Origin of the sequence: Motilibacter peucedani, assembly GCF_003634695.1 — a bacterium.
In the GTDB taxonomy this organism is placed as follows: Bacteria; Actinomycetota; Actinomycetes; order Motilibacterales; family Motilibacteraceae; genus Motilibacter; species Motilibacter peucedani.
In genome coordinates this window covers 167,507-224,224 of sequence record NZ_RBWV01000013.1, presented here as the reverse complement: position 1 = coordinate 224,224, position 56,718 = coordinate 167,507, and the positions used below count along the sequence as shown (strand labels likewise).

The following is a 56,718-nucleotide window of genomic DNA, read 5'->3' as shown; positions in this document are numbered from 1 at the left end:
GGATGGAGGCGAAGAACCCCTGCAGGATCCACACCGCGAAGGCCAGGTTGAAGGCCGCGTTGGTGAGGATGATCGCGAGGTAGGTGTTGACCAGGTTGAGGCTGAAGAACTCGCGGTAGAGCCCGACGACCAGCGAGGTCGGCGAGAACATCTGGGTCACGAGCACGAGCAGCAGGAACGCGGTGCGGCCCGGGAAGCGGAAGCGTGCGGTGAAGTAGGCCGCGGGGATCGAGACCACGACGACGATGAGCGTCGACGCGCACGCCACCAGCACCGAGGTCTTGAGCCAGTTGAGGAAGCGGGTGTCGCCCAGCACGTCGCTGTAGGTCGAGAGCTGCCAGTGGCGCGGCAGCAGCGAGGCCGGCGTCTGGACGACGTCGCTGCTGGGCCGCAGGGAGTTGAGCAGCATGACGATGTAGGGCGCCAGGAAGACGAGCGCCACCAGCGCTCCGACGACCGGCAGGACGATGCGCCGGTTGCGCGCCCACCCGCTGACCGGCCGGGAGTGGTACGCGGTGGTGCCGGTCGTCGTCGCTGCGGCGCTCACGCGGTCTCCTCCCGCCAGCTCGTCACCTTCAGGTAGGCCATGACGACCACCAGGATGAGCAGCACGTTGAAGACGCCTGCTGCTGCGGACATGCCCACGTCCTTCTCGGCGCTCTTGAACGCCAGCTTGTACATGAACGTGATGGTGGTGTCGTGGCCGAACCCGGGGTTGCGGTCGTTGAGCGTCCAGATGATGGGGAACGAGTTGAACACGTAGATGATGTTCAGCACGCTCGCGACCAGCAGAGCCGGACGCAGCAGCGGCAGGGTCACCGAGCGGTAGACCTGCCAGGAGCTGGCGCCGTCCATGCGGGCCGCCTCGTAGACGTCGTGCGGGATCGCGTTGAGGCCCGCGACGAAGACGAAGGCGGTGAACGGGATGGAGACGAACACGCCCACCAGCACCATCGAGGGCATGATCCAGGAGTCGCTGCCGAGGAAGTCGATCGGCGTGCTGATGACGTGGAGCTTGGTCAGCACGAGGTTGAGCGTGCCGTAGTAGTAGTCGTAGACCAGCACGAACGTCTTGGCCGTGATGACCAGCGACGCCGCCCACGGCACGATGATCGCGTAGCGCACGAACCGCCTGCCCGCGAAGTCCTTGGTGAGGAACTGCGCGAGCGCCAGGCTGATCAGCACGGTGAGCGCGACCACCGAGACCACCCAGACCAGCGTGTTGAGCAGCACCGTGCCGAGCTCGGGGTGGTGCAGGACCTGGTCGAAGTTGCGGCCGCCGGCCCCGCCGAGCCGCAGCCCGGTGATGGAGTACCTGCTGAAGGCGGCGCGGACCAGCTCGTAGGCCGGGAAGATGACGACGCCCACGATGAGGGCGAGCGCCGGGCCCAGCCACAGCAGCGCCTGCAGCGGCGAGGTGCGCGTGCCGGTGTAGCGCCGACGGCGACGCGGGGCCCCGGCGGGCTCCAGCGTCAGCGCGCCCCCGCCGGCGGTCACCGTCGGTGCGGTGACCGCCGCCGGGGACGAGGGGTCGTGCTGGGGCACGGTCAGCCGCCGTTCTCAGCAGTCTTCTGGAGCTGGTCGAGGACCGACTTCGGGTTGCCCGTGATGCCGGCGCCGATGTTCTGCTGCACCGCGAGCTTCACCTTGTCCCAGGTGGGGTCGTCGGTGGGCGTCAGGTGCACGTTGGGCAGCGTGTCGAGGTAGACCTTGAGCTTCGGGTCCGAGCCGAACACCTGCAGGCCGGAGGTGGTGACGGGCAGGAAGCCCTCGGCCTTGATGAAGGTGTTGATCTGGTCCTTCTGGTAGTAGAGGTCGTAGAACGCCTTGACCGCGTCCTGGTTGCCCGACTTCTTGAACGCCATGAGGTAGTCGGTGACGCCGAAGGTCTGCGGCTCGCCGGACTTCGTGGGCATCGGCGCGACGCCGTAGTTGACCTTGCCGTCCTTGTCGAGGTCGGCGGCCAGCGGCGAGAAGCCCACGATCATGCCGACCTTGCCGGACTTGAACAGGTTGAACGCGTCGGCGCGGTTGGTCTTGGCCGGGTTGTTCTGCGTCACCTTGTCGACGGTGGCGAGCTTCTTCATGAAGGTGAGGGTCTCGACGTTGGCGGGCGAGTTGATCGTCCACTTGCCGTCGGACTTCCAGTCACCGCCGTTGTTGAACGCCCAGATGGAGAACTCGCCCTGAGCCTCCTCGGGACCGAGCGGCATGGCGTAGCCGATGGTGCCGCTGCCGAGCGCCTGGATCTTCTTGGCGTCGGCCTCGAACTCGTCCCACGTCTTGGGAGGCGCCGAGATGCCCGCCTTGGTGAAGAGGTCCTTGTTGTAGAAGAACGCGCGGGCGGACGAGAGGTCGGGGAAGCCGTACATCTTGCCGTCGAAGGTGCCGCTCTTGACGAACGCCGGCAGGATGTCGCTCTTGACGTCGGGGCTGAGCACGTCGTCGGCGCTGTAGAGCAGGCCGTCCTTCGCGTAGCTCGCGTAGACGTTGAGGTTGAGGATGTCGGGCGCGTTGTTGTTCTGGATCATCGTGCTGCTGGTCTGGTCGATCGCGTCCCAGCTCACGACCTGCACGTCGAGCGTGTTGCCGGTCTTCGCCTTGTAGGCGGTGGCGAAGTCGTTCCAGAAGGCGGCCGTGTGGTCCTTGGAGTACTCGGCGGCGACCAGCTTGATGGTGGTCGGCTTCGCCGAGCCGCCCGCGCTCGAGGCGCCGGCCGCGGGAGTGCCGGCGCTGCTGCCGCCGCCGGCGTTGTCGCTGCCGGTGCCGCCGCCGCAGGCGGCCAGCGCGAGGGCCAGGACCCCGGCTCCGACGGAGGCGAGGGGTAGACGTCGTGGCATGGGGCTCCTCAGGAGAGCGGTGGTCCGACGCGGGTGGTGCGGACGACGGCGGGGGTGCGGGTCGGTCGACCCAGGTGGACGCGAGGCGCTTTACTAAAGAACGCTGCCTTTATAACGTGTGGCGCGCAGGTGCACAAGGATCCGCCTGCACCCGACTCGAAGAAGGCGGTGTCGCGTGCCGCGTCGGCTCAACACCGCCCTCGTGCTGAACGCCGTGCGGCTCGCCGCTCCTGCGGGGCAGCGCATCGCCGAGCTCGTCGCGGCCACGGGGCTGGCCCGGCCGACCGTCGCGCTGGCGGTCGAGGACCTGGTGGCCGAGGGGCTCCTGGTCCCCTCGACCCCCTCGCAGGAGGGCGGGCTCGGACGCCCAGCCGTACGCGTGCAGCTCGCCGGCAGCGCGGCGCACGTGCTCGGCGTCGACCTCGGCGTGCACTCCGTGGCCGTCGCCGTCGCCGACCTCACCGGCCGCTGGCTCGCACTCGTCCGGGAGCCCGTCGCCGCCGACGGCTCGGGGCCTGCCGACGACGGCACCGACGCGATGCTGCGCGCGCTGAGCACCGCCGTCGACGGTGCGCTCTCCGAGGCCGGGCTGGGCGTCGACGCCGTCGCAGGGCTCACCGTTGGCACGCCTGGCATCGTCGACGCAGAGGGCCGCATCTCCTTCGCCGGAGCGCGCGGGCAGTGGTCGAGCATGGCCCTGCTCGAGCAGCTGGAAGCGACGTTCCGCGCCCCCCTGCGCCTGGAGAACAACGCCAACCTGGTGGCGAGCGCCGTCTACGCGTCCCAGGTGTCGCCGCCGCACACGCTGCTCGCGGTGCAGTGGGGCGAACGGCTCGGCGCCGGCATCGTCATCGACGGCGTGGTGCACCGGGGCGCCACCGCGGCGGCGGGCGAGATCGGCTACGTCTCGCCGCGCGGCGCGCCCGTGCGCATCGGCATGGCCGAGCAGGGCCCGCTCGAGGCGCGCATCGGCACGGCCGGCATCGTGGCGCGGGCGGCCGCGGCGGCGGCCGATGTGCCGACCTCGGCGCTCCACCCGTTGCTGTCCGGCACCCGTGGCGCCGCCGACGCGGCCCTCGTCTTCGAGGCCGCTGCGGGGGGCGACGAGACCGCCCGCAGCGTGGTCGCGGAGGTCGCCGAGGTCTTCGCGGCAGCCATCGCGCCGGTCGTGCTGGCCCTCAACCCCGACGCGCTCGTCATCGGCGGCGGCATCGCCCGCGCCGGCTCGCTGCTCACCGAGGCCATCCAGGTGCGGCTCGACCGGCTCACCCTGCACAGCCCGCGCGTCGAGCTCTCCACCCTGGCTCAGGACGCGGTGGTCACCGGTGCCGTGCAGGTCGCGCGCGAGGACCTCTGGCGCCGCCTGCTCGCGACCGACGACGAGCGGGTCGACCTGCTGCGCGAGCCGCGGGTCAGCCTCGCGCGCTGAGCCGGGCCCGAGGGGGCGGCGGCCTCAGACCGAGAAGGCGCAGTCGTCGATGTCGCCGTTGGCGTAGCCCGTCGAGAACGCCGCGCGCCGCTGGGCCGAGGTGCCGTGGGTGAAGGAGTCGGGGTCGACCGAGCCGCTGGTCTTGCGCTGGATGGCGTCGTCACCGACGGCCGCAGCGGCGTTGAGCGCCTCGTCGAGCTGGTCCGGGGTGATGGTCTGGTTGCCGTGCTCGTCGGCGAGCTTGCCGTAGGCGCCGGCGTAGCAGTCGGCCTGCAGCTCGAGCTCCACCGACAGCGCGTTGGTCTGCCGCGGCTGCGCCTGCTGCGCCGCGCGCACCTTCTCCTCGGTGCCGAACAGGTTCTGCAGGTGGTGACCGACCTCGTGCGCCACGATGTAGGACTGCGCGTAGCGGCCCTGCGCGCCGAACTGGCTCTGCAGCTGGGCCAGGAAGTCGAGATCCATGAAGACCTCCTGGTCCGGCGGGCAGTAGAACGGCCCGACGGACGCGGTGGCACGCCCGCAGCCGGTGGTCGTCGCCGAGCTGAAGAACGAGAGCCGCGGGTCGGAGTAGCGCGCGCCGCGCCGCTGCAGCTCCGCGGTCCAGACCTCGTTGATCTCGTTGTAGGACTTGATGACGTAGCAGTCGTCGTACTTCTCGATGGCGCCGTCGGAGTTGCAGCGGTCGCTGAGCTGCTGGGCCGTCTCGCCGGTGCCGGTGCCCGTGGCGCCACCGACGCCCTGCAGGCCCGAGACGTCGAAGCCGCCGCTCGAGCCGCCGCCCAGCAGCTGGAACAGCACGTAGACCACCACGCCGACGACACCGAGGCCGCCACCGCCTGCGGCGAGCGCGCCGCCCCCCAGGCCGCCGCCGCGGCGGTCGTCGACACCTGACACATCGACCCGCTGGTCGTCGAAGCCCATGCGCCACGGACTACCCGCCGCGCCCGCGGCTCACGCGCCCGCTTCAGTCGGGGACGAAGGCGCAGAACTCGTTGCCGTCTGGGTCGGCCAGCACGTCCCAGCGGATGTCGTCGCCCTTCGCGCGCACCAGCGTGGCACCGCGCTCGAGCAGCGCGGCGGTCTCGCCGTCGACGTCCCAGTGCATCCGGTTCTTGACCGTCTTGGGCTCCGGCACGCCCACGAACTTGATGAGGTCGAAGGGCAGCCCCTCGACCTCGCCAAGCCAGCGGGGTGCGCCGTCGGACGGCGTCACCAGCCGGGCACCGAGGACGTCGGCCCACCAGGCGGCGATGCGCACGGGGTCGTTGCTGTCGACGACGAGCGCGCTGGGCTCGCCCGGCTTCGGCGCGAAGACGCAGAACTCGTTGCCCTCGGGGTCGACCAGGACCGACCAGCTCCCGCCCGTCTGCTCCGGCGTCATGACGACCCGGGCACCGAGGTCGACCAGCCGGTCGAGGTCGTCGCGCACCAGGTCGAGGTGGACCCGGTTCTTCACGGTCTTGGGCTCGGGGACCGCGTTGACCCAGACGGTGCGACCGGGCTCGCCGCCGCGCATGACGCCGTCAGCGCTGCCGTCGGGCTGCTCCGGGACGAGCTCGAGCACGGACGACCAGAACTCGAGCGCCACCGACGCGTCGGAGGCGTCGAGGATGAGGTCCTTCCAGCGTGCGATCCCTGTCATGGCCGCCACCCTGGCACGCACCGGGCGCCGCGCGCCAGGCACTCTTGCCTCGTGACCGAGCACCCCCTGCGCATCGACGACGCCCGGGCCGACGACGTCGAGCTCGCCCTCGACGGGCTGCTGGCCGCCGACGTCGCGGAGCTGCCCGTGCCGCTGGTGGCCCCCGAGGGCATCTCGCCCGGTGACCGCGTGGTCCTCGTCGACCGCGAGGCCGTGCCCTTCGCTGCCGTCGACCCGGTGGCGACGTCGGCGGAGGGCCGCCTCGCCGGACCGCTCGTACGTCTGCGGCACCGCAGCGCCCGCGAGCTCGACACGCTGCGGCTCCTGGTGCCCGCTGCGGCCGGCACCGTCCTCGTGCCCACCGGCCGCCCGCTGCACCGCCACGACGTGGCCGCCGTGCAGGAGCAGGCGGGCCCTGCGCCCGTCGTGCTGGTGGCGCTGACCGGCGCCGGCCAGCCGTGGGCGCCCACCGACCTGGTGCGCGCGCTCGAGCAGCTGCCGGACGTCGTCGAGGGGCGGTGGCAGGTGCGTACGCTGCCCCTCCCCGCGCATCCCGACCTCCCTGCCGAGCAGGAAGCCGCGCTGCACCGGCGCGTCTGCGCCGCGGCCGGCGCGGCGTCGGTCGTGCTGCCGGTCGCCGGCCCGCTCTCCGACGACGAGCTCGACGAGCTGCTGGCCGCCGGAGGGGCGCTCCCGGCGGGCTTCACCTACGACGGGGTCGAGGGGGCGCTGCGCAGGTCGCGCCCGCCGAGGGCCGAGCGCGGGCTCGTCGTGCTGTTCACCGGGCTCTCCGGCTCGGGCAAGTCGACCGTCGCCCGAGCGGTCGTCGAGCAGCTGCGCGAGCGGTCGACGCGTACGACCACGCTGCTCGACGGCGACGTCGTGCGCACCATGCTGTCGTCGGGGCTGGGCTTCTCGCGCCCGGACCGCGAGCTCAACGTGCGCCGCATCGGCTGGGTGGCGGCGGAGGTCGGCCGGCACGGCGGCACCGCCGTGTGCGCGCCCATCGCCCCCTACGCCGCGGTGCGCGACGAGGTGCGCGCGATGGCCCGGGCCGCGGGAGCCGAGTACGTGCTGGTGCACGTCGCGACGCCGCTGGAGGTGTGCGAGGCGCGCGACCGCAAGGGCCTCTACGCCAAGGCGCGCCGGGGCGAGATCCCGGAGTTCACGGGCATCTCCGACCCCTACGAGGAGCCGGCCGACGCCGACCTGCGCATCGACACGGCCGACACCCCGCTCGACGAGTGCGTCGCGCAGGTGTGGGCGCTGCTGGCGGCGCGCGGCCTGGTGCAGCGGAGCCTCAGCCCCGCCCCCGCCACGCCATGACGGCGCCGCGGGACAGCGCCGAGAGGATGCTGCCCGCGCTGGCGAACGAGCCGATGCAGCCGGCCGACAGCGCCGACCCGATCGACCCGACGGAGAGCACCGAGCCGATCGAGCCCACGGACAGCACCGAGCCCTTCGACCAGGCGGACAGGATCGACGCCTCGGAGCGGTAGGACAGGATCGAACGACGAGGCGTCATCCCCGCATCCTGGCACCGCGGGTGGCGCCTGGGCGAGGTCGTTGCGGAGCTCAGCGGTAGAAACCGCGGGCCGGCGGTAGCCCCTTTGCTACCGCCGGGCTGCCCCCGCTACCGCTCAGCTCGACCCTGCTACCGCTGAGCCTCATCTGCTACCGCTCGACTACCCGACGCGGAGGCCCACCAGGTCGATCGACTCGAAGGCGTCGATCGAGAGGTCGTGCACCCGGGCCGAGCGCAGGGAGGTCGTCTGCCCGAAGAACAGCGGCACCAGCGGCACGTCGGCCGCGACGAGGTCCTCCGCCTGCGCCCAGTCGGCCTGCGCACGCTCGGCGCTCGCTGCCGAGCGGCCGGCGGCGAGCAGCGAGTCGACGCGCGGGTTGCTGTAGCCGACGAGGTTCGACGCCCCGGTCGAGCTGTAGAGCGGCGTCAGGTAGTTCTCGACCGACGGGTAGTCGAGCGTCTGCGCCAGCCGGAAGGCGCCGAAGCTCTTCTTGGCCGCTGCGGCCTTGCCCATCGCGTCGAGCAGGGTCGGGAAGTCGGCGGCCGGGGTGGCCCGGCACGGGATGCCGAGCGCGTCGGTGACCGAGTGGCAGGCGGCGACGACCCAGTCGCGGTGCGGGCCGTCGGCGTTGTAGCGGATCGAGAGCGCGGGAAGGGTCTTCGCTCCCCCGGCGGCCTCGAACAGCGCGCGGGCGGCAGCCGGGTCGTAGGTGCACGTCTCGCCACAGCTGCCCGGGCGGTAGCCCGGGGCGCTGGGGCCGACGAAGGCGTCGGCCGGGGTGCGGGTGCCGGCGAAGACCGTGCGCGCGATCGTCGCCCGGTCGACCGACATGGAGATCGCCTTGCGGACGCGCACGTCCGCGAGCTGCGGGTCGAAGCCGGGCAGCCCGATGAAGGCGAAGTAGCTGGACGGGAAGGTCTGGTAGCGGTCGCCGAACTCCGCGCGCCGGGCGAGCGTCGAGGGTGAGAGGCCCGTGACGACGTCGACGGCGTCGGAGGCGAGGTCGTTGACCGCGGTGTCCATCGACGCGTAGACCGTGAAGTCCACGCCGTCGACGTGCGGCTGCGTGCCGCGGTAGCCGGCGAAGCGCTCCAGCGTCACCCGCTGGTCGGGCACCCAGGCCCCGAGGCGGAACGGCCCGTTGCCGACCGGTGCCTCGGCGAAGCCCTCGGGGTCGGTCAGCGCGACATGCGGCAGCGGGTAGAACGCCGGGTTGCCGAGCTCGGCGAGGAACGTGGTGTCCGGGTGGGCCAGCGTGACCGTGAAGGTGTGTGCGTCGACGACGTGCAACCCTCGCATCGTCTGCGCCCTGGGACGCAGCGGCTCCCCCGAGTCGTCCACGGGCGCGACGTCGTCGTAGCCCTCGATCGGTGCGTAGAACGGGCCGGCGTACTGCCCGTGGGTGCCGAGCGCGCCGTAGTTCCAGGCATCGACGAAGGACGACGACGTCACGGCCTCGCCGTTGTGGAACGTCCACCCGGACGCCAGCCGTACGGTCCAGTGCTGGTGGTCCGACGTGGTCACCGCCTTGGCGAGCGGTGTGAGCACGGGGGCGGTGCGGCTGTCGTACGCGACCAGCCCGGTGAACAGCCCGTGCACGATGCCGATGCCGGCCGTCTCGTCGGCGGCGGTGGGCGTGATCGCGTCGGGCTCCGGGATCGCGATGCGTACGCGGCCGTCGCCCTGCGCACCGCCCGTCGGCGTCGCCGACCCGCCGCACCCAGCCAGGACGGCCGCGGCCGTCACCACCGCGCCCGCCGCAGCGAGCCCTCGTCGCACCCGTACTCGCACAGACGTCTCCTCGCAGGTTCCTCGTTCAGGAACCCACTACGGCCGCGGGGTGCCGGTCGTGAGGAGAGCGGTGTGTCGCGTCGGTCACTCGGAGGGGTGGACCATCCCTGCCCCGACGGTGCGGTTGGTGGCCTCGTCGATGAGGATGAAGCCGCCGGTCGTGCGGTTGCGGGCGTAGGGGTCGGCGAACAGCGGCACGGTGGTGCGCAGGCGTACGCGGCCGATGTCGTTGAGCCCCAGAGCGTCCACCGTGACGTCGCGGTGCAGGCTGTTGACGTCGAGGCGGTACTGCAGCTCCTTGACCATCGCGCGCGCCGAGCGCGTCGTGTGCTTGATCGCCAGCTTCTGGCCGGCGCGCAGCGGCTCGTCGGTCATCCAGCACACCATCGCGTCGACGTCCTGCGTCGCGTGCGGCGCGTTGTGCGGACGGCACAGCATGTCGCCGCGGGAGATGTCGATCTCGTCCTCGAGCCGGATGGTGACCGCCATCGGCGCGAACGCCTCGGCGACCGGGCCGTCGGCCGTGTCGATGGACGCGATGCGCGAGGTGAAGCCGCTGGGCAGCACCTGGACCTCGTCGCCCGGCTTGAAGACGCCGCTCGCGATGGTGCCGGCGTAGCCGCGGTAGTCGGGGAACTCGCGCGACTGCGGCCGGATGACGTACTGCACCGGGAAGCGCGCGTCGACCAGGTTGCGGTCGCTCGCGATGTGCACGTGCTCGAGGTGGTGGAGCAGAGAAGGCCCGTCGTACCACGGCATGTTGGTCGACCGGTGCACGATGTTGTCGCCCTCGAGCGCCGAGATCGGGATGATCGTGAGGTCGGGCACCTCGAGCTTGGTCGCGAAGGCCGTGAACTCCTCGTGGATCTCCTCGAAGACCTCCTGCGACCAGTCGACGAGGTCCATCTTGTTGACGGCGACGACGAGGTGCGGGACGCGCAGGAGCGACACCAGGAACGCGTGCCGGCGGCTCTGCTCGAGGATGCCCTTGCGCGCGTCGACGAGCACGATGGCGAGGTCTGCAGTGGACGCACCGGTCACCATGTTGCGGGTGTACTGGATGTGGCCCGGGGTGTCGGCGATGATGAAGGTACGCCGAGGTGTGGCGAAGTAGCGGTAGGCCACGTCGATCGTGATGCCCTGCTCGCGCTCGGCGCGCAGGCCGTCGGTCAGCAGGGCGAGGTTGACGTAGTCGTTGCCGGCGGAGGCCCGCTCGACCGCTTCGTACTGGTCCTCGAAGATCGACTTGCTGTCGTAGAGCAGCCGGCCGATCAGCGTGCTCTTGCCGTCGTCGACCGAGCCCGCCGTGGCGAAGCGCAGGATGTCGCTCATCTAGAAGTACCCCTCGCGCTTGCGGTCCTCCATGGCTGCCTCGCTGACCCGGTCGTCGCCGCGGGTCGCGCCGCGCTCGGTCAGCCGCGTCGTCGCCACCTCGGCGACCACCTTGTCGAGCGTGTCGGCGTCGGAGCGTACGGCTGCGGTGAGGTTCGCGTCGCCCATCGTGCGGTAGCGCACGCGCTCGGTCGTCACCGTCTCGCCCTCGCGGGGGACGACGAACTCGTTGACGGCGTAGAGCATGCCGTCGCGCTCGACCACCTCGCGCTCGTGGGCGAGGTAGAGCGCCGGGATGTCGATCTGCTCGGCCGCGATGTAGGACCAGATGTCGAGCTCGGTCCAGTTGGACAGCGGGAAGACGCGGATCGACTCGCCGAGGTGGATGCGCCCGTTGTAGAGGTTCCAGAGCTCGGGGCGCTGGTTCTTGGGGTCCCACTGGCCGAAGTCGTCGCGGAAGGAGAACACCCGCTCCTTGGCGCGCGCCTTCTCCTCGTCGCGGCGGGCCCCGCCGAACAGCGCGGTGAAGCGGTGCTTCTCGACGGCCTCGAGGAGCACCGGCGTCTGGATGCGGTTGCGCGAGCCGTTGGGCTCCTCGCGCACGGTGCCGCGCTCGATCGCGTCGGGCACGGAGGCGACCAGCAGCTGGACGCCGAGCTCCTGGGCCCGGCGGTCGCGGAACTCGAGCACCTCGGGGAAGTTGAGCCCGGTGTCGACGTGCATCACCGGGAAGGGGATGCGCGCCGGCCAGAACGCCTTCTCGGCCAGGCGGAGCATGACGATCGAGTCCTTGCCGCCGGAGAAGAGCAGCACCGGGCGCTCGAGCTCCGCGACGACCTCGCGGAAGATGTGGATCGACTCCGCCTCGAGCGACTGGAGCTGGCTGAGGCGGTAGTCGTGCGCGGACCCGGGGACCGTCATCGCGCGATCGTCTCCTTCCCTGCGTCGTCGGACTGCTGCGAGAGCCGCGCGATGGCGGCCAGCACGTCGTCGGCGAGCTCGGCGCGGCACACCACCAGGTCGGGCAGCGACACGTCGGCCTGGTTGTAGAGGAGCGGCGAGCCGTCGACGCGGCTGGTGTGCAGCCCTGCCGCGCGGGCGACGGCGACGGGCGCGGCGCTGTCCCACTCGTACTGCCCGCCGGTGTGCACGTAGGCGTCCACCTCGCCGCGGACGACGGCGGCGGCCTTGTAGCCCGCCGAGCCGAGCGGCACCAGCTCGCCGCCGAGCGCTTCGGCGACGCCCGTGACCAGCGCTGTCGCGCGGGTGCGGCTGACCGCGAAGCGCGGGGCGGCCCTGCCGTCGCGCGGCGGCGGAGGGGGCACGTCGTCGGTGGCCAGCACGGTGCCGAGGCCCGGGAGCGCGACGGCGGCGTCGGTGAGCTCGCCGTCCTGCCAGAGCGCGACGTGCACGGCCCAGTCGGGACGGCCCGCCTCGCCGAACTCGCGGGTGCCGTCGAGCGGGTCGACGATCCACACGCGGCGCGCGGACAGCCGGGCCGGGTCGTCGACGCCCTCCTCGGAGAGCACGGCGTCACCGGGGCGCAGCCGCGCCAGCAGCTCGACGATCGTCTCGTGGGCGGCGCGGTCGCCGCGGTCGCGCAGGTCGGGCGCGTCGGGGTAGGTCGCCCTCAGAGCCAGCAGGACGTCGGCGGCCTCGCCCGCCGCGGCCCGGGCCACCGCGACGTCGCTGGCCGTCGAGGCCGACCGCTCGGCCCCGGTCACTGTGCGCTCCGGCTCACTGTGCGCTCCGCTCCAGCCCTCTGGCGCTCGGGACGTCCCGAGGACCACGCTTGCCGACCGCCCTGCGCGGCCCGCCTGGTCGTCACCCGGAGCACCCCACCGTGGCGGAGGGTTGCCGGCCAGCGAGCCGGGGCTTGTCGCTGGCGCTCATGACCTCCGCCAAGGATGCCACAGGCGTCGCCCGTCCCCGGGCGCCAGGCCGGGCGCGGATCAGGCCAGGCGCACCGAGCGGCCGTCGCACTCGACGGTGTCACCGGCCGCGAGCTGGGCGCCGCGCCGCGTCTCGACCGCGCCGTTGACCCGCACCCGCCCCTGCTCGACCGCCAGCTTGGCCTCGCCGCCCGTGTCGACGAGCCCGGCCAGCTTGAGCAGCTGCCCGAGCCGGATGCCGCGCTCGCCCACCTCGACCGTGCCGAGGCCGGTCCCGTCGCCGTCGCTCACCGCACGTAGCCCCCGTCGTGGAGACCTGCCTCGATCTCGAACCGGTTGTGCAGGGGGTCCCGCCCGGCGCGCAGGTAGAGCAGAGCGAACCACAGCCCGTAGGTACGCCACTGCTCGACGTGCACCCGCTCGTGCCGCAGCCGCTCGGGCGAGCGCGCCCAGGGGGCGCTGCCGCAGACGTAGGTGTCGCCCCAGGTGACGCCGCCGCGCGGGTAGGCGCGGCGCGGGAGCCCGTGCCGGACGTGCATGCCGTCGTGCTCCTCCGCGGCAGCGCCGAGCAGCGCCGCGTAGGCGCGCGCCAGCCGGCCGACGAGCGCGGCCTGCCGGGCGGCGAGCGGGACGACCACCTCCGGCACGCTAGGCCTGCGCGGGCGCGGGCGGAAGCCCCCCGGTGCGCTCGCGTGCGGGCCGCCGGTCACGGGGTACCGTGGGCAGCGCCGCTCGGGGACCCGCCCCGCGCGTCCGCAGTGCGCGTCCGCAGAGGAGTCCGGGTTGAGCGAGAGCGGCCTGTCAGCTGTCCCGCAGCAGACGACCCAGCAGACCGAGCAGGGACCGTGGGGGACGAGCTCCGACGCCGTGCAGGTCACGCTGCCCGCGTCGAGCGCCTACCTCTCGGTGCTGCGCACCGCGACGGCCGGGCTCGCCGCCCGCCTCGACTTCACCCTCGACGAGATCGAGGACCTCCGCATCGCCGTGGACGAGGCCTGCGCGATGCTCCTGCCGCAGGCCGCCCCGGGCGCCGACCTCAGCTGCACCTTCGAGCTCGAGGCCGACGGGCTGCTCATCACCGTGAGCGCCCCCACCACGCGCGGCAGCCTGCCCGAGCGCGAGACCTTCTCCTGGACCGTGCTCACCGCGCTGGCCGGCGAGGTCGACGCCGGCGTGGGCGAGGGCCTGACCGTCTGGATCTCGCTGCACAAGCGCCGCGAGCAGCTCGCGGGCGTGGGCGCGTGACCGGCGGCCCCGTCGCGGGTCCCGAGGTCGTCGTGTCGCCCGAGGGCACCGTCGAGCTCGTCGACGAGACCGCCGGGCCGGCCGAGGCCGCCCCCGAGGCGCCGGCACGCGTCGTCATCCCCGCCTCCTCGGGCGTCGGCGTCGACCGCGAGCGCACGAAGGCGCTGTTCGCCACCCTCGCCGGCATCGAGGCCGACACCCCGGAGCACAAGCGGGTCCGCGACGCGCTCGTCGAGCAGCACCTGCCGCTCGTCGAGCACCTCGCCCGCCGCTTCCGCAACCGCGGCGAGCCCTACGACGACCTCGTGCAGGTCGCCACGATCGGGCTGATCAAGTCGGTCGACCGCTTCGACCCGTTCCGCGGCGTCGAGTTCTCGACCTACGCGACCCCGACCATCGTCGGCGAGATCAAGCGCCACTTCCGCGACAAGGGCTGGGCCGTGCGCGTGCCCCGGCGCCTGCAGGAGCTGCGCCTCACCCTCACCCAGGCCACCGGCGAGCTGTCGCAGAAGAACGGGCGCAGCCCCACGGTGCACGAGCTGGCCGAGCACCTCGGCATCACCGACGAGGAGGTCCTCGAGGGCCTCGAGTCGGCCAACGCCTACTCCACCCTCTCCCTCGACGCCAGCGACCAGGGCGACGAGGACTCCGTGGCGGTCGTCGACACCCTGGGCGTCGACGACGAGGCGCTCGAGGGCGTCGAGTACCGCGAGTCGCTCAAGCCGATGCTCGAGCGGCTGCCCCCGCGCGAGCAGAAGATCCTGCTGCTGCGCTTCTTCCGCGGCATGACCCAGTCGGAGATCGCGGTCGAGGTCGGCATCTCGCAGATGCACGTGTCACGGCTGCTCGCCCGCACGCTGGCCCAGCTGCGCGAGGGCCTGCTCACCGAGGACTGAGGGCCCGCACTCGCTGCGGTGGCGTGCGACAGGGCTACGGGCGGGCGCCGTCGTCGAGGCGGCCGCCCACCTGCGGCAGCAGCACGAGCACCAGCGCCACGGCGGCGACGACCAGCATCGGCACGCCCGCGGCCCACACGCCGGCGCCCAGGACCGTCGGCGCCATGAGCAGGGCGATCAGCTGCGACAGGATCCCGAGCGAGCGCGCCCAGCGCCGGCGGTGCAGCATCGCGCGCGCGGCGAGCAGCAGCACCCCGCCGTAGAGCCCGAACAGCAGCACGAGCGACAGGAAGAGCCCGACGTTGCCGCCGCCGCCGGCGACGACCGACGCCAGCACCAGCAGGCCGAGCACCACCAGCGCGGCGCCCTCCAGCGCGACGCAGGCGGCGAGCACGACGAGCCCGGGCTCGCGGGTGCGCCCCGGGGTCCCAGGTGTGGCGGGCGGCGGGGAGGTAGCGGACACCGCGTCACTGTAGAGCGCGGGCCCGCCCCTAGAGTGGCCGCGTGCGTGCGCTGCTGGTGGCCAACCCCGTGGCGACCACCACCACGCAGGCCACCCGCGACGCGGTCGTCGGCGTCCTCTCCCGCGGCCTCGAGGTCGAGGTGGCCTGGACGCGCGCCCGCGGCCACGCCGTCGAGCTGGCGGCCGGTGCCGGCGCCCGGGGCTTCGAGCTCGTCGTCGGGCTGGGCGGCGACGGCACTGTCAACGAGCTGGTCAACGGGCTGCTGGGCAGCGGCAGCTCCCCCGCCGCCGGCGGTCCGGCCCTGGGCGTGGTGCCCGGCGGCAGCACCAACGTCTTCGCCCGCGCGCTCGGCCTGCCCCGCGACCCGCTCGAGGCGGCAGCCGCTCTCGTGCGCGCGGCCGCTGCCGGGCACCGTCGCGTCGTCGGGCTCGGCCGCGCCGACGGGCGCTGGTTCACCTTCGCGGCAGGCGTCGGTCTCGACGCCGAGGTCGTGCGCCGCGTCGAGGGCCGACGCGCCCAGGGCGCGGCGGCGACCCCGGTCCTCTACCTGCGCGAGGCCGCCGCTGCCCTGGCCGTGGGCGCCGGCCGGGTGCCCGTCATGCAGGTCAGCGTCGAGGGCGCCGACCCGTTCCCCGCGCGGATGGCGGTCGTCGCCAACACCCGGCCGTGGACGTACCTCGGCCCGCGGCCCGTGGACCCGTTCCCGCGGGCGTCGTTCGAGTCGGGCCTCGACGTCTTCGCGGTCCACCGCATCGGTCCCGTCACCGTGACCCGCGCCGCAGCCGGCATGCTGCGGGCCACCTCGCCGCGCGGCCGCCAGATGGTCAACCTGCACGACGTCAGCCGCGTCGAGGTGTCGGCCGAGCGCGCGTTCCCCCTCGAGCTCGACGGCGAGGCGCTCGAGCCCCGCACCCGGCTGCTGCTGGAGGGCTTCCGCGCGGTGCTCCCGGTGGTCGCCGGTCCGCAGCCGGCGCAGCGGCGTCGGAGGCTGCCGCTGCGGCTGCGCGCCTGAGGACGGTTGACCGGCGCCGCACGGGGGCAAGGGCGGTGGTGGCGGCGCGTTGCCGTGGGCGGACGGAGACCCACGGCGAGGCGGACAGAGGGGCACGAAGGCGCTGATCGTGACCGTACTGTGATGCAGGAGACAGCGCACCGCTGAGGGAAACAAGCCTGAAACGCTTGTGGAACGCCACTCATCGATGGAAGGCTCATAGCAGAGCGGGTCGGGACGAGCGCAGCGCGTCTCCACCCGCTGGCGGAGACCAGCGTTCACCGATGCTCCCACACACCGTGGGAGCGCCGTGGAACGCCCCTGCTCGTGACGTCGTTCACGAGCAGGACACCCACCGTCGAGGGGCACGGCGCCCCACGACGTCGACGTGCGAGGAGTAGACACATGGACTGGCGCCACGAGGCTGCCTGTCGTGAGGAAGACCCGGAGCTCTTCTTCCCCATCGGGAACACCGGCCCGGCGCTCTCCCAGATCGACGAGGCGAAGGCCGTCTGCCGGCGCTGCGCGGTCACCGACACGTGCCTGCAGTGGGCGCTCGAGTCCGGCCAGGACTCCGGCGTCTGGGGCGGGCTCAGCGAGGACGAGCGGCGGGCGCTCAAGCGCCGCGCGGCGCGCAACCGCGTACGCACCGCCTAGGGACGACCTCCCCCGCACCTCCCGAACCCCCGGCCCGGGCCACCGCCCGCCGGGGGTTCGGCGCGTCCGGGGCCGGTGGGCGGGGAGCCCGGCGGCCCGCTCAGGCGAGCGCGGGGTCCGCGTCGCCGGCCGGGACCCACAGGGTCACGGTGGCGACCGTGCCGCCCTCGGGCCCGGCGGCCAGCACCAGGTCGCCGCGCAGCTCGGTGCGCACCATGCCGGCGACGATCCGCAGGCCCAGGTTGGCCGAGCCTTCGAGGCTGAAGCCCTCGGGCAGCCCGGGTCCGTCGTCGGAGATGCTCACGGTGAGGCTGCGCTCGTGGCGCTCGGCCCGCACCTCGACCGTGCCGCCGCGGGCGCCGCTGCCGTGCTCGACCGCGTTCTGCACCAGCTCGGTGAGCACCATGGCCAGCGGGGTCGCGGTCTCGGCGGGCAGGGTGCCGAAGGTGCCGGTGCGCCGCAGCCGCACGGTGGCGCCGGTCTGCGCCACCTCCACCACGCCCGAGGTGAGCCGCTCGGCCACCTCGTCGAAGCCCACCAGCCCGTCGGTCGAGCGCGAGAGCGTCTCGTGGACGACGGCGATGGAGCCGACCCGCTGCACCGCCTCGGCGAGCGCCGCCTGCGCCTCGGGTGCCGACACGCGCCGGGCCTGCAGCCGGAGCAGCGCGGCCACCGCCTGCAGGTTGTTCTTCACGCGGTGGTGGATCTCGCGGATCGTGGCTTCCTTGCTCAGCAGCTCCTGCTCGCGCCGGCGCAGCTCGGTGACGTCGCGCACCAGCACGAGCGCACCGACCCGGGCGCCCTCCACCAGCAGCGGGAGCACGCGCAGCAGCACGATGACGCCGTGGCCCTCGACCTCGGTCTGCCGGGGCGCGCTGCCGCCGGCCACCCACTCGACGGCCTCGTCGACCGGCATCTGCGAGGGCGCGAGCACCGCGGTGGTGCGCCCGAGGTGGGCGCCGACCAGGTCGGCCGCCAGCCCGAGGTGGCGGTAGGCGGACAGCGCGTTGGGGCTCGCGTAGGTGACCAGCCCTGCGGCGTCGAGCCGCAGCAGGCCGTCGCCGACGCGCGGTGAGGCGGCACCGCCGTCGCTCGAGCCCGGGTAGGGGAAGACCCCGTCGGCGATCATGAGCGCCAGGTCGTTGGCGCAGCGCAGGTAGGTCACCTCGAGCCGGCTCGGGGTGCGCGCCGTGGCCAGGTTGGTGTGCCGGCTGATGACCGCGAGGACCCTGCCCTCGCGGACGACCGGGATCGTCTCCTCGCGCACGGGCACGTCGTCGCGCCACTCGAGCTCGCGCCCGCGGGCGATCTTGGCCTCGTCGAACGCGTGGTCGACCAGCGGGCGCTTGCCGCGCGCCAGGCACTGGCCCACCACGTCGTCGTGCAGCAGCGAGGGCCCGGTGGTCGGGCGCATCTGGGCCACCGCGACGTACCCGTCCGCGTCGTCCGGGCACGGCACCCACAGCACCAGGTCGGCGAAGGAGAGGTCGGCCAGCAGCTGCCAGTCGGCCGTCAGCGCCTGAAGGTGCGCCACGTCGGCGGGGTCGAGGCCCTGGTCCCGGGCGAGGTCGGACAGCGTCGGCACCCGGCGACTCTAGTGCGCCTCCGCTCCCCCGCCCGCTGCCCGACCCGCGGGGGCGGTCAGCGCAGGAGGGTCCGCAGGGCGCGCAGGGCCACCGAGAGGGTGGCGAGGTCGGCCGGCTCGGCGGCGAGCGCGGCGTCGACGGTGCCGCGGGCGCGGGCGAGCAGCTCGCCGCGGACCTGCTCCCAGGCGGTGATGCGGCCGAGCGGCTCTCCCGCCGGGGTCTCGCGCAGCACGGCGGTCGTGAGCGAGGCGAGCGTCGCGTAGAGGTCGTAGCGCACCGACGCGCGGGCCATCGCCTGCCACCGGTCGCCGCGCGGCAGCCCCGCGATGCGCGAGAGCAGCGACTCGATCGCGTAGCGGTCGTCGAGCGCGAAGTAGAGCGGCGCCACCTCGGCCGGCTCGCAGTGCTGGCCGGGCGCGACCTCGACAGAGCGGGCGACCTCCACCACGTCGAGCAGGGCGAACACGTCGAGCAGCGCAGCCACGCGGTCGGCGAGCTCCGCGGGCACCCCGGGCGCGGCGAGCCGGGCGCCGAGCGTACGCAGCCGGGCCGCTGCCTCGGCGCCGACCAGCCGCGGCACCTCCGCCGAGAGCTCCCGCACGGTCGACGCGTAGCGCGCCACCTCCTGCTCGACGTCGAGCCCGGGCGGCCGGCTCTGCAGGAACCAGCGGGTCGCGCGGTCGACGAGCCGGCGCGTCTCGAGCACGAGGGCGGTCTGCGCGCCGGTGTCGGCCACGCCGTCGAGCCCCTCCACCTCGCGCCACAGCGCGTCGAGACCGAAGACCTCGCGCACCACGACGTAGGCGCGCACCACGTCGGCGACGCTGGCGCCGGTCTCCTCCTGCGCACGGAAGGCGAAGGTCACGCCCGCCCGGTTGACCAGGTCGTTGACGACCTCGGTGGTGACGATCTCGCGCCGCAGCGGGTGCTCGTCGAGCCGGGCGCCCAGCCGTTCCCGCAGCAGCGGCGGGAAGTAGCCGCGCAGCACGGGCGTCGTCCACGCCTCGTCGGGCACCGGCGTGGCGACCAGGTCGCCCGACAGCACGTTCTTGACGTAGGCGACCAGCACGGCGTACTCCGGCGTCGTCAGCCCCCCGCCCTCGCCCAGCCGCACCCGCACCTGCGCCGAGCCGGGCAGGCGCTCGAGCCGGCGGTCGAGGACCTTGCGCTCCTCGAGGGTGCGCATCACCCGCTCGTGCACGGGCAGCATGGAGGGCGCGAGGGTGCGACCGACTCCGAGCAGGTAGTTCTGCAGGTAGTTGTCGCGCAGCACCAGGGCGGCGACGTCGCCGGTCATCGCCTGGAGCAGCGGAACGCGCTCGTCGGAGGCGACGGCGCCCGCGCGCACGGCCGAGTCGACGACGATCTTGATGTTGACCTCGTGGTCGGAGGTGTCGACGCCGGCGGAGTTGTCGATGGCGTCGGTGCCGATGCGTACGCCGGCGAGCGCCGCCTCGACGCGACCGAGCTGGGTGACGCCCAGGTTGCCGCCCTCGCCGACGACCCGCACCCGCAGGCGGGCGCCGTCGACGCGCAGCGCGTCGTTGGCCTTGTCGCCGACCTCGGCGTGCGTCTCGCCGGTCGCCTTGACGTAGGTGCCGATGCCGCCGTTCCAGAACAGGTCGACGGGGGCCAGCAGGATCGCGCGCATCAGCTCGGCCGGCGTCAGCTGCTCGACGTCGGGCTCGATGCCGAGGCGGGCGCGCACCTGAGGGCTCACCGGGATGTGCTTGAGCGACCGGGGGAAGACGCCTCCGCCGGACGACAGCAGCGACTCGTCGTAGTCGGCCCACGAGGAGCGCGGCAGCGCGAAGAGCCGGGCGCGCTCGGCGAAGCTGACGGCCGGGTCGGGGTCGGGGTCGAGGAAGACGTGGCGGTGGTCGAACGCGGCGACCAGGCGGATCTGCTCGCTGAGCAGCATCCCGTTGCCGAAGACGTCGCCGCTCATGTCGCCGACGCCGACGACCGTGAAGGGCGTCGTCTGCGTGTCGTGGCCGAGCTCGCGGAACCTGCGGCGCACGGCCTCCCAGGCGCCGCGCGCGGTGATGCCCATCGCCTTGTGGTCGTAGCCGACGGACCCGCCCGAGGCGAAGGCGTCGCCGAGCCAGAAGGAGTAGTCGGCCGCGATGCCGTTGGCGATGTCGCTGAAGGTGGCCGTGCCCTTGTCGGCCGCGACGACGAGGTAGGGGTCATCGCCGTCGTGGCGCACCACCCGGGGCGGCGGCACGACCTCGCTGTGCCCGCGGCTCTCGACGCGGTTGTCGGTGATGTCGAGCAGGCCGCGGATGAACAGCCGGTAGCACTCGACGCCCTCGGCGACGAACGCCTCGCGGTCACGGGGATCGGCCTGCGGGCGGCGTACCACGAAGCCGCCCTTGGCGCCGACGGGGACGATGACCGCGTTCTTGACCGCCTGCGCCTTGACCAGGCCCAGGATCTCGGTGCGGAAGTCCTCACGCCTGTCGGACCACCGCAGGCCACCGCGTGCCACTGCACCGAAGCGCAGGTGCACGCCTTCCACCGTCGGCGAGTGGACGAACACTTCGTACGCCGGCCTCGGCTCCGCGACGTCCGGCACCCGGTGCGGGTCGAGCTTGAGCGAGAGGTACGGCTTGGGCCGCCCGTCCGTGCCCAGCTGGAAGTAGTTGGTGCGAAGGGCGGCGGTCACCACAGCCAGGACGCCGCGCAGGATGCGGTCCTCGTCGAGGCTCTCGACCGCGTCGATCGCCTCCAGCGTGCGGGCGTGCAGGTGCTCCACCGCCTCGGAGCGCCCGGTCTCGCGGGCCGGGTCGAAGCGCGCCTCGAACAGCTGCACCAGCAGTCGCGCCACCTGGGCGTTGCGCACCAGTGCACGCTCCAGGTAGGCGGGGCTGAAGGCGGCGAAGCCGGCCGACGCCTGGCGCAGCCACCTCGCGCACGCGCGCACGACGAGCACCTGGCGCCACGACAGACCAGCGGAGACCACCAGTTCGTCGAAGCCGTCGGAGTCGGCCTCGCCGTGCCAGGCCGCGGCGAAGGCGTCCTGGAACAGGCGCAGCGCCTCGCCCTCGGGCACGTCGGGGGCCGGGTCGGAGGGGTAGCGCACGCCGAGCGCGTAGATCCACGCGCTGCCACCGTCCGCCGGCGAGAGCTGGTAGGGCCGCTCGTCGACGACCTCCACCCCCATGCGGGCCAGCAGTGGGAGCACCCTCGAGATGGAGACGGGTGAGCGGCGGTAGACCGTGAACCGGCGCAGGCCGCCGGAGCCGGGGCTCACCGCGGTCACGAGCCCGCGGGTGGACTCGTCGGAGAGCGACTCCAGCCGGCGCAGGTCCTGCACCGCGGTGATCGCGTCGAAGTCCTCCTTGTAGGCCTCCGGGAACGCGTCGGCGTAGCGGGCCAGCAGCTCGTCGCCGCACGGGCCGGGCAGCGCGTCGGCCAGCGCCTCGGCGAGCTCGTCGCCCCAGGTGCGCACGGCCGCGGCGAGCCGGCCCTCGAGCTCCACGACGTCGACCTCGGGCACCTCGCGGCCGGCGGGCACACGCACGACGAAGTGCAGCCGGGCGAGGACGGACTCGGTGACGCGGGTGGAGTACTCGACGCTCTCGGCGCCGAACGCCTTGCGCAGCACCGACTCCATGCGCATGCGCGCCTGGGTGTCGTAGCGGTCGCGCGGCAGGTAGACCAGGCACGACGCGAAGCGGCCGTAGTCGTCGCGGCGGACGAACAGGCGTACGCGGCGGCGCTCCTGCAGACGCAGCACCGCGCCGACCGTCTCGGCGAGGGTGTCGACGCCGACGCCGAACAGCTCGTCGCGGGGGTAGGCCTCGAGCACCTGCAGCAGCCCGCGGCCCGAGTGGCTGTGGGCCGTCGTGCCGGCGCGGCGCAGGATCTCGGCGACCTTCTGCCGCACGACGGGGATGCGGCGCACGCTGTCGGAGTAGGCGGTGGTCGAGAGCAGGCCGACGAACCGGCGCTCGCCGACCACCCGCCCGTCGGCGTCGAACACCTTGATGCCGACGTAGTCGAGGTAGGCCGGCCGGTGGACGGTGCTGCGCGAGTTGGCCTTGGTGATGAGCAGCAGCCGCGGCTCGCGGGCCTTGGCGCGGATCGCCGGCGACCGCAGCTCGGTGCCGGAGGCGCCGCCCGGGCGGGTGGCCGGCTCGTGGGGGCGCAGCAGGCCCAGCGCGCTGCCCGGCACCGGCACCAACGAGTCGGACTCCTCGCCCTCGACCAGCGAGTACTCGGCGTAGCCGAGGAAGGTGAACGCCCCGCCGGCGAGCCAGCCCAGCAGCTCGACGGCCTCGTCCACCTCCGACTGCGCGTGGGCGACCGGCGGGTCCTGCGCGAGCTCGGTGGCCAGACGCTCGGCCACGGAGCGCATCGCCTCCCAGTCCTCGACCGCGACGCGCACGTCGCCCAGCACCGCGCGCACGGCCTCGGCCAGCTCCTCGGGCGCCACCGGCCGCGAGGGGACCGCCTCGACGTGGATCCAGGACTCGGGCAGGCAGCCGGACGGGCACGCCTCGCCGGCCGGGCCGACCACCTCGGCGAGCCGGCCGTCGTCGTCGCGCTGCACGGCGAGCTGCGGGTGGGCGAGCCACGAGATCGCGCAGCCGCGGCGGGTGACCTCCGCGGTGAGCGAGTCGACCAGGAAGGGCATGTCGTCGGTGACCACGTCGAGCGCCAGCGTGCGGGGCCCCGGCGCGTAGGAGCGCACCAGCGTCTCGCCCGGCCGGCGCGTCGCGGCCAGCTCGCCGTGCGCGGCCAGGGCGGCCTCGGCCCGGTCCCCCAGCTCACGCCGCTCGTCGGGCGCGAGCCCGGAGAGGTAGGCCGTGCGCAGCGGGTCGTCCGTCATGCTCGTGCTCCTCGGCGTCGGTGGCGGGAACGGCTCATCCTCGCACCGGGGGCTCGGCGCCGCCCGCGTCGGTGCGGCTCCGCACAGCCTCGACCAGCGGGCCGAGGCACAGCGCCGCCACCAGGGTGCCCGCGCCGAGAGTGCCGCCGAGCGCGGCGCCCGTGACGACGCAGACGACGAGCAGCGGGGTGTAGACCCGGGCGAAGCTCCAGCCGCGCAGCTCCGAGACGGTCACGGCGGCTCCCTCGAGCGGTCCGGGCCCGAGCGCAGCGCCGAGGTAGAGCCCGGCGCCGGTGCCCATGGTGACGATGCCGAGCGCGAGCAGCCCGATCCGCACTGCGAGCGGTGCGTCCTGCGCGTCGGGCAGCAGGTCGAGCGCGAGGTTCGCGGTCGCACCGGTCACCAGCGGCTGCACGACGCTGCCCAGCCCCGGCAGGCGGCGACCGAGGCCGCACCACGCGACGACGAGCAGCAGCCCGACGACCGCGTTGGCGAGCCCGTAGCTCAGGCCGGAGGACTCGCTGACGCCCGAGACCAGCAGGCCGTACGGGTCGGTGCCCAGGTGCGTCGTCAGCACGACCGCGACACCCGCGCCGATGAGCGCCGAGCCGCCGACCAGCTGCCCGCCGCGCCGGACCGGCCGCGCCGGTGCGACGGCGCTCAGCCCGGGAGCCCGAGCTCGGACAGCAGGTCGCCGACCTCCTGGGTGGCCCACCACAGCAGGTCGTCGTCCTCGACGGCGTCGACGACGCGCTCGGCGGCCTCGTCGCCCGCCGCGGCGGCCGGCAGCGCCGCGAGGGCTGCGCGGACGCGCTCCTCGGCGGGCGCCTCGTCGGCATGGACGCTGGCGACGGCCGCGAGCCGGACCTCAGCGGTGACGACGACGGCGCTGAGCCCCCGCTCCGGGTCCAGCTCCACGGTGCTGTCGTCGACGTCGGCGGCGAGCACCACCCGCCGCGGCACGCCCGGGTCGGCGGCCAGCAGCTCGAGCGAGTCGTAGGCGGCGTCGGCGCCGGCGGAGAACTCCAGCTCCTCCTCGTCGCCCTCGGGCCAGGCCTCGCGCAGGGCGCGCGTGACGGCGCGCGCGGCGAGCGGCGCCGGCCCGAGGCGGCGCTCGGCCAGCAGCACGGCCAGCGTGGCGGCGGTGCCCGGCAGGTAGACGCGGGTCGTCACGGCGCCACGCGCCGGCGCAGGGCGGCTTCGGTGGTGTGCAGGGCGGTCTCCATCACAGCGGTGCGTCGGCGGGGGTCCATCAGGTTCGCACCCATGGCGGCAAGGTCCTCCGGCCCGGGGGTCACGAGCACCACGCGAGTGCCCGAGGCGGCCAGCAGCCGCACCTCGGCGAGCACCCGCCGGGTGGTGCGGCGGCGCCAGCGCCGCTCCAGCCGCGCAGCCCTCTCGACCGGGCGGTCCGGACGGGTCGCGGCGAGGGGGGCCAGCACGTACGCCTCGTCGAGACCACGCCCGGCCAGCAGGTCCGCGCTGGTCACCGACGACACGCCGCCGTCGACGAACGTCTCGCCGCCGACGCGCTGCGGCGAGTACCAGATCGGCGCGGCGCACGAGGCCGCCACGGCCTCGGAGAGCGAGCAGGCCGGGTCGGTGCCGTCGAGCGCGACGCGGCGCCCGGTGCGGAAGTCGGTGGCGACGACCTGCACGCCGGGGCGCGGCGCCCAGCGGCCGACACCCACGGCGTCGTCGACGGCGCGGCGCAGCTCGCCGAGGTCGCCGCGGCCGCGGGGCATCGCGGCCCACAGCGTCGTCAGCCACGGCACGCTGCCCGGCTGGCGCAGGGCAGCGGCGAGCAGCACCGGCGAGGCGGGCGGCGGCGCGGGACGGGTGGGGAGCCAGCCACCCGTCCCGGTCTCGTGGTCCCACGTGATGCCCGCGCCCTCGGCGCCCAGCCCGGGCGGGAGCGGGAGGCCGCGCTGGTGGTCGCGCAGGTGCTCCGGAGTGAGCCCGGCGGCCAACATGGCGGTCAGCACCGAGCCCGCCGACGTGCCGAGCAGCACCTCCGCCTCGGCGGGGCGAACGCCGCACACCTGCTCCAGCGCGCAGAGCGCGCCGGTCATCCACGCCGCACCCAGCACGCCGCCGGCACCGAGCACGAGGGCACGCCGCGGCTCGGTCATCGCGGGGTCCTCTCGCTCGGTCGGGAGCGCACATGCTGTCACGCCGGGTGACGGGCGGTCGGCGTCCGTGGCCTAGCCTGGGCGGTGTGAGAGAGGTACGCGTCGGCCGCCCCCTGCGCGCCGCCTGCCTCGGCGCGGTGCTGGCCCTCGGGGCCGCGGCCTGCTCCGGCAGCGGCGACAAGCCGCTCGCCGACGAGCCGACGGTCGGCACCAGCGCGACCGCTGCTGCGGCGCCGACCGAGGCGCCGGTCCCCTCGCCCGAGGACTCCGCGCCGGCGTCCGCGGTGCCCGCCCCCTCGCCGTCGACCTCGCCCACCGCGTCGGCAGTCGCCTCGCCGACCGCCACGCCGACGCCGTCGCCCACCCGCGGCCCCAGCGCCAGCCCGACCCCGTCGCCCAGCACGTCCCCCCGCGGGGCCGGCGGCGACACCAGCCCCGGCGGCAGCGCTGAGCGCGAGGTCGACGTGCGCATCACCGGCGGCCGAGTCTCGCCCCCGCCGAGCCACGTCGACGTCGCGAAGGGCACCTACGTGACCCTGCGCGTCACCAGCGACGTCGCCGACGAGCTGCACGTGCACGGCTACGACCGCGAGGTGCCGCTCCAGGCGAAGGTGCCGGCGGTGCTCTCGTTCGTCGCAGACACGTCGGGCTCGTTCGACGTCGAGACCCACGAGTCGGGGCTGACGCTGTTCCAGCTGCGGGTGCGATGAGCCGCACGGCATGACGGCGGCTGCGCCCGCGGTCGTGGCGCACGGCCTCTCCGGCCGCCAGGACCTGCCGCTGCCCCTGCACGACGTCGTCATCGGCGCCGCCGTGGCGCTGGTCGTGTCGTTCGTCGCGCTCGGCGCCCTGTGGTCGACGCCCCGGCTGCGCGCCGCGTCCGGCGTCGAGCTGCCGCGGTCCCTCGACCGCGCCCTGGCCGCCCCGGCGACGGCCTGGACCGTGCGGGTGCTCGGCCTGGTCGTCTGCGGGTGGTTCCTCGCCTCCGCCGTCGGCGGCAGCGACGTCGACACCAACCCCTACCCGGGCGCGGTGTTCGTGCTGCTGTGGGTCGGCGTCGTCCCGCTCTCGGTGCTGCTCGGACCGGTCTGGCGGGCGGTCAGCCCGCTGCGTACGCTGCACGCCCTCCTCTCGCGGCTGCTCGCCACGCCCGTCGACGAGGGGCTCGCGGCCCTGCCGCGCTGGGTCGGCCGGTGGCCGGCCGCGGCGGCGCTGTTCGGGTTCGTCTGGCTCGAGCTCGTGAAGCCGGACGCCTCGAGCCTGCCGACCCTGCGGGTGGCGACGGCGCTCTACGCCGGCGTGCTGCTCGTCGGAGCGGCGGTGTTCGGCAACGCGTGGTTCGCGGCGGCCGACCCGTTCGAGGCGTGGTCAGGGGCGTTCGGCCGGCTGGCCCCGGTGGCCCGGCGCCCCGACGGTCGGCTGGTGCTGCGCAACCCGCTCGCAGGCATGACGACCCTGCCGGTCGGGCCGGGGACGGTCGGCGTCGTGGCGGTGATGCTGGGGTCGACGGCGTGGGACGCGTGGGCCGGCTCGACCCGGTGGATCGCCTACGCCCAGACCTCCGACCACCGCACCCTGGTCGGCACGGCCGGCCTGCTCGGGACGGTGGTCGCCGTCGGCGGCGCGTTCTGGCTCGCGACGTGGGCGTCCGGGGGTGCGCTGGCGACCGGTGGACCGGCCCGGCGGGAGCTGCCCGGGCGGTTCGCGCACACGCTGGTGCCGATCGCGCTCGGCTACGTCGTCGCGCACTACTTCTCGTTCCTCGTCTACCAGGGCCAGCGCACGCTGATCCTGGCCACCGACCCGCTGCAGCGCGGCTCCGACCTGCTCGGCCTGCGCGACCGAGCGGTCGACACGAGCCTGCTCCGGCCGGGCTCCGTCGCAGGGCTCCAGGTGGTGGCGGTGGTGGCCGGGCACGTCGTGGGCGTCGTGCTGGCGCACGACCGGGCCGTCGCGGTGCTCGACCGCCGGCGCGCGGTCGTCGGCCAGCTGCCCCTCCTCCTGGTGATGGTCGCCTACACCGTCGGCGGGCTCCTGCTGCTCTTCCACGGCTGAGCCGGGCGACGACCCGCCGTCAGAACGGTGCGAAACCCTCGCGCAGGGCGCACCGAGGCCCTAGCGTCTGCTCCGTGCGCGCAGGCGAGGCTGCTCCCCCGGCGGTCGGCGTGCGCCTGCAGGTCTTCGGCGGGCTGTCCGGGTGGTCCGACCGCGGCGAGCTCGACCTGGGCGGCCGGCGCCAGCGCGGCGTCCTCGCCCTGCTCCTGCTGGCGCGCGGGTCGGCCCTGTCGCCGGAGCGCCTCGCCGACCTGCTGTGGGGCGAGGCTCCGCCGCCCGGCGCGCAGGGCGCGCTGCAGTCGTACGTCTCGCACCTGCGCCGCGCCTTCGAGCCCGACCGCGACGCACGGGCCCGCGCGGCGGTCCTCGTGCGCGAGCGGGCGGGCTACGCCTGCCGCCTGCCCGACGAGGCCGTCGACGCCTGGCGCTTCGAGCAGCTCGTCCGCGCCGGCACCCTCGCCGCCTCGCCCGCCGAAGCGGTGCCGCTGCTGGAGGGCGCGCTGGCGCTCTACCGCGGCGACGCGTACTCGGAGTGGTCGGGCTCCCGGTGGGCCGACGCCGAGTGCGCCCGGCTGCGCGAGCTGCGCGACGTCGGGCGCGAGCGGCTCCTGGGCGCGCGGCTCGACACCGCCGACCCCGCGGTGCTCGTCCCCGAGCTCGAGGCGCTGACCGCGGAGGAGCCGCTGCGCGAGGAGCGCTGGCGGCTGCTCGCCCTCGCGCTCTACCGGGCGCAGCGCCAGTCCGACGCGCTGGGGGCGCTGCGCCGGGCCCGCCGGCTGCTCGCCGACGAGCTCGGCGTCGACCCGGGCCCGGCGCTGCGCGAGCTGGAGGCCCGGATCCTCGCGCAGGACGCCGGGCTCGACGCTCCGGTCGACCCGGCGCCCCGCCCCGACGTGCCGGCCGCCCGGCAGGCGGCTGCGTCGGCGGGCCGCGCGCGTCCCGCCCAGCTCGCCGCTCCGGAGCCCGGCGACCTGGCCGACCGCGACGCCGAGCTGGCGGCGCTGCGGGCGGTGGTGGCCGATGCGCTGGCGGGTGCGGGAGGCGCCGTGGTCGTCGAGGGGCCCGCCGGCATCGGCAAGAGCCGGCTGCTGGTCGAGGCGCGCCGGATGGCCCTCGCGCACGACGCCCTCGTGCTGAGTGCGCGGGGCAGCGCCCTCGAGCGGGAGTACGGCTTCGGCGTGGTCCGCCAGCTCGTCGAGCCGCTGCTCCTCGACCCGCCGGCGAGGGCCCGGCTGCTCGCGGGCGCCGCAGCGCCCGCGGCTGCGGTCTTCGACGACACCGGGGCCGGCGAGCCGCGGGCCGACGGGTCGTTCGCGGCGCTGCACGGGCTCTACTGGCTGGTGGTCACGATGGCTGCGGAGCGGCCGCTCGTGCTCGCGGTCGACGACCTGCACTGGTGCGACGCCGCGTCGCTGCGGTTCCTCGCCTACCTGGCGCGCCGCCTCGAGGGCCTGCCCGTGCTGCTCGTCACCACCCTGCGCACCGGCGAGACCGGCGGCGACCCGACGCTGGTCGACGAGCTCACCCACGACCCGGTCACGCTGACGCTGTCCCCCGGACCGCTCGGCCCGGAGGCCGTCGGGCGCCTGGTCGCCGACCGGCTCGGCGGCGCGCCCTCGCCCGCCTTCGTCGCCGCGTGCCACCGCACCACGGGCGGCAACCCGCTGCTGCTGCGCCAGCTCGTGCGCGCGCTCGAGCAGGACGGCGTCACGCCCGACACCGCCCACGCCGACACCGTGGTCGCGATCGGCTCGCGCGCGGTCTCGAGCATCGTCGTGATGCGGCTCGGGCGGCTGCCCGCGCACGTCGGCGACACCGCACGGGCCGTGGCCGTCCTCGGCGAGGGCGCGTCGCTGCCCGCGGTGGCGTCCCTCGCGCGCCTCGACGAGCAGACGGCGGCCGACGCCGTGGCCGACCTCTCGCGCACGGAGATACTGCGGCCCGAGCCGCCGCTCGGCTTCGTCCACCCGCTCGTGCGCGACGCGGTCTACCGCAGCATCGCGCCCGGCCACCGGGTGCTCGCCCACGAGCGGGCCGCCCGCGTGCTCGACGAGCGCGGCGAGCCGGCCGAGCGGGTGGCGGCGCACCTGCTCCAGGTGCCGGCGCGCGCCGACGCGTGGGTCGTGCGCACCCTGCGGCGCGCCGCCGCGATCGCGACCGACAGGGGCGCGGCGGAGGGGGCCGCCGCGTACCTCGCCCGTGCCCTCGCCGAGCCGCCGGAGTCCGAGGACCTGCGCGCCACCCTGCTGCTCGAGCTCGGCCAGCTCGAGACGCTGGCCGACGCGGGGGCGGCGGTCGGCCACCTCGAGCAGGCCTACGCGCTGGCCGCCGACCCCGGCACCCGGGCCCGCGCGGCGCAGGTGCTGGCCCACACCCTGGTCTTCGGCGGCGAGCGCGGCTCCGCCAGTGCCTTCGCCCGCCGGGCCGCCGCCGACCTGCCGCCCGACCTCGGGCCGGCGTCCGTCGACGCGCAGCAGGCGCTGGTCGCGCTCGACCGGGTCGGCGCCCACATGCACGGGCTCCCGGTCGGCCCCTGGCCCGCGAGCCCCGCGATCGAGGGCGACGGGGCCGGCGCCCGGATGCTCTCGGTCGCCCGCGCCTGGGAGCTGATGATCGCCGGCGCCGACCGCGACGAGGTCGTGGCCCTGTGCCGCGCGGCCCTCCGCGACGGCGTCCTGCAGCGCACCGACCCGGGGCTGTTCTGGGTCGTCGCCGCCTTCCTGCTCGAGATGGCCGACGAGGACCTCGGCGAGTTCTGGGACGACATGCTCCGCAGCGCCCACCAGCGCGGCTCGCTCTTCTCCGCCATGGCCACCCACATGTGGCGCGGGCACTCGCTGTGGCACCGGGGCGACCTGCCCGAGGCCGAGCAGTCGCTGCGCACGGCCATCGAGCAGATCGAGCGCTGGGGCGGACCGCCGATCGGCACGTCCTACGGCGAGGGGTTCGTCGTCGCGGTGCTGCTCGACCGCGGACGCACCGCCGAGGCCCGCGCGTTCTTCGACTCGCGCGACGACCACCCGCGCATGGGCGACGGTGAGCGGCTGCACGTGGAGGCCGAGGTGGCCCTGCTGCTCGCCGAGGACCGGCCGGCGGAGGCGCTGGCCCGGCTCGAGCGCGCCGGCATCGTGCTGACCGAGGTCCGCAACCCGGTCTGGTCGCCGTGGCGCTCGCTGCGGGCGCGGGCGCTGACGTCCCTGGGGCGGGGACCCGAGGCGGAGCAGCTGCTGGCGGAGGAGCTGGCCGCCGGGCGCGAGTGGGGCTCGACCCGCGCGGTCGGGCGCAGCCTGCGCCTGCTCGGCGGGCTGCGCGGGGCCGCGGGCGTCGAGCAGCTGCGTGAGGCGGTCACCATGCTCGAGCCCAGCCCGTGGCGGCTGGAGCTGGCCCGGGCCCGCTACGCCCTGGCACTGGTGAGCTCGGGCGCCGAGTCGGTCGAGCTGCTCACCGGCGCGCTGCAGCTGGCCACCGCCTGCGGCGCCGACGGGCTCGCGGCACAGGCTGCGTCGGCGCTCGCCGCGGCGGGAGCCGGCGCTCCGGTGCAGGTGGCGGGCAGCGTACGGCTCACCACCACCCAGCGCCGGGTCGCGACGATGGCGGCGGCAGGTGCCGACCCGCTGCAGATCGCGGCCTCGCTCTTCCTCACCCCGCACTCGGTCGAGACGGCGCTCGGGGACGTGCGCGCGGCACTCGGCGTCGCGAGCGACGCCGAGCTGCGCCTCGCGCTGGCGACCTAGCGGCTCAGCCCAGCCGGACCTCGGCGCCGCCGGTGCTCCGCGACCGGGCAGCGGATGTGAGCACCGCGCCGACCGCGAGCCCGAAGCCGAGGTCGAGCTCGGAGGGCACGCCGCCGACGGCAGCGAGCAGCGCGTCGACCGCGTGCGCGTGGCACTCGGCCGCGTCGAAGCGCACGGCCGGCGCGGTCTCGCGCCCCGCACTGCCGTAGAACCGCAGCTCCTGGCCGACCGCCTCCGGCGGCGCGGTCAGCGTCACGGTCGCGGTGGAGCTCGCGCCGCCGGCGTGCCGCAGCGCCAGGTGGGTGGTGTCGCCGGGGCCGGCGTACGCGGCCACGCTGCTGACAGGACCCAGCACCGGCAGGAGCAGGGAGAGCACGTGCGGGCCGATGTCCCACAGCGCGCCCTGCTCGCGGCGCCACGGCGACTGCGCCGCCAGCTCGGGCGGCAGGCTCGCGACCCACTCGGCGTGCGCGCCCGTCCAGCCTCCTGTCGCTGACAGTCGGGCGATCCACCGCTCGGTCTCGGGGACGAAGCGGCGTGTGAAGAAGACCACCGTGGAGACGCCTGCTCGGGCGACCGCTGCTGCGAGAGCGGTGCCCAGCTCGGCGCGGATCGCCACCGGCTTGTCGAGCAGCAGGTGGCAGCCGCGCTCGGCCGCGCGGACCGCCAGTTCCGCCTGCACGTCCGGCGGCACGGCGAACGAGACAGCGTCGACCGCGTCGAACAGCGCATCGGCATCGGCGTATGCCGGGGCTCCCAGCTCCTCGGCCAGCGCTGCGGCACGGCCGGGGTCGCGGCCCCACACCCCGGCGAGCTCCGCACCGAGGTGCGCGGCCAGCGAGGCGCCGTGGGTGCGACGGGCCCACTGGCCGGTGCCCACGAGGCCGAAGCGCAGCGTCATGCCGGCGAACCTACCGAGGGCGGCCTCACGCTGCTCCGGCGCGTCGACGGGGTCGGCCGGCCCGGCCGCGGCGACCGGTGGGAGCGGCCACTCCGGCCAGCTCGGCGGCGAGCGCGCGCAGCGGAGGCCGCACCGGTGAGCCCGCCGCAGCCTCGGCGAGCGTGCGCCCCTGGAGCAGGGCGGCGTCGACGCCGTCGCGGTCGTCGGCGACGAACACCGCGTCGGTGACGCCCGCGTAGCGCTCGAGGGCGTCGGCGAGCTGGCGCTCAGGACGCGCGCCGACCGGACCACGGCGTACGCGGTTGACGACCACCCGCAGGTCGGTGCCCGGGACGACCTCGCGGAGCTCGCCGAGCGCGCGGACGAAGCGCTGCACGCCGACCGCGTCGGCCGCGCAGACGGCGACGACCGTGTCGGCCTGCTCGATCGCCGTCAGCGTCGCGCCGTTGCGCCGGGGCGCCGCCACGTCGAAGGAGATCTCCTCGTCGGTCTCGAGGCAGAAGCCGGTGTCCACGACCGTGAGCGCGGCGAGCGACCGGGACAGGGCGAACACCTCCTCGAGCGCGCTCGGCCGCAGCTCGGGCCAGCGCTGCGCCCGCGGGATGCCGGTGAGCACCCGCAGCCGGGTCTCGACCTCGGGCGCCACCCGCGCCAGTGACGGCAGGTCGAGCCCGCCGGACCCGGCGAGCCGAGCCGCGGCCGCGAGCCCGGGCGCCTCGTCGAGCAGCCCGAGCAGCTGCGACACCACGCCGCCGTAGGGGTCGGCGTCGACGAGCAGGCTCTCCGCGCCCAGGCGCGCCGCCTCGCTCGCGAGCGTCACCGCGACCGTCGACCGGCCGGGCGCGCCCACGGGTCCCCACACCGCGACGACCCGTCCGGGCTCCTGCGCCGGCCCGTCACCCCGGCCGCCGGCTGGTGCGGTGTCGTCCGGGTCGTGCGGTCCGCCGAGGTGGTAGTCGCCCAGCTGGCCGTCTCGGCGCGGCTCGGCAGGACCGCGCGGATCCTCCTGCTGTGCGAGCACGGCCGACTGGACCAGCGCCGCGACCTGCTCACTGGGTGCCTCGGCAGGCAGCACGTGGCGGACGCCGAGGGCGAGCAGCGTGCGCTCGGCCTCCGGGTCGTCGGCAGGCCACAGGCCGACGACGGCGACGCCCGACGCGGCCAGCTGGCCCAGCGCCTCGCGGTCGAGCCGACGCAGCCCCGCGGACACGATCACGGCGTCGCCGATGCCCGCGGCGGCCACCGCCAGCAGGTCGGGCAGGTCGACGCAGCGGCGGACGACGCGTACGCCGCCAGCTCCCCGCTCCAGGCGGGCGACCAGCTCGCCCTCCCAGCTCTGCCCCGGCAGCGCGGTCAGGACCTCGATCACGAAGCACCGCCCGCCGGGACCTCCACCAGCTGCACGGACCCGGTGGGCACGGCAGCCAGGAAGCCGCCCACCTCGCCCTCGGGCACGTCGAGCGTGACGCTGACCGTGCCCGAGGAGGAGAACCGCCCACCGTCGTCGCCCACCCGCCGCACCGGCACCGAGCGCAGCACCGGCGCCAGGCCGTCGCTGCCCGCGGTCGAGGCCTGGTCCGAGCTCCGCTGCGCGTCGTCGGGCACGACGTAGACGTCCACCACGGAGCCCTCGCGCAGACCGCTCGCCGACGAGGGCTCGGCGTCGACGCTCACTGCCCGGACCGTACGCGGCTGCGCCTTCCCAACGCCCGCGGCCGCGAGCAGCTCCCCGGCGGCCAGCGGCCGGGTGGCGACCAGGCCGGCGGGGTCGACCGAAGCGGCGAGGTAGCCGGGCTCGCGGCCGTCGAGCTGCACGTGCGCGACGACGAGCGCAGAGCGGTCGAGCGGTGCACCGACGGCGAGGCCGCGCCCCGCGGCCCACACCGCCACGGTGTCGTCCGCGGCGGCCACGACCCGGCTGCCGGCGACCACGGAGACCAGCACCAGCAGCAGACCTGCGGCGAAGCGCGGGTCGAGCCAGCGGGGCCGGGCGAGCCTGGCGGCGGTGGGGACGGGCAGGTCGGGCATGGGTGTCTCCTCGAGCGGACGCGCGGCCTCCTACCGACGGTGAGGCGCTCGCAGCATGGTGGAGCGCCATCCCCGCGGCCCGCCGCCGCTGTCCACCATCGGGTGACCGCCGGACGGGCGGGTGACACACCCTGTGGAGAACCGACGTGACACGGTGCGACGCCTGAGACACTGGTGAGGACATGGCAGCCCAACGACGCTTCCTCCAGCTCTCCGACGTGGCAGAGATCCTCAACATCTCCGCGTCGCAGACCTACGCGCTCGTGCGCAACGGCGACCTGCCCGCGATCAAGGTCGGCGGCCGCGGCCAGTGGCGCGTCGAGGCGACCGTCCTCGAGGACTACATCGCCCGGCTCTACTCCGAGACGCGCGCCTTCGTCAACGCGCACCCGTTCGGCGCCGACGAGGAGCAGCCGGACTAGCGAGCGCAGTGCTCGTCGCGCGCACGTCGCCGCACGTGCTGCTGCGCAACGACTTCTGCGCACGCGCGAGGGTCTCACCCTCGCGACACCGGCAGCACCTGCTCGAGAAAGCGCTGCACCACAGCGGTTCTCGTCCTTGCTGGTCCTGATCGGCATGCCTGTCACCGTAGCCGTGAGTCGCGCTTCGTCGACCGCACGCACGGACTGCTTGTGGAGAAGTCGTTGCCCCACAGGCCCTCCTGTGGACAAGCCGACCTCGTCAGTGCCGCCTCGTAGGTTCGTCGCATGATCGCAACGGCGGAGCAGGACGCGTGGGAATCGACGGCGGACGCCCTCGACTCCGTGCTGTCCGGCGACCCGGCGACCGTCGGCGTTCCGACCCCCGAAGGCCTGCTCGCGAGGCTCACCCGCGCCGCGCCGCGCGCGTGCGGGCCGAGCTGGACGCGGTCGAGGCCGCAGCTCTGGCTGAGGTCGACTCCCGCGAGGCCTACCGCCTCGACGCAGCACCGACGACGAAGGCGTGGCTGCGCCACCACCTCCGCCTCGACCAGGGCGAGGCCGGCACGCGCCTCGCACGCGCCGAGACGCTGGGCGCACTGCCCCGGACGGCCGACGCCCTGCGCACGGGGCAGATCAGCGCCCGGCACGTCGACGCGCTCACGCGGGGGCGACGGAAGCTCGGCGTCCCCACCATGGCCGCGGCTGAGGAGACGCTCCTCGGCCTGGCATGCACGAGCAGCCCTGAGCAGGTGCGCCTGGCGGTCGACCGGCTCGTGCAGGTGGTCGACCCGGACGAGACGGCCACCGAGCGCGCGGAGCGGCAGCGAGCGTCGCGCCACCTGCACGTCGCGCCCGGCTTCGACGGCACCTGGACGGTGACCGGGCTGCTCGACCCGGCCGACGGCGCTCTGGTCAAGGCCGCCGTGGACGCGCACTCGCGACGCCGCCCCCTGCCGGACGGCAGCCCGGACGAGCGCACGCGCGGTCAGCGGATGGCCGATGCGCTGGTCGAGTTCGCCGCCGCGGCTCTCGCCGCCGGTGACGCGCCGACAGTCGGAGGCACCACTGCGCACGTGACGCTGGTGCTCGACCTCGAGACGCTGCGGGCCGAGGCTGCCGGCGCATCTTCAGCAGGAGCAGGAGCAGGAGCAGGCGCTGCCGGCGCGGCGGCCCGGGGGCTGGTGGCCGGTGGGCTGGCGTCGGTGCTGGGACGCTCGTTCGGCCAGGCGGCCCTCGAGCGGCTGACCTGCAGCTGCGACGTGACACCTGTGCTCATCGACGACCTCGGCGTGCCACTGGCGGTCGGTCGGGACTCCCGCCTCGCCGGCCCGGCCCACGTCAAGGGTCTCTGGGTCCGCGACGGCGGATGCATCACGCCCGGGTGCGAGGGACGCACCGTGCAGGCGCACCACGTCGTCCATTGGGGGCACGGCGGACCCACCGAGCTGCCCAACCTGTGCCTGCTGTGCGAACGCTGCCACCACCTCGTGCACGACGACGGCTGGGTGATCGAGCCCGACCCCAGGCGCCCCGGCCTCTTCCAGATCCGGTCGCCGCGGGGTGGACCACCCGTGCCCGCCAAGCATGCGGTGGACCGCAACCCCGGCGCGACCACGCCGTTGCTCTTCGACGACCCGACCTGACCCGGCCGGGACGCGGCCGAGCCCGCCCACGCCCACTCGGCGTGCCGGTGCTGCGCGGAGCCTGACGCACGCGTCTGGCTCGGTCGCGCAGCCAGCGGTCAGCGCTCGGGGCGCACCCGCGCCAGCGCCGCGAAGGGCAGCACGACGACGGCCCGTACCTCGCCGGCCCGACGCGGTGAACCGGCGTCGTGCACTGCCAGCTCCACCCAGTCGGCGCCGACGCGGTCGAACGTGCCTGTCTGCGTGCTGCCGTCGGTGAGCTCGACGCGCACGGGAGCCCGGTCGCGCACGAGCCCGCGGAGGCACGAGCCCAGCCCGATGCGACCGGCCAGGGCACCCGGCGGGAGCGGGCTCGCCGCACGAGAGGGCAGACCCGTCACCGAGACGACCGCCGCGGTGGCGACCAGCACCTCGCGACCCTCGTCGAGGAGCAGCAGCCAGCCCGGGCCGGCATCCTCGAGGACGCCACCCGCCGGGCCCACGCCCTGCAGGCGCAGCACCACCCGGCTCCCTACCGCAGCACGCAGACGGTCGGCCAGGGGCACGGACGCGAGCTCGCGGCGCGTCCGGTCGGCCACCTCCGCCGCCTGCTCCAGCCGTTCGGACTCCTCGAGCTGCGCCTCCAAGTCGTCGAACAAGCCCGCCCATCGGCCGCGCGGAGCGTCCGGCGCCGATGACATGCGCGCGAGGGTACGCGGTCGGACCGGTCCTCCGGGGCCGTCGTCCCCACCCTTCCGTGCACTAGGCAACGGCAAGACTGCGTGGTCGAATGCAAACGCAAGCAAACGCACGTAACGGAGGCCAAGATGAAGCGAGAGAGCACGTGCCGGTGGCTCACCGCGCCGGTCGCTGCTGCAGCCTGCGGGGCACCGGTTGCGCTCGGCCTGGTGCTCGGAGCTGTTCTCCGCGCCGCGGTCGCGGACGCCGCCACGACGACTGCAGACCTCGACGACCTCGTCTCCGCGGGCGCGGCGGCCGCAGGGCTCGCCTGCCTCACGTGGCTCGCGGCTGCAACCGCCTGCTCGCTGCTCGCCACCCTCCCTGGCCGTCTGGGCCGCGCAGCGGACTCCGTCGCCGCCCGCATCGCGCCGCAGCTGCTGCGCCGGGCGGCGAGCGCGCTCACCGGCGCGGCGGTCCTCGTCGGCCCAGCGGCGCCCGCGTTCGCCGCCCCAGACTCGGCACCGAGCCGGGGCGCCACGGTGAGCGCCACCGTCGCAGCGCCGCTGGACGGACGGGCGGCAGACGGAGCGACGGCGTACGCAGCCGCCCTGTCCCTGCCCGACCGCCCAGCCGCCGCCCCGCCGCACGCCGATGTCCGGGCCGAGCCCGTCCGTCAGCCGCGTACCGGGCTCGCTACAGCCCCACGCCGGCCGGTGCACGCAGCGGGTGCCGACGCGGCCACCGGAGTGGTGGTGCTGCGCGGCGACACCCTGTGGTCGATCAGCGCCCGCCACCTCGGCGCCCACGCCACGGCCGCCCAGATCGCCGCCGAGTGGCCGCGCTGGTGGCACGCGAACCGCGACGTCGTGGGCGCCGACCCCTCCGTGCTCCTGCCCGGCCAGGTCCTCAGGGCGCCCTGAGGCACCGCGCACTCCCCACGACGTCCCCACCACGCTCGACGACTCCAGGAGCTCCCATGCCGACCGCCACGCTCCCCGCTCCCCGCCGCGCCGCGGCACCGCTCGTGCTCGTCCCCGCACCACGCGCCGAGGCGCCGTTCGACCCGGTTCTCCCGGTCGTCCCGGAGCCGCGGCGCGGATCGCACGACGCGGTCCAGGACCCCCTGCCGCTGACCTTCACGCTGCCGAGCGGACTGCCCGCGGCACCGGTGGTGGAGCGGCTGCGCGTCGTCGACGACGAGGACGGCTGGGGGCCGCGCACCACTCCTCGCGCCGACCTTCCCGACCCCGGCCCCTGGGCCCAGCGGCTGGCGCAGGCCGTGCTCGAGGCGCAGGCCGGCCACCGGCCGGCCGGTCAGCTGGTGCGCTGGCTGCGCGAGGACCTCGCCGCCGAGCTGCGTCGCCGCAGCGCGCTCGCTGCGCGCAGCACGGGCACGCCGACCACCCCGGGCGTGCCTGGGGTGGCAGCGGGCTCCGGCCGGGCACCCGTGCGCGTGCGCTCCGTCCACGTCAGCGAGCCGGCCGACGGCGTGGCGGAGGTCAGCGCGGTCGCGACCCGGGCCGGCCGGGCGCTGGCGGTCGCCATGCGGCTCGAAGGGCTCAACGGCCGCTGGCTGTGCACGTCCTTCGACGTGCTCGAGCCCGGCAGCGCCTACGCCGCCGGGCTCGAGGACCAGCTGCCCGCCGCCTCGGCGGGCTGAGGGACGGGTGCTAGACCTCGCTGTCCTCGCGGGTCGCGGCGGACCCGCCGTGGCACCGCTTGAACTTCTTGCCCGACCCGCACGGGCAGGGCGCGTTGCGGGGCACGTCGCCGTGCTCGAGGGAGTCGAGGTCGACCGGTTCGGCGGAGTCGGTGTGCACGACGCCGCCGCGGCCGCTCTCGCCGTCGACGCTGGGAGCGGTGTACTCGAGGCGCGCGGGCCGGTTGGGCTGGTCGAGGCCCTTGGCGTGCACCTCGACGTGCTCGTGGCCGGCGTGGTCGTGGCCCGCGTGCTCCTCGCCCTCGGCCTCGGCCGTCTCCGGCGTCTCCTCGATCTGCACCTCGAGGTTGAACAGGAAGCCGACCGACTCCTCCTTGATGCCCTCCATCATCGCGGTGAAGAGCTGGAAGCCCTCGCGCTGGTACTCGACCAGCGGGTCGCGCTGGGCCATCGCGCGCAGGCCGATGCCCTCCTGCAGGTAGTCCATCTCGTAGAGGTGCTCGCGCCACTTGCGGTCGAGGACCGAGAGGACGACGCGACGCTCGAGCTCGCGCATGACCTCCTCGCCGAGAGCCTGCTCGCGCGCGTCGTAGGCGTCCTGCGCGTCCTGGCGCAGCCGCTCGACCAGGAACTCCTGGGTGAGGCCCGCGCGGTCGCCGCCCGACTCCTCCTCGAGCTCCTCGACGGTGACGCCGACGGGGTAGAGCGTCTTGAGCGCGGTCCAGAGCTGGTCGAAGTCCCACTCCTCGGCGAAGCCCTCGGTGGTCGCGCCGGTGACGTAGGCGCTGATCGTGTCGTCGACCATGTGGCGGATCTGCTCGTGGAGGTCCTCGCCCTCGAGCACCCGGCGCCGCTCGGCGTAGATGACCTCGCGCTGGCGGTTGAGCACGTCGTCGTACTTGAGGACGTTCTTGCGGATCTCGAAGTTCTGCGCCTCGCGCTGGCTCTGCGCCGAGCGGATCGCGTTGGTGACCATCTTGGACTCGATGGGCACATCGTCCGGGATGTTGAAGCGGGTCAGGAACGACTCGACGATCGCGGCGTTGAACAGCCGCATCAGGTCGTCCTCGAGCGAGAGGTAGAACCGTGACTCGCCGGGGTCGCCCTGGCGCCCGGAGCGACCGCGCAGCTGGTTGTCGATGCGGCGCGACTCGTGGCGCTCGGTGCCGAGCACGTAGAGACCGCCGAGATCGGTGACCTCGTCGTGCTCGTCGGCGACGGCCTGCTTGGCCTTCGCCACGGCGTCGGCCCAGGCCGCCTCGTAGTCCTCGGGCGTGTCGACCGGGTCGAGCCCTCGCCGGCGCAGCTCGACGTCGGCGAGGAACTCGGAGTTGCCGCCGAGCATGATGTCGGTGCCTCGGCCGGCCATGTTGGTGGCGACGGTGACGGCGCCCTTGCGCCCGGCGAGCGCGACGATCGAGGCCTCGCGCTCGTGGTGCTTGGCGTTGAGGACCTCGTGCGGGATGCCGCGACGGCGCAGCTTGCCCGAGAGGTACTCCGACTTCTCGACGCTCACGGTGCCGACGAGGACCGGCTGGCCCTTCTCATGCCGCTCGGCGATGTCCTCGACGACCGCGTCGAACTTGGCGTCCTCGGACTTGTAGATGAGGTCGGCCTGGTCGCGGCGCTGGGCGGGCCGGTTCGTGGGGATCGGCACGACGCCCAGCTTGTAGATCTGCTGGAACTCCGAGGCCTCGGTCATGGCCGTGCCGGTCATGCCGGAGAGCTTGGTGTAGAGGCGGAAGAAGTTCTGCAGCGTGACGGTGGCGAGCGTCTGGTTCTCGTCCTTGATCGGCACGCCCTCCTTGGCCTCGATGGCCTGGTGCATGCCCTCGTTGTAGCGGCGGCCGGCGAGGATGCGCCCGGTGTGCTCGTCGACGATGAGGACCTCGCCGTCCATGACGACGTAGTCCTTGTCGCGCTTGTAGAGCTCCTGCGCCTTGATGGCGTTGTTGAGGTAGCCGACGAGCGGGGTGTTGGCCGACTCGTAGAGGTTGTCGATGCCGAGCCAGTCCTCGACCTTGGCGACGCCGGACTCGAGCACGCCGACGGTGCGCTTCTTCTCGTCGACCTCGTAGTCGCCGTCGAGCCCTGTCTCGGAGTCGCCGCGGGTCATCCGGCGCACCAGCGTCGCGAACTCGGAGTACCACTTGGTCGCCTGATCGGCCGGACCGCTGATGATCAGCGGCGTGCGGGCCTCGTCGATGAGGATCGAGTCGACCTCGTCGACGATGGCGAAGTTGTGGCCGCGCTGCACGAGCTCGTCGCGCGACCAGGCCATGTTGTCGCGCAGGTAGTCGAAGCCGAACTCGTTGTTGGTGCCGTAGGTGATGTCGCAGTCGTAGGCCACCCGGCGCTCGGCCGGGGTCATCGACGACAGGATCGTCCCGACGCTCAGGCCGAGGAAGCGGTGCACGCGGCCCATCCACTCAGCGTCGCGCTCGGCGAGGTAGTCGTTGACCGTGACGACGTGCACGCCCTTGCCGGAGAGGGCGTTGAGGTAGGCAGGCAGCGTCGAGACGAGGGTCTTGCCCTCACCGGTGCGCATCTCGGCGATGTTGCCGAGGTGCAGCGCCGCGCCGCCCATGAGCTGGACGTCGTAGTGGCGCTGGCCGAGCGTGCGCTTGGCCGCCTCGCGCACGGCGGCGAACGCCTCGGGGAGGATGTCGTCGAGCGTCTCGCCCTCGGCCAGCCGGGAGCGGAACTCCTCGGTCTGCTCGCGCAGCTCCGCGTCGGTCATCGCGACGAAGTCGTCCTCGATCGCGTTGACCTGGGCCGCGATGCTGTGGAGCTTGCGCAACACCTTGCCCTCGCCGGCGCGAAGGATCTTGTCGATGATCGCGGGCACCCGATCGACTCCTACCAGTTCTCGTCAGGACGAGCGGCGCCGCCATGACGCCGTGGACGTTCATGCTATGCCGCTGCGACGCGCCCCGGGTGCCTGCCGTGGGGCCGGCCCCCCTGGAGCACTACGCTGGCAGCGCAGTCACGTGGAGCGACGAGAGGTTCTGGACATGGCGCAGGCGAGCACCCGCGGTCGGCCGATCTCCTGGCTCTGGGTCCTGCTGATGGTCGTCCTGTTCATCGTGGGCGGCGTCGGGCTCGCGGCCGGCTCCTGGGTCGTCTTCTGGATCGGGTTTGCCGGCTTCGTGCTCGCCGGGCTCGCCTCGCTGTTCACCGGCATCCTGAGCGACGTCCACTAGCCGGGCCGCCGCAGCGACGGCCGCTGGCAGCCGACGGGGGCCGCTGACGACCGCTGACAGGAGCACTGCCAGCGACGCGTACGCCTCCTGACAGCGCCGCCGGGCACCGTCGTCGGCATGACGACGGACTACGCCACCCCACCACCTCCTGCCCCCTCCCCCGCGGCTCCCGGCGCCCGCAGCGCCGACGCGGCCGTGCGTGCCGAGGACCTGGTCAAGACCTACGGCTCGACCCGGGCGCTCGACGGCCTCGACCTCTCGGTGCCCCGCGGCACGGTGCTCGGGGTCCTCGGCCCCAACGGCGCCGGCAAGACCACCGCCGTGCGCATCCTCGCGACGCTGCTGCGCCCCGACGCGGGCACCGCGGTGGTCGCCGGCCACGACGTCGCCCGGGACCCCGACGCGGTCCGGCGCTCCATCGGGCTGACCGGCCAGTACGCCTCGGTCGACGAGGACCTCACCGGGCGCGAGAACCTCGTGCTGATCGGGCGGCTGCTCGAGCTCAGCCGCCGCGACGCCCGCAGCCGCGCTGCGGGGCTGCTCGAGGAGTTCGGGCTGGCCGAGGCGGGCGACCGGCCGGCCAAGACCTACTCCGGCGGGATGCGCCGCCGGCTGGACCTGGCAGCGAGCCTCGTCGGCCGCCCCGAGGTGATCTTCCTCGACGAGCCGACGACCGGGCTCGACCCCGCCAAGCGCGACGACGTCTGGGCGGTCGTGCGCACGCTGGTCGCGGAGGGCACCACCGTGCTGCTCACGACCCAGTACCTCGAGGAGGCCGAGGCCCTCGCCGACTCCATCACCGTGATCGACAAGGGCGCGGTCGTCGCCGAGGGCACGCCGGCCCAGCTCAAGGGCGTCGTGGGCGTCTCGTCGGTGCACGTGCGCCCGCGCGACCCGAGCGCCCTGCCTGCGGTGATGCGCCTGCTCGAGGCGGTCACCGGCCGGCGGCCGGAATCTCCCGGTCGCGGCGTCGCCAGCGCCCCCGCCGACGAGCAGGTGCTCAGGCGCGTGCTCGCCGAGCTCGACCGGGAGGGGATCGCGGTGACCGAGGTCGCGCTCGCGCTGCCCAGCCTCGACGAGGTGTTCTTCGCGCTCACGAGCGGGTCGCACGCCACCTCGACGAGCGAGGCGGCGCAGTCGTGAGCACCGCCCTCGCCCTCCCGGCGACCGCCCGGCACAGCGTCACGCTCGCCGGCCGCGCCGTGCGCAAGATCGCCCGCACCCCGGAGCAGCTGATCGACGTGACGCTGCAACCGGTGATCTTCGTGCTGCTCTTCGTCTACGTCTTCGGCGGAGCGATCACCGGCTCCCGCCACGACTACCTCGAGTACGTGCTGCCCGCGATCCTCGTCCAGACCGTCGTCTTCTCCTCGGTGGCGATCGGCGTGAACCTCAACGCCGACGTCGAGAAGGGCGTCTTCGACCGGTTCCGCAGCCTGCCGATCCCGCGCTCGGCGCCGCTCATCGGCGCGGTGCTCGGCGACGTCGTGAGGTACGTCGTGTCGTGCACGGTGCTCACCGCCGTCGGCTTCGCGCTCGGCTTCCGGCTCGGCACCAACCCCGTGGAGGGCCTGCTCGCTCTGGTGGTCGCGGTGCTCTTCGCGCTCTCGCTGTGCTGGGTCTCGGTCTTCCTCGGGCTGGTGCTGCGCACGGCGGGCTCGGTGCAGGGCGTGATGTTCCTGGTGATGTTCCCGCTGACCTTCGGCAGCAACGCGTTCGTGCAGGCCGACACGCTGCCCGGCTGGCTGCAGAGCTGGACCCGGGTCAACCCGGTGACGCACCTGGTCGACGCGGTCCGCGGGCTCACGACTGGCGGTGCGGTCGCCGAGCCGCTGCTCGTCTCGGCGGCGTGGGCGGTCGGCCTGGTGGTGGTCTTCCTGCCGCTCGCCACGCGGGCCTACCGCCGCAAGGCCTGAGCGCCGCCGCTTCGTACGAGCTCGAGGGCGCTGGCGCGGTCGAGCGCCGCGCCCTCGGCGTAGGCCGCCTCCACCGCGTCGGCGCCGAGGAGCCCGGTCGCCGCCTCGCGCACGCGGATGGCGCGCAGGGACCCGAGGTCGCCCGTCCCTCGGACGGCCGCTCCTGCGCCGAGCACGCGCATCGCGTCGCGGGGGGCGCCGCGGTCGAGCACGATCGAGGCGCGCAGGACGGCGAGGTCGGCCAGGACCGGCATGTCCCGGGCCGCCTCCCCCGTCTCCAGCGCCTCGGCCATCAGCCTGTCCGCCGCCTCCCCGTCGCCGCGCGCAGCGGCGACGAGCGCCTCCGCCCCGCTCATCAGCGCCCGCAGCTGGGCGGGGCCGCCGGGCGCTCCGTGGACGTAGCGCCCCCGCGTCCCGCGGAGCCGGCGCTCGGCGCCGGCCACGTCGCCGTCCAGGAGGTCGAGCTCGACCAGCATGTGCGTCGCGACCAGAGCGGACGGCCCGTCCAGGTCGCTGGCTCCCCTCTCGAGCACCCCCTCGAGCCACCGGCGCGCCTGCTCGGCGTCGCCCTGCGCCGCCAGCAGCGTCGCCACCCGCACCCGCAGGAACGCCGCGTCGTCGTCGGCGTGCAGCTCGTCGAGCAGGTGCAGGCCGGCCTTGGACTGCTCGAGCGCCTCGCCGAGGCGCCCCTCGCGCGCCGCCTGCGACGCCAGCAGCGACATGGTCATCGCGCGGCCCCACGTGTCGCCCAGCCGCTCGAACTCCTCGTGCGCCAGCGCCAGCGCCCGGCGCTGGGTGGCCACGTCGCCGGAGTTCTCGGCCGAGAAGGACTGCATCAGGTGCAGCGCCGCCCGCTCCCAGTCGCCGAGGTCGCGCTCCAGCGCCTCGGTGGTCGCCCGCAGCACGCCGGCGTTGTCGTCCTCGACCATGGCCAGCATCGCTTCGGTCAGCGTCAGCAGCGGACTGCGCTCCGGCTCCGGGACGCGGGCCGCGAGCTGGCGGACCTCCTCCACCCAGCCCTCGCGCGGCGTGTCGCCCTGCGTCGCTGCGCTCGAGGAGACGGCCCAGAGGCCCAGTGCCACCGCCCGCGCGCCGGGCGGGGACTCGCCCGGGACGCCGAGCGCCCGTGCCAGCTCACGGGTGGCCTCGGTGTGGGCTCCGAGCAGGGTCCACATCCACGCCATCGCCGCGGCGAGGCGCACCGCCGAGCCGGCGTCGCCGGCCTCCTCGGCGTGCCGGAGCGCCAGCAGCAGCTCGTCGCGCTCGCCGCGCAGCCGGGCGAGCGCGTCGCGCTGTGCCGACGTGCGCAGCCGGGGCTCCTCGGCCTCCGCGAACGCCAGGTGGTGCGCCAGGTGCGCGGCTCGCGCGTCGGCGAGCTCGCCGGACTCGGCGAGGCGGCCCGCGGCGTACTCGCGCACCGTCTCGAGGACGCCGTAGCGGCCGTCGGCGCCCGGCACCAGCAGCGACTGCTCGGCCAGCTCGGCGAGCAGGTCCGGCACGTCGGCCGCGTCGACGTCCTCACCGGCGCAGACGTGCGCGGCCGCCTCCAGCGACACCGGCGCGGCGAAGACCGACAGGCGGGCGAGCACCCGGCGCGCCGGCGGCTCGAGCAGGTCCCAGCTCCAGTCGATGACGCCGCGCAGCGTGCGGTGGCGCTCGGCGACGGTCGGGTCGCCGGCGCGCAGCAGCCGGAACCGGTCGTCCAGGCGCTGGGCGAGCTGCTCCAGCGACATGCCGCGCAGGCGAGCGGCGGCGAGCTCGATCGCCAGCGGCATCGCGTCGAGCCGCTGGCACACGCGCGACGCGAGCTCGGGGTCCAGCTCGATCCCCGGGCGCACGGCGCGGGCGCGCTCGACCAGCAGCTCGACGGCGGCAGCCGGCTCGAGCGGCGCGAGCGGCACGACGACCTCGCCGGTCAGCCCGAGCGGCTCGCGGCTGGTCGCCAGCACCCGCAGCCCCGGGCAGTGCGCGAGCAGCTCGGCGACCAGCTGCGCGGCGCCCGCCGTCAGGTGCTCGCAGTTGTCGACGATGAGCACGGACTCGGCGCCGTCGAGGTGCTCGACCAGCCGCGCCACCGGGTCGCCGGCCTCGGTCGACGGCCCCGCCCGTTCGATCAGCGCGGTCTCGCGGAGGCCCAGCGCGGCGATCACCGCGCCGAGCACGTCGCCACCGGGGGCGACCGACGCGAGCTCGACCATGCGTACGCGGCTGCCGGGGTGCCGCGCGGCTGCCTCGACGCTGAGCCGGGTCTTGCCCATCCCGCCCGGACCGAGCACGGTGACGAGCCGGGAGCCGGCGACGGCGGCGGCGACGTCGCGCAGCGCGTCCTCGCGTCCGACGAAGCTGGTGAGGTAGGTACGCAGGTGCCGGCGCGGGCTCGCCGGCACCGCGGGCGGCGCGACCGCGGCGACCTCGCCGCGCAGGACCGCGAGGTGCGCGGCCGCGAGCCGGGGCGAGGGGTCGACGCCGAGCTCGTCCGCGAGCCGGCGGCGTATCTCCTCGTAGGTCGCGAGCGCCTCCGACTGGCGCCCACCGGCAGCGAGCGCCTCGACCAGCAACGCCTGCGCGCTCTCGCGCAGCGGCCGCTCCGCGCACAGCGCCTGGAGGGCGGGGAGGACCTCGCCGGCCTGGCCGAGCCGGAGCGCGTGCGCGGCGTCCGCCTCGACCGCCCGCGCCCGCAGGTCCTCGAGACGTCGCACCGCCTCGTCGACGAACGGCGCGTCGAGCCCGGCGAGCGGCGGGCCGGACCACAGCGCGAGCGCCTCGGCGTAGGTGCGCCGGGCGTCGGCGTCGTCGCTCGTCGCGCCCGCGCGCTGCACGAGCCGCTCGAAGCGCACCGCGTCCACCTCGTCGGGGGCGGCGGCCAGCGCGTAGCCGGCGGGGTGCGAGGTGACGGCGCCGGCCCCGAGCGTGCGGCGCAGCCGCGACACCAGGGTCTGCAGCGCGTTGGCCGAGTCGCCGGGCGGCTCCTCGCCCCACAGCGCGTCGACCAGCGCCTCGCGGGCGACCACCCGACCGGGGTCGAGGGCGAGCCGGGCGAGCAGCGCGCGCACGCGCGGGCCGGGGACCTCGGGACGGACCGGGCCGAGGACGGCGTAGGCGGTCACGCCGCGCGCACCAGCCCGCGCAGCGCGCCGGCGAGGTCGCCCCGCGGCTCGACCTCCACGCGGTCGAGACCCAGCCAGCCCGCCATGGTCGCGAGCTCGGCCGCCAGCTCCTCGGCCGTCTCCGGCGGCGCTGACGGCTCGGAGTGGGCGGACTGCACGCGCAGCACGCCGACGGCGCGGTCGGCCTTCAGGTCGACGCGTGCCACCAGCCGGTCGCCCAGCAGGAACGGCAGCACGTAGTAGCCGTGCACCCGCTGCGCCGCAGGCACGTAGATCTCGATGCGGTAGCGGAAGCCGAACAGCTCCTCGGTGCGCGTGCGCTCCCACACCAGCGGGTCGAACGGCGCGAGCAGGGCGCGGGCCTCGACCCGGCGCGGCACCCGGGCGTCGCGGTGGAGGTACGCGGTGCGGCGTACGCCCTCGACCTCGGTCGGCAGCAGGGTGCCGGCCTCGACGAGGTTGGCCACGGCGGTGCGCGCGTCGGCCGGGGTGAGCCGGAAGTAGTCGCGCAGGTCGCGCTCGGTCGCCACGCCGCACGCCCGGGCGGCGATCTCGACGAGCTCGGTGACGGCCTCCTCGTCGCTGGGCGGCGGCGCCAGCGCCTCGACCGGCAGCACCTCCTCGGGCACCGCGTAGCGCCGCTCGAACTGCGCGGTGCGCCCCGCGGAGGTGATCTGGCCGGCGAAGAACAGGTGCTCGAGCGCCTGCTTGGTCGACGACCAGTTCCAGCCCCAGTGGTCCTTCGTGCGCGGGACGTCGGCGGCGAGCGCCCGCTCGAGCGCGGCGGCGGTCAGCGGGCCGCGGTCGCGCACCTCCTGCAGCACCGCGGCGACCAGCTCGGGCTGCTCCTCGGCGACCCGGCGCATGCCGCCCCACGCGTCGGTGCCCCAGCGCGCCATGCGCCAGGCGAGCAGCGGCCGCGTGGCGGCGGGGACCAGGCTCGCCTCGTGGGCCCAGTACTCGACGAGCCGGCGCGGGGCGTGGGAGGCCAGCCGGTCGAGCGCGGCCCGGTCGTAGGGGCCGAGCCGGGAGAACAGCGGCAGGTAGTGGGCGCGCGAGACGACGTTGACGCTGTCGATCTGGACGACGCCGAGCCGGCGCACGGTCGCGAGCAGCTGGCGGGCGCCGGGCGCCTCGGGGCGGGGCGCCGCGAAGCCCTGGGCGGCCAGCGCCACCCGGCGAGCCTGGGCGAGCGAGAGTCCCACCCGGGCGCTCAGGTGATCTCGAGCAGCTTCTCGCGCACCGCGTAGACGACCGCCTCCATGCGCGAGTGCAGCTGCAGCTTCTCGAGGATGTTGCGGACGTGGTTCTTGACGGTGTTCTCGCTGATGAACAGCTCCTGGCCGATGTCGCGGTTGTTCATGCCGCGGGCCACGAGCCGCAGGACCTGCAGCTCGCGCTCGGTGAGCCGTGGGGCCGGCACCTGGTCGCGCTCGCCGTTGCGCTTGTACATCGCCGAGAACTCGGTGATCAGCTTGGACGCCATGGCCGGGCTGATGAGGGTGTTGCCGTCGCGCACCGCGCGGACCGCGTCGGCCACCTCGTCGATCGGCACGTCCTTGAGCAGGTAGCCCTTGGCGCCGGCCTTGAGCGCCTCGAACAGGTCGGCCTCCTCGTCCGAGATCGTCAGCATGATGATCTCGGTGGTGGGCACCGCGTCGCGGATCGCGAGGCACGCCTCGATGCCGCTGCGGCGGGGCATGCGCACGTCCATGAGCACGACGTCGGGCGCGAGCTCGGCGGCCAGCTGGACCGCTTGCGCGCCGTCGCCGGCCTCGCCGACGACCTCGATGCCCTCCTCCTGGCCGAGGACCATCTCGAGGCCACGGCGGAACAGGGCGTGGTCGTCGACCACCAGCACCCGGATGGGGTCCCCGGCCGGCGCCGGAGACCCCTCGCCGTGCTCGCGCGAAGCATTCGTCACGCCTGCCGCCCTTCGGGTCCGCTCGGCGCCATGATGCCACGCGCGGCGCTCAGCCCCCCTGGTGCAGCCCGGCCGCGAGCGCCGCGTCCTCGCCCTGGCCGCCCGCCGAGACGGTGGCCGAGTCGAGGTCGAGCCCGATGACCCCGTAGTCCCAGCCCTTGCGCCGGTAGACGACGCTCGGGCGCTTGGTCGCCGCGTCGACGAACAGGTAGAAGTCGTGGCCGACGAGCTCCATCTCGTACATCGCCTGGTCGAGCGTCATCGGCGAGGCCTGGTGCACCTTCTCGCGGATGACCACGGGGCTCTCGCCCTGGTCCGGGCCGGTGTCGGGCTCCTCGTCGTCGAGCGGCTGCGCCGACAGGGCCGAGGCGGCCTCCGCAGCGGCCGAGGCCGCCGCGAGCGAGACAGGCGTCTTGCCGCCGTGGTGGACCCGGCGCCGGTCGGCTGCCTTGCGCAGCCGCGCCTCCAGCTTGCCGATCGCGATGTCGAGCGCTGCCGTCCGGTCGTCGGCGCAGGCCTCGGCGCGGATCACCGGACCCTTGCTCTGCACCGTGATCTCCACCCGCTCGCACTCACCCGCGAGTCGTGGGTTGTGCTCCTCGGAGACCTCCACGTCGATCCGGATGACCCGGGTGTTGAAGCGCTCGACGCGGGCGAGCTTCTCGACGGCGGTGGTGCGGAACCGCTCGGTGACCTCGGTGTGACGGCCCTTGACGACGACATCCACGGATGCGGCCTCCTCGTGCTCGACGTGCCGGCCCTCGTCCCGGACGGACAGGGCCGGGGAACTACGGCCTACCCAATGTGAACGGTCATGCACTCACGGAAGTGGCCGTTCTCGCCGGGCAGCCTCGACCGTGCCGGCGGGCGGTGCCCCGACGGGGTCGTGGCCGGGCGGGGCGGCACTCGCCCGACCGACCTGGTCTTCGACCCCACATCCGCCTGCTGAGGCGTTCGCAGCCCATCGGCCACTACTGGCCTTCTCCCGGGTCGGGGGACGTCTGGACCCCCGGCGGGGCAGGACTTACTCCTAAGCCGCACCGTGATCGAGCGACGAGGAGTCGCCTTACGTGGACCGTTTCGCCTGCGGCTGGCATCGGCTTGCCCGGACCTGTCCCGCGTCGGAGCCGGAGCCCCGGCACGGGGATCGGCCCGGACGCAACCACGGGCTCGGGCGAGTGCCATGACGGAACGTTAGTCGTCCGGCCCACCGCCTGGATAGGCGCAGCGGCGCGGCGTCGCGGCGACCACCGCGCAGGCCACCGGGGTGCCGCCCGCGGCCCGGACCGCGCGCGCCGCCTCGGCCAGGCTCGCACCGGTCGTCGCGACGTCGTCGACGACCACCACCGAGCGGCCCGCCAGCAGCGGCGCCAGGGTGCGCGGCACGGCGTACGCGCCGGCGAGGTTCGCCGCGCGCTCCCGCGCGTCGAGGCCGGCCGAGTCGCGGACCCTGCGGCGCAGCCGGAGCACGTGCGCGAGCTCGCCGACGGGGCAGGGGTCGCGCTCCGGGGCGAGGAGGTCCCCGCTCCGGCTGCTGCGCAGCGCCGCCCGCGCGAGCACGGCGCCGGTGTCGCGGCCCCGCCGACGCACGGAGGCCGGCGCCGACGGGACCACGACCACGACGGCGGGCCGCCCCGGCGGGGACGCGGCTGCCGCCGCCAGCAGGGAGCGGGCGAGCGCGTGACCCAGCGGCGCGGCCAGCGAGCGGCGGCCGTCCTCCTTGTAGGCCGCGAGGAGCGGGCGCAGCGGCCCGGCGTAGGGAGCGACGGCCCACACCGGCGGCAGGCCGGGCGGTGCCGGCGTCGGGTCGGCCCGGACCGCGGAGCCGGCGAGGGCGCCGGCGCAGGAGGGGCACAGCGCCGGGCAGTCGCGCGCGCCGCACCCGGCGCAGCCGTCGGGCAGCACCAGGCCGAGCAGCTCGCGCAGGCCGCGGCGCACCGGCGCGAGCGAGCCCCGGGCGGGTCCGGGCAGCGTGGCGGTGGCAGTGGCGGGACTGGCGGGACTGGCGGGACTGGCGGGACTGGCGGGATCGGCGGTACTGGCGGTCGTGGGCATCCGGCGAGCGTGCCGCGGGAGGCGCCACTGCGCACCCCACCGCTGCGGGGGCTGTGGACGCGGCGGAGCCGCGGCTGTGGACGGGCGGCGAGCTGTCCACAGACCGCTGTGCCGGCGCGCCGCCGTCCACAGCGGCGAGGTGCACGTCAGGGCGCCGGCCCGCCGTGCCGGAGAATGGCACCCATGTGTGCAGCGTGCGGCGTCTCCTCCCACCTCTCCGCGGGCGAGCTCGACCCCCCGTCGGCTCCCTCGCCGCAGCGCGCTCCCGAGCCCTCGTCCGACCCGGCCGCCGCCACGGCGGCGCAGGCCGTCGCAGCCGGTGGGGCCGTCGCGGCCGGTGGGGCCGCGGACGCCGACGGCGCGGGAGTGCCGGCGAAGTTCGCGGCGCTGCGCAACAAGGAGTGCCGCACCTACCTCGTGGGCGGGATGCTCTCGATGATGGCCGACAACATCGAGCACGTCCTGACCTACTGGGTCCTCTGGCAGGAGTTCCACTCCCCGGCGCTGGCCGGCTTCGCGGTCATCAGCCACTGGGTGCCGTTCCTGGTGTTCTCCGTCTACTTCGGCGGGCTCGCCGACCGCTACGACTGCCGCCGCGTCATCCAGGTGGCGCAGGGCATGTTCATGGCGGTGTCGGCCGCCTGGGGCGTGCTGTTCGTGACCGGCACCCTGACGGTGCCCGCCGCCTGCCTGCTGCTCGTCGTCCACGGCATGGCGGGCTCGCTGTGGAGCCCCGCCGAGCAGCTGATGCTGCACGACTTCGTGGGCAACGCGGCCCTGCCCAGCGCGGTGCGCCTGAACGCGACCGCGCGCAGCCTCGGCATCCTGTGCGGTCCGGTCGTCGGCGCGGGCCTGCTGCTCGGGCTGGGCTCGACCGCCGGCATCTTCGTCAACGTCGCGATCTACCTGCCGCTGACGCTGTTCCTCTTCCGCACCAAGGTCACCGGCCACTCGCGCGACGAGGCCGTCGCGCGCACCCGCGTGACGTTCGTGCAGGCCCTGCGCGTCCTGCCCGAGGTCAGCCGCAACCCCACGATCCTGGCGATGATCCTGCTGGGCGGGCTCGGCTCGTTCTTCATCGGCGCGTCGCTGCAGTCGGCCATGCCGATCTTCGCCCACGACGACGGCGCCGGGTCGGCGGGCACCGCCTACAGCGTGCTGCTGTTCGCCAACGGCGCCGGCGGCGTGGTGGGCGGGCTGCTGCTCGAGGTGACCGGCCGGCTGCGGCCGACCGTGCGGACCGCGGTCGTCTCGACCTTCGTCTACGGCGGGTCGATGCTCGCCTTCGCCGTCACCCGCAACTACCCGTTCGCGGTGCTGATGCTCCTCGTGGGCGGCGTCGCCAACCTGGCGAGCATGTCGATCGGCCAGACCCTGGTCCAGCTGCTCGCCCCGGCGGGCAAGCGCGGGCAGGTCGTCGGCGTCTACGGCATGTCGGCCAGCGGTCTTCGCGCCGGCAGCGGCTTCACCGTCGGGCTGCTCGGCAGCGCGATCGGCGTCCACTGGTCGCTCGGGCTCTCGTCGGCGGCCCTCGTGGTCTGCACCGCGCTGGTGATGGCCTGGACCGTGCGGGCGGCGGCCCGCACCCGCGAGCCAGCGGAGGCCGCCGCTCAGCCCGCGTAGGACGGGTCGTGCAGCTTCGAGCCGAGCCGGCGACCGGCGGAGCCCTGCAGCAGCGTTCCTTTCGCGTCCTGGTAGACGACCGGCAGCTTGGTCTGGCTCGTCGAGGGCACGGCAACCTGTACCGCGGTGGCCAGCACCAGAGGGCCCGGCTGCTTCACCAGCTGGCCGACCGGCACCTGCAGCAGCGTCGAGCCGGTCGTCGCGCTCACCAGCACGCTGAGCACCGCCGGGTCGGCCCAGTCGAGGTCGAGCACGCTGCCGCTCAGCGCCGAGGTCGCGAACGGCGACGTGTCGCCGAGCCGCAGTGCGGCGCCACCCTCCACGGGCTGCTGCGGCTCGACCGCCGCGACCACCAGCTGGCTCGAGCTCGCCTTCCCGCGCTGCTGCTGCAGGACCAGCGCCACCCGGGCGCCGTCGGGCGAGGGCTCTGCGTTCACCACGGACCATCCCGCGGGAAGCGAGGGCAGCGGGACCGGGCGGGCGGCGGCCTCGCCGCGCGCGTAGGCGTAGAGCGTCCCCGTCGTGCGGTCGAGCGTCCAGGTCGTGCCGGAGGCGTCGATCGACGGGGCGCTCAGCACGGCGCGCCGCCCGGTCAGCACGACCTGCGGCGTGCCGGTGTCGTCGGTGACGAGCAGCCGCCGCCCGTCGGACGACAGCGCCGCGTAGCGGTCGCCGCCACCGGTGCGCGAGCGCGTGGGGTGCCTGACCGCCTCTCCGGCCAGCGCGGCCACCGGCGTGGGCGCGGAGTCGGGCTGCTGCGGCACGTCGACCTCGACGGCCCGGTCGGCCTCGTCGACGGCGAGCAGCGTGCGCAGCGGCGCGCTGGTGCCGCCGTCGAACGACGCGGGCGAGTCGGTGATGTCGGTGACGCCGGGGCCGAGCAGCACCTTGTCGATGCCGAGCGAGTCCTGCGTCAGCGTCCGGACGTAGGCGGCCTGCATGGCGCGGCGGCGCACCTCGGACAGGACCCCGTCGCCGCTCGGGACGACCGAGACGGCGCCGGTGCCGGCCGGCCGGATCTCGACGCGCACGCCCGGCGGGACGGCCGGCAGCACTGCACGGCGCAGCGCCGGACCCGGCTCGCCGGCCAGCCGGTCGGTGAGCACGGTCGCGAGGTCGCCGACCCCCCGGGGCAGCAGCACGGGCTCGGGCACCAGAGCGGTGAGCGAGCGGTTGGGCCACCACAGGTCGAGCGGCGCCATCGAGTGCGACACCCCCAGCCGGTCGAGCAGCACCCCCGAACCCAGCCCCACCGGGACGCCGCCGCCCTCGCTGACGAGCCCGTCGATCGACCAGGTGGGCGAGGCACCGGTCCCGCTGCTGACCAGGTGGAAGGTGAGGGTGGCGGGCTGCGGGTCCTCGACGGTGCGGTAGTGGCCGTCGGGAGAGACGACCGCGACGACCTTGCCGGTGAAGACCTGGTCCTCGGCGGCGGGGTCGCCCTCGACCGCGGTCAGCGTGTCGAACACGAGCTCGCCCGCGCCGGGCGTCCACCGGCCGTCCGCAGCCGGGGTCAGGAACTCGCGCGCCGTGGCGAAGCCCTCGTCGAAGCCGCCGGAGGCGGCCAGGAACCGGGTGACGACCGCGCGGGGGCTCAGCCCCGGCTCGCGCCCGGGCGCGCGCATGTGGACGAACGCGTCCGCGGCGCTCTGCGGGTCGGTGGCGACGGTGCGTACACCGCTGTGCGGGACGCCGGCGCACGCCGTCAGCAGCACCAGGACCGCGGCGCCGAGCGCGACGCGCCTCACGTCGCCCGTCCGTGGCGCTGGTAGGCCATGCCGATGCTGACGATCGGGTCGGTGCGCGACGGCCCGAGCTCGAGCGGCGAGCCCTGCAGCTGGGCTCCGGCCGTGCGGGGCAGCGTGAGCCGGAAGTGGGCGCCGCGGCCCAGCTCGCCGTAGGCCTGCAGCCAGCCGCCGTGCAGGTGGGCGTCCTCGAGCGCGATCGAGAGCCCGAGCCCGCTGCCGCCGGTGTGCCGGGCGCGCGAGGGGTCGGCGCGCCAGAAGCGGTCGAACACGCGGGCCGCGTCCTCGGGCGAGAGTCCGACCCCGTGGTCGCGCACGCCCACCGCGACGGCTCGGTCGTTGGCCGCCAGCGTGACGGTGATCGGGCGGCCCTCCCCGTGCTCGATGGCGTTGACGACCAGGTTGCGGACGATGCGCTCGATGCGCCGGGTGTCGCACTCGCAGAGCACCACGGCGTACGGCGTCTGGAGCGTCAGCTCGCTGCCGCGGCGCTCGGCGAGCGGCTCGGCGGCCTCGAGCACCCGGCGCACGAGCGGCTCCAGGTCGATCTGCTCGAGGTCGAGCTGCGCGGCGCCCGCGTCGAACCGGCTGATCTCCAGCAGGTCGGCCAGCAGCGACTCGAAGCGGTCGAGCTGGGTCTGCAGCAGCTCGCTGGCGCGCGCCACGTCGGCGGGGAAGTCGTCGGTGTAGCCGTGGAGCACGTCGGCGGCCATGCGCACGGTGGTGAGCGGCGTGCGCAGCTCGTGGGAGACGTCGGAGACGAAGCGCCGCTGCACGCGGGAGAGGTCCTCGAGCGCACGGATCTGGCGCTGCAGGTTGGTGGCCATCCGGTTGAAGGAGGCGGCCAGCCGGGCCAGGTCGTCCTCGCCGCGGATGTGCATGCGCTCCTCGAGCTTGCCCGCCGCCAGCCGCTCGGCGATGCGGGCGGCCAGGCGCACGGGGGTGACGACCGTGCGCGCCACGACGTAGGCGATCAGGCCGATCATGAGGATCAGCGCGCCGCCGGCGAGGGCGAAGGTGTTGCGCACCAGGTCGAGGGTCGCGCGCTCCGGGGCCAGCGAGAAGACGTAGTAGAGCTCGTAGTCCTGCTGCAGGATCGGCACCTGGGCGCCGACGACCAGCGCAGGCACGCGGGCGTCGGTGTCCACGGCCCGAGCGGTGACGTAGGCGTAGCCCGCCACCCCCGCACGCACGCTGGCGCGCAGGCTCTCGGGCACGATGCTCGGCGGGTTGCGCCCGGACGAGCCGCTGAAGAGGACGGCGTCGTCACTGGTGCTCGACGGCGCCAGCAGCATCACCTCACGCCGTCCGGTCTCGCCGCCGGCGGCAGCGAGGTTGCCGAGCTGGGTGTTGACGGCGTTGTAGACGTCGGCCGAGGTGGGCGGGTCGGCGGCGTTCCAGGTCACCGTGGCCAGCTGCGCCCCCGACAGCGCCTCGGCGACCGCGCTCTGCACCCGCGCCGAGAGGATGCCGTCGCGCACGCGGACGTAGATGAACGACCCGATCAGCCCGACGACGAGCAGCGAGAGCAGCACGGTCGTGGTGACGACGCGCAGGCGGAGCGAGCGGCGCCAGGCGGCGGTGACGCGGCGTACGGGGTGGCGGGGCAGCGGCGCGCGCGGCAGGACCGGCGTGCGCGAGCGGGGCTGCGGCGGCTCCGGCGGCTGGACGGGTCGCGGCCGGCGCCCGGAGCGCAGGGCCGAGGGCAGGTGCACGGGACTAGGCCGGACCGGCCTTGTAGCCGACCCCGCGCACGGTGACGACCACCTCGGGGTGCTCCGGGTCGCGCTCGATCTTGGCGCGCAGGCGCTGCACGTGGACGTTGACCAGCCGGGTGTCGGCGGCGTGGCGGTAGCCCCACACCTGCTCGAGCAGCACCTCGCGGCTGAACACCTGCCACGGCTTGCGCGCCAGCGCCGCCAGCAGGTCGAACTCGAGGGGGGTCAGGTTGATGATCTCGCCGTTGCGGCGCACGCTGTGGCCGGCGAGGTCGATCGACAGGTCGCCGATCTGCAGCGCCTCGGCCGCCGGCTCGTCGGTGCGGCGCAGGCGGGCGCGGACCCGGGCCACGAGCTCCTTGGGCTTGAACGGCTTGACCACGTAGTCGTCGGCGCCGGCCTCGAGCCCGACGACGACGTCGACGGTGTCTCCGCGGGCGGTGAGCATCACGACCGGCACGACCGACTCGCCGCGGATCTGCCGGCAGACGTCGATGCCGTCGCGCCCCGGGAGCATGAGGTCGAGCAGCACCAGGTCGGGCCGGCTCTCGCGGAAGATCTCCAGAGCGGAGTCGCCGTCGGCGCAGAACACGGGTTCGAGACCCTCTGCACGCAGCACGATGCCGAGCATCTCTGCCAGTGCGGGGTCGTCGTCGACGACGAGCACGCGTCCCTTCACCCCTCCATCGTGCACCCCCGCTGCGCGGAAGGGGTGGCAGGATCGCTCGCAGCGCAGCGGGCGTCGACCCGCCGGCGCACGACGGTGACCAGGACGACGCACGGGGTGACCCGCTGCGACCACGAGCGGACGGAGTGCAGATGAGCGACGACGAGACCCGGTGGGCCTCGCCCGGTGCCGCTCCGCCGCCTCCGCCCGGCCAGTACGGCCAGCAGGGCCCGCCCCCCGGCCAGTACGGCCAGCAGGGCCCGCCCCCCGGCCAGCCCGGCCAGCAGGGCCCGCCGCCCGGCCAGTACGGCCCGCCGCCGGGTCAGTACGCGGGACCGCCGCCCGGCTGGGGCCCCTCGCCCTACGGCCCGGCGCCCTACGGCTCGGCCCCGGTGCC

Annotated in this window: 50 protein-coding genes and 1 riboswitch (2 of these 51 only partly in view); of the genes, 19 read left to right on the top strand and 31 right to left on the bottom strand. The window is 74.9% G+C overall.

The features are described 5' to 3' along the window. The 3 genes in view from CLV35_RS14135 to CLV35_RS14125 are tightly spaced (at most 2 nt apart) and all read right to left on the bottom strand, a layout consistent with a single transcriptional unit that may run on beyond the window. On the bottom strand, positions 1-547 hold the 5' portion of the coding sequence (locus tag CLV35_RS14135; RefSeq protein ID WP_231121819.1) for a carbohydrate ABC transporter permease. The gene continues 335 nt to the left of window position 1, outside the view; only the first 547 of its 882 coding nucleotides appear in the window; its start codon is at positions 545-547; the stop codon falls past the left edge of the window. Beyond that, positions 544-1,545 (bottom strand): carbohydrate ABC transporter permease, encoded by a 1,002-nt coding sequence (locus CLV35_RS14130; protein WP_231121818.1) that lies wholly within the window; start codon positions 1,543-1,545, stop codon positions 544-546. The genes CLV35_RS14135 and CLV35_RS14130 overlap by 4 nt, the downstream gene beginning before the upstream one ends. Before the next feature lie 2 nt (positions 1,546-1,547). Beyond that, the gene (locus CLV35_RS14125; protein WP_121194130.1) at positions 1,548-2,840 is read right to left on the bottom strand and encodes an extracellular solute-binding protein; all 1,293 of its coding nucleotides are present in this window, start codon (positions 2,838-2,840) and stop codon (positions 1,548-1,550) included. 175 nt (positions 2,841-3,015) lie between these two features. Here CLV35_RS14125 and CLV35_RS14120 point away from each other — a divergent pair, with 175 nt between their 5' ends. Continuing rightward, on the top strand, positions 3,016-4,269 hold the full coding sequence (locus CLV35_RS14120) for an ROK family protein (protein WP_183061981.1): 1,254 nt from the start codon (positions 3,016-3,018) through the stop codon (positions 4,267-4,269). Positions 4,270-4,293: 24 nt separating this feature from the next. Here the strand turns inward: CLV35_RS14120 and ypfJ are convergent, their stop codons facing one another. Next, positions 4,294-5,190, bottom strand: coding sequence for a KPN_02809 family neutral zinc metallopeptidase (ypfJ, locus tag CLV35_RS14115; protein ID WP_121194128.1), 897 nt, complete (start codon positions 5,188-5,190; stop codon positions 4,294-4,296). Between the two features lie 43 nt (positions 5,191-5,233). Further along, positions 5,234-5,911, bottom strand: coding sequence for a VOC family protein (locus tag CLV35_RS20135; RefSeq protein WP_183061980.1), 678 nt, complete (start codon positions 5,909-5,911; stop codon positions 5,234-5,236). A 51-nt stretch (positions 5,912-5,962) separates the two neighbouring features. Here CLV35_RS20135 and cysC point away from each other — a divergent pair, with 51 nt between their 5' ends. After that, complete coding sequence (gene cysC, locus CLV35_RS14110) at positions 5,963-7,237, top strand: adenylyl-sulfate kinase (protein ID WP_231121817.1); 1,275 nt, start codon at positions 5,963-5,965, stop codon at positions 7,235-7,237. Here the strand turns inward: cysC and CLV35_RS14105 are convergent. The 7 genes from CLV35_RS14105 to CLV35_RS14075 all read right to left on the bottom strand — a co-directional run bounded on the left by CLV35_RS14105 (position 7,212) and on the right by CLV35_RS14075 (position 13,090). Next, complete coding sequence (locus tag CLV35_RS14105) at positions 7,212-7,436, bottom strand: hypothetical protein (protein WP_121194126.1); 225 nt, start codon at positions 7,434-7,436, stop codon at positions 7,212-7,214. The genes cysC and CLV35_RS14105 overlap by 26 nt on opposite strands. Positions 7,437-7,596: 160 nt before the next feature. After that, positions 7,597-9,228 (bottom strand): peptide ABC transporter substrate-binding protein, encoded by a 1,632-nt coding sequence (locus CLV35_RS14100; RefSeq protein WP_121194125.1) that lies wholly within the window; start codon positions 9,226-9,228, stop codon positions 7,597-7,599. A gap of 84 nt (positions 9,229-9,312) precedes the next feature. Next, a complete protein-coding gene (gene cysN / locus CLV35_RS14095; protein WP_121194124.1) occupies positions 9,313-10,560 on the bottom strand; it encodes a sulfate adenylyltransferase subunit CysN in 1,248 nt (415 codons plus the stop codon). Then, positions 10,561-11,481, bottom strand: a complete 921-nt coding sequence (gene cysD, locus CLV35_RS14090; protein ID WP_121194123.1) for a sulfate adenylyltransferase subunit CysD — start codon at positions 11,479-11,481, stop codon at positions 10,561-10,563. Then, positions 11,478-12,284, bottom strand: coding sequence for a 3'(2'),5'-bisphosphate nucleotidase CysQ (locus CLV35_RS14085; protein ID WP_231121816.1), 807 nt, complete (start codon positions 12,282-12,284; stop codon positions 11,478-11,480). Before CLV35_RS14085 ends, cysD begins: the two co-directional genes overlap by 4 nt. Positions 12,285-12,343: 59 nt before the next feature. Then, positions 12,344-12,457: riboswitch (SAM riboswitch) on the bottom strand. A gap of 55 nt (positions 12,458-12,512) precedes the next feature. After that, positions 12,513-12,743, bottom strand: a complete 231-nt coding sequence (locus CLV35_RS14080; protein ID WP_121194122.1) for an RNA-binding S4 domain-containing protein — start codon at positions 12,741-12,743, stop codon at positions 12,513-12,515. Then, on the bottom strand, positions 12,740-13,090 hold the full coding sequence (locus CLV35_RS14075) for a hypothetical protein (RefSeq protein ID WP_231121815.1): 351 nt from the start codon (positions 13,088-13,090) through the stop codon (positions 12,740-12,742). Before CLV35_RS14075 ends, CLV35_RS14080 begins: the two co-directional genes overlap by 4 nt. Positions 13,091-13,319: 229 nt before the next feature. On the opposite strand from CLV35_RS14075, the gene CLV35_RS14070 reads away from it, so the two are divergent. After that, positions 13,320-13,697, top strand: a complete 378-nt coding sequence (locus CLV35_RS14070; protein ID WP_121194339.1) for an ATP-binding protein — start codon at positions 13,320-13,322, stop codon at positions 13,695-13,697. After that, complete coding sequence (locus tag CLV35_RS14065; protein WP_407938215.1) at positions 13,646-14,593, top strand: RNA polymerase sigma factor SigF; 948 nt, start codon at positions 13,646-13,648, stop codon at positions 14,591-14,593. The genes CLV35_RS14070 and CLV35_RS14065 overlap by 52 nt, the downstream gene beginning before the upstream one ends. A 34-nt stretch (positions 14,594-14,627) precedes the next feature. Here CLV35_RS14065 and CLV35_RS14060 read toward each other — a convergent pair whose 3' ends face one another. After that, a complete protein-coding gene (locus CLV35_RS14060; protein ID WP_147431973.1) occupies positions 14,628-15,056 on the bottom strand; it encodes a hypothetical protein in 429 nt (142 codons plus the stop codon). A gap of 41 nt (positions 15,057-15,097) precedes the next feature. Between CLV35_RS14060 and CLV35_RS14055 the strand changes: the two genes are divergently transcribed. Together CLV35_RS14055 and CLV35_RS14050 are read left to right on the top strand one after the other, a co-directional pair. Beyond that, entirely contained in the window at positions 15,098-16,069 is a 972-nt protein-coding gene (locus CLV35_RS14055) for a diacylglycerol/lipid kinase family protein (RefSeq protein ID WP_121194118.1), read from the top strand. A gap of 384 nt (positions 16,070-16,453) precedes the next feature. Then, complete coding sequence (locus CLV35_RS14050; RefSeq protein ID WP_121194117.1) at positions 16,454-16,705, top strand: WhiB family transcriptional regulator; 252 nt, start codon at positions 16,454-16,456, stop codon at positions 16,703-16,705. 100 nt (positions 16,706-16,805) lie between these two features. On the opposite strand, the gene CLV35_RS14045 is transcribed toward CLV35_RS14050, so the two are convergent. The 5 genes from CLV35_RS14045 to CLV35_RS14025 all read right to left on the bottom strand — a co-directional run bounded on the left by CLV35_RS14045 (position 16,806) and on the right by CLV35_RS14025 (position 25,260). Continuing rightward, positions 16,806-18,290: a sensor histidine kinase gene (locus tag CLV35_RS14045; protein WP_121194116.1), complete on the bottom strand. Its 1,485-nt coding sequence runs from the start codon at positions 18,288-18,290 to the stop codon at positions 16,806-16,808. 56 nt (positions 18,291-18,346) lie between these two features. Further along, on the bottom strand, positions 18,347-23,128 hold the full coding sequence (locus CLV35_RS14040) for an NAD-glutamate dehydrogenase (RefSeq protein ID WP_121194115.1): 4,782 nt from the start codon (positions 23,126-23,128) through the stop codon (positions 18,347-18,349). A 34-nt stretch (positions 23,129-23,162) separates the two neighbouring features. Then, positions 23,163-23,705, bottom strand: a complete 543-nt coding sequence (locus CLV35_RS14035) for a YczE/YyaS/YitT family protein (RefSeq protein WP_147431972.1) — start codon at positions 23,703-23,705, stop codon at positions 23,163-23,165. 83 nt (positions 23,706-23,788) lie between these two features. Further along, a complete protein-coding gene (locus CLV35_RS14030; protein ID WP_231121813.1) occupies positions 23,789-24,301 on the bottom strand; it encodes a DUF6912 family protein in 513 nt (170 codons plus the stop codon). After that, positions 24,298-25,260, bottom strand: coding sequence for a patatin-like phospholipase family protein (locus CLV35_RS14025; RefSeq protein ID WP_121194113.1), 963 nt, complete (start codon positions 25,258-25,260; stop codon positions 24,298-24,300). The genes CLV35_RS14030 and CLV35_RS14025 overlap by 4 nt, the downstream gene beginning before the upstream one ends. Positions 25,261-25,346: 86 nt before the next feature. Between CLV35_RS14025 and CLV35_RS19750 the strand changes: the two genes are divergently transcribed. The 3 genes from CLV35_RS19750 (at position 25,347) to CLV35_RS14005 (ending at position 31,049) form a co-directional block, all read left to right on the top strand. Then, positions 25,347-25,970 carry a hypothetical protein gene (locus tag CLV35_RS19750; RefSeq protein WP_147431971.1) on the top strand — a complete coding sequence of 208 codons (624 nt, stop codon included), beginning with the start codon at positions 25,347-25,349 and terminating at the stop codon, positions 25,968-25,970. A 10-nt stretch (positions 25,971-25,980) separates the two neighbouring features. Continuing rightward, complete coding sequence (locus CLV35_RS14010; RefSeq protein WP_121194110.1) at positions 25,981-27,315, top strand: hypothetical protein; 1,335 nt, start codon at positions 25,981-25,983, stop codon at positions 27,313-27,315. Positions 27,316-27,389: 74 nt separating this feature from the next. Further along, the gene (locus CLV35_RS14005; protein WP_183061979.1) at positions 27,390-31,049 is read left to right on the top strand and encodes a BTAD domain-containing putative transcriptional regulator; all 3,660 of its coding nucleotides are present in this window, start codon (positions 27,390-27,392) and stop codon (positions 31,047-31,049) included. Positions 31,050-31,053: 4 nt separating this feature from the next. On the opposite strand, the gene CLV35_RS14000 is transcribed toward CLV35_RS14005, so the two are convergent. The 3 genes from CLV35_RS14000 to CLV35_RS13990 are packed head-to-tail and all read right to left on the bottom strand — an operon-like array spanning position 31,054 to position 33,978. Then, positions 31,054-31,950, bottom strand: a complete 897-nt coding sequence (locus CLV35_RS14000) for a Gfo/Idh/MocA family protein (protein WP_121194108.1) — start codon at positions 31,948-31,950, stop codon at positions 31,054-31,056. Between the two features lie 25 nt (positions 31,951-31,975). Continuing rightward, positions 31,976-33,319, bottom strand: a complete 1,344-nt coding sequence (locus CLV35_RS13995; RefSeq protein ID WP_121194107.1) for a chromosome partitioning protein — start codon at positions 33,317-33,319, stop codon at positions 31,976-31,978. Next, entirely contained in the window at positions 33,316-33,978 is a 663-nt protein-coding gene (locus tag CLV35_RS13990) for a hypothetical protein (protein WP_121194106.1), read from the bottom strand. The genes CLV35_RS13995 and CLV35_RS13990 overlap by 4 nt, the downstream gene beginning before the upstream one ends. A 182-nt stretch (positions 33,979-34,160) precedes the next feature. On the opposite strand from CLV35_RS13990, the gene CLV35_RS13985 reads away from it, so the two are divergent. Next, complete coding sequence (locus CLV35_RS13985) at positions 34,161-34,400, top strand: helix-turn-helix domain-containing protein (protein ID WP_121194105.1); 240 nt, start codon at positions 34,161-34,163, stop codon at positions 34,398-34,400. 311 nt (positions 34,401-34,711) lie between these two features. Beyond that, positions 34,712-36,043, top strand: coding sequence for an HNH endonuclease signature motif containing protein (locus tag CLV35_RS13980; RefSeq protein WP_121194104.1), 1,332 nt, complete (start codon positions 34,712-34,714; stop codon positions 36,041-36,043). 98 nt (positions 36,044-36,141) lie between these two features. Here CLV35_RS13980 and CLV35_RS13975 read toward each other — a convergent pair whose 3' ends face one another. Continuing rightward, positions 36,142-36,723 carry a hypothetical protein gene (locus tag CLV35_RS13975; protein ID WP_121194103.1) on the bottom strand — a complete coding sequence of 194 codons (582 nt, stop codon included), beginning with the start codon at positions 36,721-36,723 and terminating at the stop codon, positions 36,142-36,144. Between the two features lie 126 nt (positions 36,724-36,849). On the opposite strand from CLV35_RS13975, the gene CLV35_RS20555 reads away from it, so the two are divergent. Further along, positions 36,850-37,623, top strand: a complete 774-nt coding sequence (locus tag CLV35_RS20555) for a LysM peptidoglycan-binding domain-containing protein (RefSeq protein WP_121194102.1) — start codon at positions 36,850-36,852, stop codon at positions 37,621-37,623. Positions 37,624-37,679: 56 nt separating this feature from the next. Then, entirely contained in the window at positions 37,680-38,363 is a 684-nt protein-coding gene (locus tag CLV35_RS13965; RefSeq protein WP_121194101.1) for an Rv3235 family protein, read from the top strand. 10 nt (positions 38,364-38,373) lie between these two features. Here the strand turns inward: CLV35_RS13965 and secA are convergent, their stop codons facing one another. Next, positions 38,374-41,211, bottom strand: coding sequence for a preprotein translocase subunit SecA (gene secA, locus CLV35_RS13960; protein WP_121194100.1), 2,838 nt, complete (start codon positions 41,209-41,211; stop codon positions 38,374-38,376). A gap of 166 nt (positions 41,212-41,377) precedes the next feature. On the opposite strand from secA, the gene CLV35_RS13955 reads away from it, so the two are divergent. From CLV35_RS13955 to CLV35_RS13945, 3 genes are all read left to right on the top strand, one after another. Further along, the gene (locus tag CLV35_RS13955; protein ID WP_121194099.1) at positions 41,378-41,566 is read left to right on the top strand and encodes a hypothetical protein; all 189 of its coding nucleotides are present in this window, start codon (positions 41,378-41,380) and stop codon (positions 41,564-41,566) included. Between the two features lie 117 nt (positions 41,567-41,683). Continuing rightward, positions 41,684-42,709, top strand: a complete 1,026-nt coding sequence (locus CLV35_RS13950; RefSeq protein ID WP_121194098.1) for an ATP-binding cassette domain-containing protein — start codon at positions 41,684-41,686, stop codon at positions 42,707-42,709. Further along, entirely contained in the window at positions 42,706-43,482 is a 777-nt protein-coding gene (locus CLV35_RS13945; RefSeq protein WP_121194097.1) for an ABC transporter permease, read from the top strand. Before CLV35_RS13950 ends, CLV35_RS13945 begins: the two co-directional genes overlap by 4 nt. Here CLV35_RS13945 and CLV35_RS20820 read toward each other — a convergent pair. The 4 genes from CLV35_RS20820 to hpf are packed head-to-tail and all read right to left on the bottom strand — an operon-like array spanning position 43,464 to position 49,240. Further along, positions 43,464-46,589, bottom strand: coding sequence for a BTAD domain-containing putative transcriptional regulator (locus CLV35_RS20820; protein WP_183061978.1), 3,126 nt, complete (start codon positions 46,587-46,589; stop codon positions 43,464-43,466). The genes CLV35_RS13945 and CLV35_RS20820 overlap by 19 nt on opposite strands. After that, on the bottom strand, positions 46,586-47,806 hold the full coding sequence (locus tag CLV35_RS13935) for a winged helix-turn-helix domain-containing protein (RefSeq protein ID WP_121194337.1): 1,221 nt from the start codon (positions 47,804-47,806) through the stop codon (positions 46,586-46,588). The genes CLV35_RS20820 and CLV35_RS13935 overlap by 4 nt, the downstream gene beginning before the upstream one ends. Next, the gene (locus tag CLV35_RS13930; RefSeq protein WP_231121811.1) at positions 47,803-48,513 is read right to left on the bottom strand and encodes a response regulator; all 711 of its coding nucleotides are present in this window, start codon (positions 48,511-48,513) and stop codon (positions 47,803-47,805) included. The genes CLV35_RS13935 and CLV35_RS13930 overlap by 4 nt, the downstream gene beginning before the upstream one ends. A gap of 49 nt (positions 48,514-48,562) precedes the next feature. Next, positions 48,563-49,240: a ribosome hibernation-promoting factor, HPF/YfiA family gene (hpf, locus tag CLV35_RS13925; protein WP_121194095.1), complete on the bottom strand. Its 678-nt coding sequence runs from the start codon at positions 49,238-49,240 to the stop codon at positions 48,563-48,565. 87 nt (positions 49,241-49,327) lie between these two features. Here hpf and CLV35_RS20815 point away from each other — a divergent pair, with 87 nt between their 5' ends. Next, positions 49,328-49,462, top strand: a complete 135-nt coding sequence (locus CLV35_RS20815) for a hypothetical protein (RefSeq protein WP_269203919.1) — start codon at positions 49,328-49,330, stop codon at positions 49,460-49,462. A 245-nt stretch (positions 49,463-49,707) separates the two neighbouring features. Here the strand turns inward: CLV35_RS20815 and CLV35_RS13920 are convergent, their stop codons facing one another. Beyond that, entirely contained in the window at positions 49,708-50,568 is an 861-nt protein-coding gene (locus tag CLV35_RS13920; protein ID WP_121194094.1) for a ComF family protein, read from the bottom strand. Between the two features lie 183 nt (positions 50,569-50,751). Here CLV35_RS13920 and CLV35_RS13915 point away from each other — a divergent pair, with 183 nt between their 5' ends. Next, positions 50,752-52,191, top strand: a complete 1,440-nt coding sequence (locus CLV35_RS13915) for an MFS transporter (protein ID WP_121194335.1) — start codon at positions 50,752-50,754, stop codon at positions 52,189-52,191. Here the strand turns inward: CLV35_RS13915 and CLV35_RS13910 are convergent. Genes CLV35_RS13910 through mtrA form a run of 3 tightly spaced genes read right to left on the bottom strand, consistent with a single transcriptional unit; the run spans position 52,179 to position 56,333 of the window. Beyond that, the gene (locus CLV35_RS13910) at positions 52,179-53,939 is read right to left on the bottom strand and encodes a hypothetical protein (RefSeq protein ID WP_121194093.1); all 1,761 of its coding nucleotides are present in this window, start codon (positions 53,937-53,939) and stop codon (positions 52,179-52,181) included. The genes CLV35_RS13915 and CLV35_RS13910 overlap by 13 nt on opposite strands. After that, a complete protein-coding gene (gene mtrB, locus CLV35_RS13905) occupies positions 53,936-55,651 on the bottom strand; it encodes an MtrAB system histidine kinase MtrB (protein WP_121194092.1) in 1,716 nt (571 codons plus the stop codon). The genes CLV35_RS13910 and mtrB overlap by 4 nt, the downstream gene beginning before the upstream one ends. A gap of 4 nt (positions 55,652-55,655) precedes the next feature. Next, entirely contained in the window at positions 55,656-56,333 is a 678-nt protein-coding gene (mtrA, locus tag CLV35_RS13900; RefSeq protein ID WP_121194091.1) for an MtrAB system response regulator MtrA, read from the bottom strand. Between the two features lie 140 nt (positions 56,334-56,473). On the opposite strand from mtrA, the gene CLV35_RS13895 reads away from it, so the two are divergent. Next, positions 56,474-56,718, top strand: the 5' portion of a protein-coding gene (locus tag CLV35_RS13895; protein WP_147431969.1) for a hypothetical protein. Its footprint extends 940 nt past the window's final position; only the first 245 of its 1,185 coding nucleotides appear in the window; it begins with the start codon at positions 56,474-56,476; its stop codon lies beyond the right edge, outside the window.

Excerpts from the sequence above, each read along its gene's own strand:
- CLV35_RS14050 (WP_121194117.1), top strand. The coding sequence starts at position 16,454 with ATGGACTGGCGCCACGAGGCTGCCTGTCGTGAGGAAGACCCGGAGCTC.
- ypfJ (WP_121194128.1), bottom strand. The coding sequence starts at position 5,190 with ATGGGCTTCGACGACCAGCGGGTCGATGTGTCAGGTGTCGACGACCGC.
- CLV35_RS14010 (WP_121194110.1), top strand. The coding sequence starts at position 25,981 with ATGACGGCGGCTGCGCCCGCGGTCGTGGCGCACGGCCTCTCCGGCCGC.
- CLV35_RS20555 (WP_121194102.1), top strand. The coding sequence starts at position 36,850 with ATGAAGCGAGAGAGCACGTGCCGGTGGCTCACCGCGCCGGTCGCTGCT.
- CLV35_RS14125 (WP_121194130.1), bottom strand. The coding sequence starts at position 2,840 with ATGCCACGACGTCTACCCCTCGCCTCCGTCGGAGCCGGGGTCCTGGCC.
- CLV35_RS20815 (WP_269203919.1), top strand. The coding sequence starts at position 49,328 with ATGCACTCACGGAAGTGGCCGTTCTCGCCGGGCAGCCTCGACCGTGCC.
- CLV35_RS13965 (WP_121194101.1), top strand. The coding sequence starts at position 37,680 with ATGCCGACCGCCACGCTCCCCGCTCCCCGCCGCGCCGCGGCACCGCTC.
- CLV35_RS13975 (WP_121194103.1), bottom strand. The coding sequence starts at position 36,723 with ATGTCATCGGCGCCGGACGCTCCGCGCGGCCGATGGGCGGGCTTGTTC.
- CLV35_RS13985 (WP_121194105.1), top strand. The coding sequence starts at position 34,161 with ATGGCAGCCCAACGACGCTTCCTCCAGCTCTCCGACGTGGCAGAGATC.
- cysN (WP_121194124.1), bottom strand. The coding sequence starts at position 10,560 with ATGAGCGACATCCTGCGCTTCGCCACGGCGGGCTCGGTCGACGACGGC.
- CLV35_RS13915 (WP_121194335.1), top strand. The coding sequence starts at position 50,752 with ATGTGTGCAGCGTGCGGCGTCTCCTCCCACCTCTCCGCGGGCGAGCTC.
- cysD (WP_121194123.1), bottom strand. The coding sequence starts at position 11,481 with ATGACGGTCCCCGGGTCCGCGCACGACTACCGCCTCAGCCAGCTCCAG.
- CLV35_RS13920 (WP_121194094.1), bottom strand. The coding sequence starts at position 50,568 with ATGCCCACGACCGCCAGTACCGCCGATCCCGCCAGTCCCGCCAGTCCC.
- CLV35_RS20135 (WP_183061980.1), bottom strand. The coding sequence starts at position 5,911 with ATGACAGGGATCGCACGCTGGAAGGACCTCATCCTCGACGCCTCCGAC.
- CLV35_RS13990 (WP_121194106.1), bottom strand. The coding sequence starts at position 33,978 with ATGCCCGACCTGCCCGTCCCCACCGCCGCCAGGCTCGCCCGGCCCCGC.
- CLV35_RS14025 (WP_121194113.1), bottom strand. The coding sequence starts at position 25,260 with ATGACCGAGCCGCGGCGTGCCCTCGTGCTCGGTGCCGGCGGCGTGCTG.
- CLV35_RS14000 (WP_121194108.1), bottom strand. The coding sequence starts at position 31,950 with ATGACGCTGCGCTTCGGCCTCGTGGGCACCGGCCAGTGGGCCCGTCGC.
- CLV35_RS14040 (WP_121194115.1), bottom strand. The coding sequence starts at position 23,128 with ATGACGGACGACCCGCTGCGCACGGCCTACCTCTCCGGGCTCGCGCCC.
- CLV35_RS13950 (WP_121194098.1), top strand. The coding sequence starts at position 41,684 with ATGACGACGGACTACGCCACCCCACCACCTCCTGCCCCCTCCCCCGCG.
- CLV35_RS13955 (WP_121194099.1), top strand. The coding sequence starts at position 41,378 with ATGGCGCAGGCGAGCACCCGCGGTCGGCCGATCTCCTGGCTCTGGGTC.
- CLV35_RS14105 (WP_121194126.1), bottom strand. The coding sequence starts at position 7,436 with ATGACGCCTCGTCGTTCGATCCTGTCCTACCGCTCCGAGGCGTCGATC.